Source organism: Ruegeria sp. HKCCD6428 (assembly GCF_013110595.1).
Classification (GTDB): domain Bacteria; phylum Pseudomonadota; class Alphaproteobacteria; order Rhodobacterales; family Rhodobacteraceae; genus Ruegeria.
The window spans coordinates 166,787-222,858 of record NZ_WVQX01000007.1 but is presented as its reverse complement, the minus strand read 5'-3'; the positions used below and the strand labels follow the sequence as shown (position 1 = coordinate 222,858).

General features: G+C 59.4%; 60 protein-coding genes (2 of these 60 running past the window's edge). 38 read left to right on the top strand and 22 right to left on the bottom strand.

Annotation, left to right across the window (positions count from 1 at the left end):
* The 5 genes in view from GS620_RS16375 to GS620_RS16355 are tightly spaced (at most 1 nt apart) and all read left to right on the top strand, a layout consistent with a single transcriptional unit that may run on beyond the window.
* Positions 1-493, top strand: partial view of a dimethylsulfonioproprionate lyase family protein gene (locus GS620_RS16375; protein WP_171171316.1) — the 3' portion only. The gene continues 86 nt to the left of window position 1, outside the view; the window shows 493 of its 579 coding nt (coding positions 87-579); the start codon falls outside the window, past its left edge; it ends in the stop codon at positions 491-493.
* The gene (locus GS620_RS16370; protein WP_171616923.1) at positions 490-1,596 is read left to right on the top strand and encodes a mandelate racemase/muconate lactonizing enzyme family protein; all 1,107 of its coding nucleotides are present in this window, start codon (positions 490-492) and stop codon (positions 1,594-1,596) included. Before GS620_RS16375 ends, GS620_RS16370 begins: the two co-directional genes overlap by 4 nt.
* The gene (locus tag GS620_RS16365) at positions 1,593-2,699 is read left to right on the top strand and encodes a mandelate racemase/muconate lactonizing enzyme family protein (protein ID WP_171616921.1); all 1,107 of its coding nucleotides are present in this window, start codon (positions 1,593-1,595) and stop codon (positions 2,697-2,699) included. The genes GS620_RS16370 and GS620_RS16365 overlap by 4 nt, the downstream gene beginning before the upstream one ends.
* Complete coding sequence (locus GS620_RS16360) at positions 2,696-3,799, top strand: mandelate racemase/muconate lactonizing enzyme family protein (RefSeq protein ID WP_171616919.1); 1,104 nt, start codon at positions 2,696-2,698, stop codon at positions 3,797-3,799. Before GS620_RS16365 ends, GS620_RS16360 begins: the two co-directional genes overlap by 4 nt.
* 1 nt (position 3,800) lies before the next feature.
* Complete coding sequence (locus GS620_RS16355) at positions 3,801-5,072, top strand: aspartate aminotransferase family protein (RefSeq protein WP_171616917.1); 1,272 nt, start codon at positions 3,801-3,803, stop codon at positions 5,070-5,072.
* A 238-nt stretch (positions 5,073-5,310) separates the two neighbouring features.
* Here the strand turns inward: GS620_RS16355 and hemC are convergent, their stop codons facing one another.
* Positions 5,311-6,276 (bottom strand): hydroxymethylbilane synthase, encoded by a 966-nt coding sequence (gene hemC / locus GS620_RS16350; protein ID WP_170346260.1) that lies wholly within the window; start codon positions 6,274-6,276, stop codon positions 5,311-5,313.
* A gap of 106 nt (positions 6,277-6,382) precedes the next feature.
* Between hemC and hemE the strand changes: the two genes are divergently transcribed.
* Positions 6,383-7,417: a uroporphyrinogen decarboxylase gene (hemE, locus tag GS620_RS16345; protein WP_171616915.1), complete on the top strand. Its 1,035-nt coding sequence runs from the start codon at positions 6,383-6,385 to the stop codon at positions 7,415-7,417.
* 80 nt (positions 7,418-7,497) lie between these two features.
* Here the strand turns inward: hemE and GS620_RS16340 are convergent, their stop codons facing one another.
* Positions 7,498-8,592 (bottom strand): CaiB/BaiF CoA-transferase family protein, encoded by a 1,095-nt coding sequence (locus GS620_RS16340; protein WP_171616913.1) that lies wholly within the window; start codon positions 8,590-8,592, stop codon positions 7,498-7,500.
* Positions 8,593-8,757: 165 nt separating this feature from the next.
* Here GS620_RS16340 and GS620_RS16335 point away from each other — a divergent pair, with 165 nt between their 5' ends.
* The 7 genes from GS620_RS16335 to uvrC all read left to right on the top strand — a co-directional run bounded on the left by GS620_RS16335 (position 8,758) and on the right by uvrC (position 15,442).
* Positions 8,758-9,687, top strand: coding sequence for an ABC transporter ATP-binding protein (locus GS620_RS16335; RefSeq protein WP_171363511.1), 930 nt, complete (start codon positions 8,758-8,760; stop codon positions 9,685-9,687).
* The gene (locus tag GS620_RS16330; protein WP_171119787.1) at positions 9,684-10,445 is read left to right on the top strand and encodes an ABC transporter permease; all 762 of its coding nucleotides are present in this window, start codon (positions 9,684-9,686) and stop codon (positions 10,443-10,445) included. Before GS620_RS16335 ends, GS620_RS16330 begins: the two co-directional genes overlap by 4 nt.
* A 114-nt stretch (positions 10,446-10,559) precedes the next feature.
* Positions 10,560-11,357: a S49 family peptidase gene (locus GS620_RS16325; RefSeq protein ID WP_171171301.1), complete on the top strand. Its 798-nt coding sequence runs from the start codon at positions 10,560-10,562 to the stop codon at positions 11,355-11,357.
* A complete protein-coding gene (locus GS620_RS22085) occupies positions 11,338-11,529 on the top strand; it encodes a hypothetical protein (protein ID WP_253282532.1) in 192 nt (63 codons plus the stop codon). The genes GS620_RS16325 and GS620_RS22085 overlap by 20 nt, the downstream gene beginning before the upstream one ends.
* Positions 11,529-12,488, top strand: a complete 960-nt coding sequence (locus tag GS620_RS16320; protein WP_171119832.1) for a calcium/sodium antiporter — start codon at positions 11,529-11,531, stop codon at positions 12,486-12,488. Before GS620_RS22085 ends, GS620_RS16320 begins: the two co-directional genes overlap by 1 nt.
* 21 nt (positions 12,489-12,509) lie before the next feature.
* The gene (locus GS620_RS16315; protein WP_171616911.1) at positions 12,510-13,289 is read left to right on the top strand and encodes an SDR family oxidoreductase; all 780 of its coding nucleotides are present in this window, start codon (positions 12,510-12,512) and stop codon (positions 13,287-13,289) included.
* 290 nt (positions 13,290-13,579) lie between these two features.
* Positions 13,580-15,442 (top strand): excinuclease ABC subunit UvrC, encoded by a 1,863-nt coding sequence (gene uvrC, locus GS620_RS16310; RefSeq protein ID WP_171616909.1) that lies wholly within the window; start codon positions 13,580-13,582, stop codon positions 15,440-15,442.
* On the opposite strand, the gene GS620_RS16305 is transcribed toward uvrC, so the two are convergent.
* Positions 15,439-16,323: a DMT family transporter gene (locus tag GS620_RS16305; RefSeq protein ID WP_171233177.1), complete on the bottom strand. Its 885-nt coding sequence runs from the start codon at positions 16,321-16,323 to the stop codon at positions 15,439-15,441. The two genes, uvrC and GS620_RS16305, sit on opposite strands and share 4 nt — an antisense overlap.
* 173 nt (positions 16,324-16,496) lie before the next feature.
* Between GS620_RS16305 and pgsA the strand changes: the two genes are divergently transcribed.
* From pgsA to GS620_RS16285, 4 genes are all read left to right on the top strand, one after another.
* Positions 16,497-17,165, top strand: a complete 669-nt coding sequence (gene pgsA, locus GS620_RS16300; protein ID WP_152456738.1) for a CDP-diacylglycerol--glycerol-3-phosphate 3-phosphatidyltransferase — start codon at positions 16,497-16,499, stop codon at positions 17,163-17,165.
* A 3-nt stretch (positions 17,166-17,168) separates the two neighbouring features.
* Positions 17,169-17,414 carry a molybdopterin converting factor subunit 1 gene (gene moaD / locus GS620_RS16295; RefSeq protein ID WP_171363514.1) on the top strand — a complete coding sequence of 82 codons (246 nt, stop codon included), beginning with the start codon at positions 17,169-17,171 and terminating at the stop codon, positions 17,412-17,414.
* Positions 17,415-17,417: 3 nt separating this feature from the next.
* Positions 17,418-17,861 carry a molybdenum cofactor biosynthesis protein MoaE gene (locus tag GS620_RS16290; protein WP_171119781.1) on the top strand — a complete coding sequence of 148 codons (444 nt, stop codon included), beginning with the start codon at positions 17,418-17,420 and terminating at the stop codon, positions 17,859-17,861.
* A 111-nt stretch (positions 17,862-17,972) separates the two neighbouring features.
* Complete coding sequence (locus GS620_RS16285; protein ID WP_171616908.1) at positions 17,973-19,181, top strand: PLP-dependent aspartate aminotransferase family protein; 1,209 nt, start codon at positions 17,973-17,975, stop codon at positions 19,179-19,181.
* A gap of 21 nt (positions 19,182-19,202) precedes the next feature.
* On the opposite strand, the gene GS620_RS16280 is transcribed toward GS620_RS16285, so the two are convergent.
* From GS620_RS16280 to ubiA, 3 genes are all read right to left on the bottom strand, one after another.
* On the bottom strand, positions 19,203-19,523 hold the full coding sequence (locus GS620_RS16280; RefSeq protein WP_171616906.1) for a hypothetical protein: 321 nt from the start codon (positions 19,521-19,523) through the stop codon (positions 19,203-19,205).
* A 1-nt stretch (position 19,524) separates the two neighbouring features.
* The gene (locus GS620_RS16275) at positions 19,525-21,462 is read right to left on the bottom strand and encodes an OmpA family protein (RefSeq protein ID WP_171616904.1); all 1,938 of its coding nucleotides are present in this window, start codon (positions 21,460-21,462) and stop codon (positions 19,525-19,527) included.
* Positions 21,463-21,526: 64 nt separating this feature from the next.
* Complete coding sequence (ubiA, locus tag GS620_RS16270) at positions 21,527-22,489, bottom strand: 4-hydroxybenzoate octaprenyltransferase (protein ID WP_171171284.1); 963 nt, start codon at positions 22,487-22,489, stop codon at positions 21,527-21,529.
* Between the two features lie 12 nt (positions 22,490-22,501).
* Here ubiA and GS620_RS16265 point away from each other — a divergent pair, with 12 nt between their 5' ends.
* From GS620_RS16265 to GS620_RS16225, 9 genes are all read left to right on the top strand, one after another.
* Positions 22,502-23,227 (top strand): 16S rRNA (uracil(1498)-N(3))-methyltransferase, encoded by a 726-nt coding sequence (locus tag GS620_RS16265; RefSeq protein ID WP_171616902.1) that lies wholly within the window; start codon positions 22,502-22,504, stop codon positions 23,225-23,227.
* The gene (locus GS620_RS22310) at positions 23,224-24,069 is read left to right on the top strand and encodes a GNAT family N-acetyltransferase (protein ID WP_171616900.1); all 846 of its coding nucleotides are present in this window, start codon (positions 23,224-23,226) and stop codon (positions 24,067-24,069) included. Before GS620_RS16265 ends, GS620_RS22310 begins: the two co-directional genes overlap by 4 nt.
* Entirely contained in the window at positions 24,066-24,593 is a 528-nt protein-coding gene (locus tag GS620_RS16255; RefSeq protein WP_171616898.1) for a hypothetical protein, read from the top strand. The genes GS620_RS22310 and GS620_RS16255 overlap by 4 nt, the downstream gene beginning before the upstream one ends.
* A 66-nt stretch (positions 24,594-24,659) precedes the next feature.
* Positions 24,660-26,030, top strand: coding sequence for a glutamate--cysteine ligase (locus tag GS620_RS16250; protein ID WP_171616896.1), 1,371 nt, complete (start codon positions 24,660-24,662; stop codon positions 26,028-26,030).
* A gap of 70 nt (positions 26,031-26,100) precedes the next feature.
* The gene (gene pheS / locus GS620_RS16245) at positions 26,101-27,174 is read left to right on the top strand and encodes a phenylalanine--tRNA ligase subunit alpha (RefSeq protein ID WP_171233170.1); all 1,074 of its coding nucleotides are present in this window, start codon (positions 26,101-26,103) and stop codon (positions 27,172-27,174) included.
* Positions 27,171-27,671, top strand: coding sequence for a hypothetical protein (locus GS620_RS16240; protein WP_171233169.1), 501 nt, complete (start codon positions 27,171-27,173; stop codon positions 27,669-27,671). Before pheS ends, GS620_RS16240 begins: the two co-directional genes overlap by 4 nt.
* 314 nt (positions 27,672-27,985) lie before the next feature.
* The gene (locus GS620_RS16235) at positions 27,986-28,789 is read left to right on the top strand and encodes a PHB depolymerase family esterase (protein ID WP_171616894.1); all 804 of its coding nucleotides are present in this window, start codon (positions 27,986-27,988) and stop codon (positions 28,787-28,789) included.
* A gap of 78 nt (positions 28,790-28,867) precedes the next feature.
* Positions 28,868-31,264: a phenylalanine--tRNA ligase subunit beta gene (gene pheT / locus GS620_RS16230; RefSeq protein ID WP_171363525.1), complete on the top strand. Its 2,397-nt coding sequence runs from the start codon at positions 28,868-28,870 to the stop codon at positions 31,262-31,264.
* An 81-nt stretch (positions 31,265-31,345) separates the two neighbouring features.
* Positions 31,346-31,792: a YtoQ family protein gene (locus tag GS620_RS16225; RefSeq protein WP_171119768.1), complete on the top strand. Its 447-nt coding sequence runs from the start codon at positions 31,346-31,348 to the stop codon at positions 31,790-31,792.
* Between the two features lie 50 nt (positions 31,793-31,842).
* On the opposite strand, the gene GS620_RS16220 is transcribed toward GS620_RS16225, so the two are convergent.
* Positions 31,843-32,541 carry a glutathione S-transferase family protein gene (locus GS620_RS16220; RefSeq protein WP_171616892.1) on the bottom strand — a complete coding sequence of 233 codons (699 nt, stop codon included), beginning with the start codon at positions 32,539-32,541 and terminating at the stop codon, positions 31,843-31,845.
* A 261-nt stretch (positions 32,542-32,802) separates the two neighbouring features.
* Between GS620_RS16220 and GS620_RS16215 the strand changes: the two genes are divergently transcribed.
* Positions 32,803-33,564: a mechanosensitive ion channel family protein gene (locus tag GS620_RS16215; protein ID WP_253283973.1), complete on the top strand. Its 762-nt coding sequence runs from the start codon at positions 32,803-32,805 to the stop codon at positions 33,562-33,564.
* 189 nt (positions 33,565-33,753) lie between these two features.
* On the opposite strand, the gene ald is transcribed toward GS620_RS16215, so the two are convergent.
* A complete protein-coding gene (gene ald / locus GS620_RS16210) occupies positions 33,754-34,872 on the bottom strand; it encodes an alanine dehydrogenase (RefSeq protein WP_152456755.1) in 1,119 nt (372 codons plus the stop codon).
* 135 nt (positions 34,873-35,007) lie between these two features.
* Here ald and GS620_RS16205 point away from each other — a divergent pair, with 135 nt between their 5' ends.
* Positions 35,008-35,466: an Lrp/AsnC family transcriptional regulator gene (locus GS620_RS16205; RefSeq protein WP_152456756.1), complete on the top strand. Its 459-nt coding sequence runs from the start codon at positions 35,008-35,010 to the stop codon at positions 35,464-35,466.
* Between the two features lie 3 nt (positions 35,467-35,469).
* On the opposite strand, the gene GS620_RS22305 is transcribed toward GS620_RS16205, so the two are convergent.
* Entirely contained in the window at positions 35,470-36,309 is an 840-nt protein-coding gene (locus GS620_RS22305; RefSeq protein ID WP_171363527.1) for a CPBP family intramembrane glutamic endopeptidase, read from the bottom strand.
* Positions 36,310-36,589: 280 nt separating this feature from the next.
* Here GS620_RS22305 and ppk2 point away from each other — a divergent pair, with 280 nt between their 5' ends.
* Complete coding sequence (gene ppk2, locus GS620_RS16195; protein WP_371419726.1) at positions 36,590-37,507, top strand: polyphosphate kinase 2; 918 nt, start codon at positions 36,590-36,592, stop codon at positions 37,505-37,507.
* A 67-nt stretch (positions 37,508-37,574) separates the two neighbouring features.
* Here the strand turns inward: ppk2 and GS620_RS16190 are convergent, their stop codons facing one another.
* Both GS620_RS16190 and rpsU read right to left on the bottom strand, forming a co-directional pair.
* Entirely contained in the window at positions 37,575-38,657 is a 1,083-nt protein-coding gene (locus tag GS620_RS16190) for a CAP domain-containing protein (protein ID WP_171616890.1), read from the bottom strand.
* A gap of 294 nt (positions 38,658-38,951) precedes the next feature.
* On the bottom strand, positions 38,952-39,158 hold the full coding sequence (gene rpsU / locus GS620_RS16185; protein WP_005614280.1) for a 30S ribosomal protein S21: 207 nt from the start codon (positions 39,156-39,158) through the stop codon (positions 38,952-38,954).
* A 111-nt stretch (positions 39,159-39,269) separates the two neighbouring features.
* On the opposite strand from rpsU, the gene GS620_RS16180 reads away from it, so the two are divergent.
* Positions 39,270-39,962 carry a COQ9 family protein gene (locus tag GS620_RS16180; protein ID WP_171206094.1) on the top strand — a complete coding sequence of 231 codons (693 nt, stop codon included), beginning with the start codon at positions 39,270-39,272 and terminating at the stop codon, positions 39,960-39,962.
* Between the two features lie 61 nt (positions 39,963-40,023).
* Positions 40,024-41,010, top strand: coding sequence for an NAD(P)H-quinone oxidoreductase (locus tag GS620_RS16175; protein WP_171616888.1), 987 nt, complete (start codon positions 40,024-40,026; stop codon positions 41,008-41,010).
* Between the two features lie 30 nt (positions 41,011-41,040).
* Here GS620_RS16175 and GS620_RS16170 read toward each other — a convergent pair whose 3' ends face one another.
* Positions 41,041-41,898, bottom strand: a complete 858-nt coding sequence (locus GS620_RS16170; RefSeq protein ID WP_171616886.1) for a DUF2189 domain-containing protein — start codon at positions 41,896-41,898, stop codon at positions 41,041-41,043.
* A gap of 192 nt (positions 41,899-42,090) precedes the next feature.
* Here GS620_RS16170 and GS620_RS16165 point away from each other — a divergent pair, with 192 nt between their 5' ends.
* A complete protein-coding gene (locus GS620_RS16165; protein ID WP_171616884.1) occupies positions 42,091-43,074 on the top strand; it encodes a quinone oxidoreductase in 984 nt (327 codons plus the stop codon).
* A gap of 49 nt (positions 43,075-43,123) precedes the next feature.
* Here GS620_RS16165 and GS620_RS16160 read toward each other — a convergent pair whose 3' ends face one another.
* From GS620_RS16160 to GS620_RS16115, 10 genes are all read right to left on the bottom strand, one after another.
* Positions 43,124-43,657, bottom strand: a complete 534-nt coding sequence (locus GS620_RS16160) for an outer membrane protein (protein WP_152456763.1) — start codon at positions 43,655-43,657, stop codon at positions 43,124-43,126.
* Between the two features lie 261 nt (positions 43,658-43,918).
* Complete coding sequence (locus GS620_RS16155; protein ID WP_171119757.1) at positions 43,919-44,395, bottom strand: YHS domain-containing (seleno)protein; 477 nt, start codon at positions 44,393-44,395, stop codon at positions 43,919-43,921.
* A gap of 183 nt (positions 44,396-44,578) precedes the next feature.
* Positions 44,579-44,848: a hypothetical protein gene (locus GS620_RS16150; protein WP_171616882.1), complete on the bottom strand. Its 270-nt coding sequence runs from the start codon at positions 44,846-44,848 to the stop codon at positions 44,579-44,581.
* Positions 44,845-45,450 carry a glycerol-3-phosphate 1-O-acyltransferase PlsY gene (plsY, locus tag GS620_RS16145; protein WP_171206089.1) on the bottom strand — a complete coding sequence of 202 codons (606 nt, stop codon included), beginning with the start codon at positions 45,448-45,450 and terminating at the stop codon, positions 44,845-44,847. Before plsY ends, GS620_RS16150 begins: the two co-directional genes overlap by 4 nt.
* Positions 45,450-46,730, bottom strand: coding sequence for a dihydroorotase (pyrC, locus tag GS620_RS16140; RefSeq protein ID WP_171616880.1), 1,281 nt, complete (start codon positions 46,728-46,730; stop codon positions 45,450-45,452). Before pyrC ends, plsY begins: the two co-directional genes overlap by 1 nt.
* Entirely contained in the window at positions 46,727-47,179 is a 453-nt protein-coding gene (locus tag GS620_RS16135; protein WP_171616878.1) for a hypothetical protein, read from the bottom strand. Before GS620_RS16135 ends, pyrC begins: the two co-directional genes overlap by 4 nt.
* A complete protein-coding gene (locus GS620_RS16130; protein WP_171616876.1) occupies positions 47,176-47,562 on the bottom strand; it encodes a hypothetical protein in 387 nt (128 codons plus the stop codon). The genes GS620_RS16135 and GS620_RS16130 overlap by 4 nt, the downstream gene beginning before the upstream one ends.
* The gene (locus tag GS620_RS16125) at positions 47,547-48,065 is read right to left on the bottom strand and encodes a hypothetical protein (RefSeq protein WP_171616874.1); all 519 of its coding nucleotides are present in this window, start codon (positions 48,063-48,065) and stop codon (positions 47,547-47,549) included. Before GS620_RS16125 ends, GS620_RS16130 begins: the two co-directional genes overlap by 16 nt.
* On the bottom strand, positions 48,062-48,997 hold the full coding sequence (locus tag GS620_RS16120) for an aspartate carbamoyltransferase catalytic subunit (RefSeq protein WP_152456771.1): 936 nt from the start codon (positions 48,995-48,997) through the stop codon (positions 48,062-48,064). The genes GS620_RS16125 and GS620_RS16120 overlap by 4 nt, the downstream gene beginning before the upstream one ends.
* Before the next feature lie 59 nt (positions 48,998-49,056).
* Positions 49,057-49,671, bottom strand: coding sequence for a scavenger receptor class F, member 2 (locus GS620_RS16115; RefSeq protein ID WP_152456772.1), 615 nt, complete (start codon positions 49,669-49,671; stop codon positions 49,057-49,059).
* Between the two features lie 83 nt (positions 49,672-49,754).
* Here GS620_RS16115 and GS620_RS16110 point away from each other — a divergent pair, with 83 nt between their 5' ends.
* The 6 genes from GS620_RS16110 to GS620_RS16085 all read left to right on the top strand — a co-directional run.
* Positions 49,755-50,522, top strand: a complete 768-nt coding sequence (locus tag GS620_RS16110; protein WP_171616872.1) for a uracil-DNA glycosylase family protein — start codon at positions 49,755-49,757, stop codon at positions 50,520-50,522.
* On the top strand, positions 50,519-51,118 hold the full coding sequence (locus GS620_RS16105) for a metallophosphoesterase (protein WP_171331395.1): 600 nt from the start codon (positions 50,519-50,521) through the stop codon (positions 51,116-51,118). The genes GS620_RS16110 and GS620_RS16105 overlap by 4 nt, the downstream gene beginning before the upstream one ends.
* Positions 51,115-51,735: a LysE family transporter gene (locus tag GS620_RS16100; RefSeq protein ID WP_171616870.1), complete on the top strand. Its 621-nt coding sequence runs from the start codon at positions 51,115-51,117 to the stop codon at positions 51,733-51,735. Before GS620_RS16105 ends, GS620_RS16100 begins: the two co-directional genes overlap by 4 nt.
* A 6-nt stretch (positions 51,736-51,741) precedes the next feature.
* On the top strand, positions 51,742-52,284 hold the full coding sequence (gene moaB, locus GS620_RS16095; RefSeq protein ID WP_152456776.1) for a molybdenum cofactor biosynthesis protein B: 543 nt from the start codon (positions 51,742-51,744) through the stop codon (positions 52,282-52,284).
* Between the two features lie 106 nt (positions 52,285-52,390).
* Entirely contained in the window at positions 52,391-53,839 is a 1,449-nt protein-coding gene (locus tag GS620_RS16090) for an efflux RND transporter periplasmic adaptor subunit (protein ID WP_171616868.1), read from the top strand.
* A 5-nt stretch (positions 53,840-53,844) separates the two neighbouring features.
* Positions 53,845-56,072 carry the 5' portion of an efflux RND transporter permease subunit gene (locus GS620_RS16085; RefSeq protein ID WP_171616866.1) on the top strand. The gene runs 1,174 nt beyond the window's last position, so only the first 2,228 of its 3,402 coding nucleotides appear in the window; its start codon is at positions 53,845-53,847; its stop codon lies beyond the right edge, outside the window.

The window sequence follows — 56,072 nt, the reverse complement described above, 5'->3', positions numbered from 1 at the left end:
TCTGACACCGACGGGTTTGCAGCCTGCTCACATTCCGGCGACCAATCTGGTGGGCGATTTTGGCCTTGATGGCGTGGCGCCAACCCGTGATCTGGTCGCGGCGATCAAGGCCAGCGCGCATCTGGCGGAATGGAAACACACATATACCGAAGAGGAAGTCGGTGCGGATTTCCTGAATCGGTACGGGTATTACGAACTGTTCGGACCGACCGGGCATTTCCACTCGACCCAATTGCGCGGCTACGTGGGATATTGGGGCGCGGGTCTGGATTATGACTGGCACAGCCATCAGGCGGAAGAGCTGTATCTGACCCTTGCGGGCGGAGCAGTTTTTAGAAGCGACGAGGATGAAACCTTCGTCGGCCCGAACCAGACACGACAGCACAAAAGCTGGCAAAGCCACGCCATGATAACGACGGACCAACCGATCCTGACCTTTGTCCTGTGGCGAGGCGAAGGGATGGGCGACCTGCCCAGAATGGACGCCGCATGAAAATCACCCGCATCCGAATTTACCAGACCGGGCTTCCCTATGTCGGCGGTACCTATGCCTGGGGTGCGGGAAACGCAATTGAAACTGCCATCGCATCGGTGGTGGTAATCGACACTGACGCGGGTTTGCGGGGCTGCGGTGAGTTCACGCCCTGTGGCGAAAACTACATGGTGGCCCATTCCGAAGGTGTGGCTGCGCTGGCGCGTCTCGTCGCCGGCAAACTGCTGGGCGAGGATCCGCGTCAGGTGGGGCGGATCGAGCACCTGATGGACCATCTGGTACAGGGGCATGGCTATGCCAAGGCGCCGTTCGATGCGGCATGCTGGGATATCCTGGGTCAGGCGTGTGATCAGCCGGTCTGGATGCTGTTGGGCGGCAAGCTGACGGATGGCGCGCCAATGTACCGGGTCGCTCCGCAGAAAGCGGTCGAGGAAACCGTGGCCGAGATGGACCGGTACCGGGAACAGGGTTATCGGCAGTTTCAGATCAAAGTGGGCAGCGACTGGGCCAGTGACATTGACCGGATACGCACCACTGTACCGTTGCTGAAACCCGGCGAGAAAGCCATGGCCGATGCCAATCAGGGCTGGCGCGTGGACGATGCGATCCGCGTTGCACGCGAGACCCGGGATCTGGATTTCATTCTCGAACAACCTTGCCGCACGTATGAGGAATGCCAGCAAGTGCGCCGGATTGCCGAGCAGCCATTGAAGCTGGATGAATGCGTGACCGGGATCCATATGGCCCAGCGTATCGTCGCAGACCGGGGGGCAGAGATTTGTTGTCTCAAGATCTCGAACCTTGGTGGCATCAGCAAAGCCCGGCGGGTACGGGATTACCTGATCGACAACCGCATCCCTGTGGTCAGCGAAGACACCTGGGGAGGAGAGATCACGTCTTCGGTTGTCGCCCATTTTGCGGCGTCGACCCCGCCTGAATACCTGCAGAACACCACGGATCTGATGAACTACAACACGCGATCTACGGGCGTCGGCGGTCCTGTCGTGAAAGACGGAAAGCTTTATGCAAACAATACGCCGGGATTGGGTGTAACCCCCGATTTTGAAAGCCTCGGCGCACCCGTGGCGGAGTATGCTTTATGAAGATTGAAACCATTACCGTTTTTCAGGTCGATTTGCCGCTCGAGCATCCCTATTGGCTTTCAGGGGGGCGCCTGAAGTTCGAAACGCTTGATGCGACGCTGGTCAAGCTCGAAACCGATACCGGTCTGGTCGGCTGGGGCGAGGGCACGCCCTGGGGGCACACCTATGTACCCGCGCACGGGCCGGGCATCCGGGCCGGGATCGAAACGATGGCCCCCTTCATCCTGGGCCTTGATCCGCGTCGCGTGCTGGACGTGGAACGGGCCATGGATCTAGCCTTGCCCGGACATCTCTATGCTAAAAGCCCCATAGACATGGCCTGCTGGGATATTGCCGGTCAGGCGGCGGGCTTGCCGATTGCCGATCTGATGGGCGGCGGATCGCGGACACCGCGCCCGATTGCGTCCTCGGTCGGGGCAAAAACCGTCGAGGAAACGCGCGAGGTCATGGAGCGGTATCGCAAGCGCGGCTATGTCGCGCATTCGGTGAAGATCGGCGGTGATGTCGAGCGGGACATGGCCCGTGTGCGGGATGTGGAAAGCATCCGGCAGCCCGGAGAGATTGTTCTGTATGATGTCAACCGTGGCTGGACGCGCCAGCAGGCCTTGCGGGTGATGAGCACCTGCGAAGACCTGAACGTGATGTTCGAGCAACCCTGCGAAACACTGGATGATATCGCGGCGATCTCGGGGCTTCATGCGTCCCCTGTGTCTGTGGACGAGTCCCTTGTGACCTTGCAGGATGCCGTCCGGATTGCCCACGATGGTCTGGCCCAGATATTCGGGATCAAGCTGAATCGCGTGGGCGGTTTGACCAAGGCCGCGCGGATGCGCGATATCGCGCTGGCCCATGGAATAGACATGTTCGTGATGGCCACCGGCGGAACGGTTCTGGCCGATACCGAGGCGCTGCATCTGGCCGCCACGATCCCAGATGACCATTGCCACGCGGTTTGGGCCTGTCAGGACATGATCACGGTTGATGTTGCAGGTGGTCGAGGGCCCCGCAACGTCGATGGCCATCTGCATCTGCCCGAAGCGCCGGGGCTGGGCGTGCATCCGGACGAAGCCGCATTGGGTGATCCAGTGGGAGAATATGCTTGAGAATTGACAAGATAACACTCTGGTCCGTCGATCTGACCAGCCATGAAACCTATCACATGGCCGGCGGCAAGACCTGCGCGACCGTGACGTCTCATATCCTGCGCCTTGAGACAGATACAGGTCTGACGGGTTGGGGCGAGGTCTGCCCGATCCCGCATTATCTGCCCGCCTATGCAAATGGAGTACCGGCGGCCATCGCTGAAATGGGCCCCGAGATCCTCGGGATTTCGCCAATTGGGGTCGACGCACCGATGCGAAAGCTGGACGGGTTTCTGCAAGGCCACAGCTACGCGAAATCGATCGTCGACATTGCGCTGTGGGATCTGTTCGGTCGCGCGGCGGGGGTGCCGGTTTACGCGTTGCTGGGCGGGCGGACACGGGCGGATATGCCGCTTTATCATTCGATCACATGTATCGCGCCGGACGAAATGGCGCGCATCGCCAAGGCAGCCTTCCAGACGGGCATTCGGCAATTCCAGGTCAAGCTGGGTGTCGAGGGTGATTGGCAAGCCGACGCCGAGCGGCTGATCAAAGTGCGCGAAGCCGTGGGAACCGGACCGCTTGTGTATGGTGACTGGAACTGCGGGGCATCGCGCCTTCAGGCAACCCGAACCGGACGCGCGGTCGCGCATCTGGATGTGATGCTGGAACAGCCCTGCAAGACGCTGGAAGACTGTGCCGCTGTTCGTCAGTCGACGGGTCTGCCCATGAAGATCGACGAAAACGCCTTTGATCTTGCATCGCTGATGCGGGCGCATGAATTGGGGTGCATGGATGCAGTTGCGTTGAAGCTGTCGAAATTCGGCGGTCTGTCAGCGATGCGCCGTGCGCGCGATCTGACCGTTCAGCTGGGCGCCGAGATTTGTGCGGAATGCACCTGGGGATCGGATATCGTCACGGCGGCCTCGTTGCATTTTGCTGCTTCAACCCCGCATGGATCGCTGATGAACACATGCGACTTGTCCTCTTACGTTGCCCCGCGCCTGTGCCCTGACGCACCAAACCGTGAAAACGGTCGGATTGCCCCGCCCGAAGGCCCGGGTTTAGGTGTGACACCTGACCTCGAAATTCTTGGCGCCCCGATTTTGGAGATTGATTGAGATGCTGAAGATCCAGACACAGTCCGAGTGGATAGCGCGTGCAAACGAAGTTTTGCCTGCCGGCGGTTTCGGCAACTTCGATCCGGGTATCATCATCGCCCGTGGCGAGGGCAGCCATGTCTGGGACGAGGACGGGAACGAATATATCGACTATCTGATCGGGTCCGGTCCGATGTTGCTGGGCCATGGCCACCCCGAGGTGATGGAAGCGGTGCTGGAACAACTGCCCAAAGGCATGACCTTCTTCGCCAACAACAGCAAGGGCATCGAACTGGCCGAGGCCATCATCGAAGCCGTTCCCTGTTGCGAGCAGGTGCGTTTTGTTGCCTCTGGGGGCGAGGCAGACATGTACGCCATGCGGCTGGCGCGTGCCTATACCGGGCGCGACAAGATCCTCAAGTTCGAAGGGGGGTATCATGGTATGAGCGCCGAGGCGCAGATGAGCCTGGCCCCCAGCCGTCGGGTCAATTTCCCTCAGGCCGTTCCCGACAGTGCCGGTATCCCCCAAAGCGTGGCCGAGCAGATGCTGATCGCGCCTTTCAATGATCTTGAGGCGGTGGCAGCGTTGCTGGATGAGCATGACGATGTCGCAGCCATCATGGTCGAACCCTTGCAGCGGATCATCCCGCCCGAACCGGGGTTTTTGCAGGGCTTGCGGACCTTGTGCGACAAATTTGGTGTGCTGCTGATTTTTGATGAGATCGTCACCGGGTTCCGTCTGGCTTACGGCGGCGCACAAGAGCGATATGGCGTGACCCCGGATATCTGTACGCTTGGCAAGATCACCGGTGGTGGCTTTCCTCTGGCCGCGCTGGGCGCCAGTGCCGAGATCATGAAGCATTTCGACAAATCGAAAGTCGGAGAACAGGGCTGGCTGATGCAGTTGGGCACTTTGTCCGGCAACCCCGTTGCCTCAGCGGCGGGGCTGAAGACGATGGAGGTTTTGCGGCGCGACGGCACCTATGAGCACCTGCGCTCGATTGGGAAGCAGTTGCAACAGATGCAAACGGACGCTTTGAACGAAGCAGGCATTGCCCATCGCATCTGCGGTGACGAGACCTTGTTCGACATTTATTTCACCAAGGCCGAATGTCGGGATTATCGCAGCGCAAACCATGATGACCCGCAGCGCAACGCCACTTACAATGCAACGTTGCGGGCGCATGGGGTCTTCAAGGCTCCGGGCAAACTGTACCCGTCGCTGGCGGTTACCGAAGCGGATCTGGATCAGACCAGAGAGGCCGTTCGTTACGCAGTCGAAGCAATTTCCTGAACGCGGGTCGGGTACAACGTATTCTGCCACAACGTAAACGGGTCGCTGTTGAACCCAACAGCGACCCTCTACCTTTGGAAGCCGGGGGTCAGTCTCGCCCCCTCGAATACTGATTAAAACACCGGCAATCTGAAAACTTTTCGATACTTTCGAGACTGGCCCGACTTCCTCTTCGGTATGTCACAGTAATGCCTGATTGTTCCGCCTGCTACAGTGATCAAGTTCACACTAAGCAAATTTATTTTGAATTTTTCCAATCGAATAGATCAGGTCCCGCCTGTTCAAGCAGTTCCGCCGCCATCGCGCGGGCCATCTCAGGCCCATCCTTGACGGGGCCGGTCATATCTCTGCTGGCGGTTTCCGTTCCGTCCGGGCGCAGCACTTCGCCCCGCAACCTTAGGGTGTCGCCGTCCAGTTCGGCAAGGCCGGCGATCGGGGTTTCGCAGGACCCGTCCAGCGCAGCCAGCAATGTGCGTTCGGCCGCCAGGCGGTATCCCGTTTCGGTATGATGAATCGCTTCAAGCATTTCGGCTGCGCGCATGTCGTTGCTGCGCCGTTCGATGCCGATGGTACCCTGCGCGATTGCCGGCAGCATGTCGTCAGGAGAGATGGCGCTGGCCGGAACCTCATCCATTCCCAAACGGCGAATGCCTGCCATTGCCAGAAACGTGCAATCGGCAACCCCGTCTTCAAGCTTTTTCAGCCGTGTCTGCACATTTCCGCGAAACTCGACCACTTTCAGATCCGGCCTCCGGTTCAGCAGCTGCGCACGGCGTCGCAAAGACGAGGTGCCCACCACGGCGCCTTCGGGCAGATCGTGGATCGAGCCCAATCGCGGAGAGATGAAGGCGTCGCGCACATCCTCGCGCGGCAGGAACGTGTCCAGGACCAGCCCTTCGGGTTGTTCAACGGGCATGTCCTTTGTTGAATGCACGGCGATGTCGATCTCGGCGCGCAGCATCGCCTCTTCGATTTCCTTGGTGAACAGGCCCTTGTTGCCGATTTCCTTCAGCGGTCGATCCGCGTCGATCATGGCGCGATTGTCACCGGTCGTCTTGATCACCACGATTTCGAACGCATCCTGTGGCAGATCGAACGCATCGCTCAGGCGCTGGCGCGTTTCATAGGCCTGAGCCAGAGCCAGTGGCGAACCACGGGTGCCGATTCTGAGGGGCGATGCGGGGGTGGGCAGGGTCAAAGTCATGTGCACAGCTTTAGTCGCGTCACATTGCCCTGACAATGGGGGCTGAGCTTGACAAATTGCCGCCGAAGGACGACCCGTTGCCAAAACCTGAATGCTGGGGACAAACATGGCCGAGACAAAGAAGCTGCTGCGGGCGCTGGCGGGCGAAGTACAGGATGTGCCGCCGATCTGGATGATGCGTCAGGCGGGTCGGTATTTGCCGGAATACCGGGCCACACGTGCTCAGGCCGGGGATTTCCTGTCACTGTGCTATAATCCTGAACTGGCAGCAGAAGTTACCTTGCAGCCAATTCGGCGATATGGGTTCGATGCGGCGATCCTGTTTGCCGACATCCTTCTGGTGCCACAGGCGCTGGGGGCTGACCTTTGGTTCGTGACAGGTGAAGGCCCGCGTTTGTCCACCATCACGCAGCAGGCCGAGTTTGATGCGTTGAAACCCGTTGACGCAATTCACGAGACATTGTCCCCGGTTTACGAGACGGTGCGCATTCTTTCGCGGGAATTGCCGTCGGAAACCACCTTGATCGGATTCGCAGGTGCGCCGTGGACTGTGGCCACTTACATGATTGCAGGGCGCGGCACGCCGGATCAGGGTCCCGCGCATGCGCTGCGCGAAGGTGATACCGCTTTGTTCGAGGCGCTGTTGGACCGCATCACCGCGGCAACGATTGAATATCTGTCCGCTCAGATCGACGCCGGAGCCGAGGTGGTCAAGATATTTGACAGTTGGGCGGGGTCTTTGAGGGGCGAAGCTTTCCGCAAATACGCGGTCGAGCCGTGCCGGGTGATCACGCAAGCCATCAAGGAACGTCACCCCGGTATCCCCGTGATTGGATTTCCGCGGGAAGCAGGCGACGGGTATGTCGGGTTTGCAAGGTCGACCGGCGTGGATTGCGTGGCGCTGGACAATTCCGTGTCGCCCGAATGGGCGGCTGAGAACGTGCAGATTGATGGCTGTGTACAAGGCAATCTGGCGTCGTCGCACATGGTTACCGGCGGGCAGGCGCTGGTGGATGAGACCCGGCGCATCGTTGAGGCGTTTTCCACAGGGCCGCATATTTTCAACCTCGGCCATGGGATCACTCCGGATGCCGACCCGGACAACGTTCAGCTGATGATCGACACGGTGCGCGGCGGGTAGAACGCGTGGGAGGGTGCCAGCCCCCTCTTGGCCGCTGGCCAATTCACCCCCGGGGTATTTCTGGCCAGATGAAGAGTGTGTCAGGTGCTTTCCGGGGCTTGGAGTTCGTTTAGGATCTCGGCGGTGTGTTGTCCGCGCTCCGGGCTGGGCTTTGGTTGCCACTGGTGTGTGGAGAAGCGTGGGGCGGCGGCGGCCTGTAGGGTGCCGTCAGCCTGGCGCCAGGATTGACGAGCCGCATTCATCGGATGGGCTGTGGCCTCGTCGGGGCTGAGTACCGGTGCGACGCAAGCGTCTGAACCGTCGAACAGTTTGGCCCAATGGTCGCGCGGCCTGGACGAGAAGATTTTGGCCAGGCGCCGGGTCAGGTCGGGCCAGAGCTTGCGGGTGTATTGTTGTTGGAACGCCGGGTCCCGGGACAGGCCCAGGATTTCAAGAAATCGGGCGTAGAATTTTGGTTCAAGGCATTGGACCGAAACAAATCCGCCGTCCGCGCAGGTGTAGGTTCGGCTCCAATGCGGACCGTCCAACAGGCTTTGGCCGCGGGTTTCAGACAGGTTTCCGGTTTGGCGCATGGTCATCAGAAGGTTCATCATATGGGCCGAGCCGTCGTAGATAGCGGCGTCGACCACGGTGCCTTTCCCGGTTCTTTGTGCGTTGATCAAACCTGCCAGGATGCCCGTGACAAGGTACATGGCGCCTCCGCCGATATCGCCGACCAGGGTTGCAGGGGTTTGAGGCGGCTGATCCGGGAGAGAGGCGTACCAGAGCGCACCGGACAAGGCGATGTAGTTCAGGTCATGCCCAGCCGTGTCGGCCAGCGGACCATCCTGCCCCCAGCCTGTCATGCGGCCATATATCAGTTTTGGGTTGCGGGTCAGGCACAGATCCGGGCCAAGTCCCAGTTTCTCCATCACGCCGGGGCGAAAGCCTTCGATCAGTGCATCTGCCGTGTCAATCAGGCGACGGGCGGTCGCCAGATCTTCGGGATCCTTCAGATCAAGCGCGATCGATCGTTTGCCGCGGTCCAGAAGCGAGTTGTCCGGCATGCCCGGTGTTACTGCCTGGCCTTTGCGGTGGATCGTGATGACGTCGGCGCCCAGATCAGCTAACTGCATGGCGGCAAACGGGCCGGGGCCCAGCCCTTCGATTTCGACTATGCGTATTCCATTCAGCATCGGCGCCCTCCGTTGTGGCAGAGTTTGCGGGTGGGTTGACGGATTGCAAGTTGGAATTGAGCATGGTTCTGACAACCATTACAGAATGCGCAGCCCGTTGTGCGAAATTGACCTGTTACAGGCTGGTTCCGCGCGATAGGGTCTCGGTCGGAACGGGGAACGGATATGACGACCATTTTGTCCATCAAAAACCTTCGCAAGTCTTACGCGGATGGGTTCGAGGCGCTGAAAGGTGTGTCTCTGGATATTGAAGAGGGTGAGATACTTGCGCTTCTGGGACCAAATGGCGCCGGAAAGACAACCCTGATTTCGACGATTTGTGGAATAACGACTCCGACCTCGGGGGTGGTCACGGTTGGCGGGCATGACACACAGTCCGATTATCGCGCAGCGCGCAGGATGATAGGGCTTGTACCGCAAGAGATCGCGTTGGAACCGTTTGAAAAGGTCTGGAACACGGTCCGGTTGTCGCGCGGGCTGTTCGGGCTTGGCAAGGACAACGCGCGGATCGAAGAGATTTTGCGCAAGCTGTCCCTGTGGGACAAGCGCAACAACGCGATCAAGGAATTGTCCGGCGGCATGAAGCGGAGGGTGCTGATCGCCAAGGCCCTGGCCCATGAACCCCGTGTGCTTTTTCTGGACGAGCCGACTGCCGGAGTGGATGTCGAGTTGCGCAAGGACATGTGGGAGCTTGTGGCGGAACTGAAACGGGACGGTGTCACCATCATTCTGACCACCCATTACATTGAAGAAGCAGAAGCGATTGCGGATCGTGTCGGCGTCATCGACAAGGGTGAGCTTTTGCTGGTGCAGGACAAAGACACACTCATGTCGCAGATGGGAAAAAAGCAGATCGAAGTCATGCTGACCGAACCCATCGACCGAATTCCCGATAGTCTGGTCAGCCACAATCTGGCCCTCAACGGCGCAGGTGATTGTCTGATCTATACCTACGATACCAATGCGGATCGTACCGGCATAACGACCTTGCTGAATGACGTGTCCGAGGCCGGGTTGGTGTTGCGCGACGTACAGACCAGGCAATCAAGCCTGGAAGAGATTTTTGTCAATCTGGTATCGGGAGAGGCCGCATGAACTGGACCGCGATCGCTGCCATCTACCGGTTCGAAATGACCCGTTTCTTTCGAACTCTGGCACAGAGTTTTCTGTCGCCGGTTCTGTCCACGTCGCTTTATTTCGTGGTGTTTGGCACCGCCATCGGCAGCCGTATCCAAGAGGTCGAGGGCGTTTCATACGGTGCATTCATCGTGCCGGGGCTGATCATGTTGTCGGTGGTGATGCTGTCGATTTCGAACGCGTCGTTCGGAATTTACTTCCCCAAGTTTCTGGGCACCATCTACGAGCTGTTGTCCGCTCCGGTCAATTTCATCGAGATCGTGATCGGATATGTCGGTGCCGCCGCAACCAAGGCGTTGTTCGTGGGGTTGGTGATTTTGGTCACCGCGACGTTTTTCGTCGATATTCGGATCGAGCATCCATTCGCCATGGCCGCGTTTCTGATCCTGTCCTGTCTCAGCTTTTCGTTGCTGGGATTCATCATCGGCATCTGGGCCAGCAACTTCGAGCAGATGTCGCTGGTGCCGCAGTTGGTGGTGACGCCACTGATCTTTCTGGGGGGTACGTTTTATTCGATTTCTATGCTGCCCCCATTGTGGCAGACCATCACGCTGTTCAATCCCGTGGTCTATCTGATTTCGGGTTTCCGCTGGTCCTTTTACGGGCTGGCAGATGTGCCGATCGTTTTCAGCCTTCTTGCCATTGTCGCGTTTACAGCTCTGTGCCTGGCGGTTATCGGCTGGATATTCAAAACCGGCTGGCGCATTCGCAGCTGACCCTCGCCAAGGCGTTGCATTTTTGCCCATCGGGTGTGTGAATTTGGTTCACGTCGCGTTTAACGCCGGCAGAGTCCCTTGTTTACGGGTTGGGGGCACTCTACATCGGCACCCATGAAGCTCAGCCTGCCGTTCGTAAAAAAGCACCCTTGCGTGGCCGTTGTCCGTTTGTCCGGTTCCATTGGAATGGCGGGGCGTGGGGCGTTGAACGACACAACCCTGGCGCCTGTTCTGGAAAAAGCGTTTCGCAAGGGAAAACCAGCCGCCGTGGCGATTGAGCTTAATTCCCCGGGCGGGTCCCCTGTGCAAAGTTCGCTGATCGGTGCCCGCATCCGGCGTTTGTCGGAAGAGCTGGATGTGCCGGTGATTGCCTTTGTCGAGGATGTTGCGGCCTCCGGCGGCTATTGGCTGGCTGCCGCAGCGGACGAGATCTGGGCCGATGATAGTTCGGTTCTTGGGTCAATCGGTGTAATCTCGGCCGGGTTTGGCGCGCATGTCTTTCTGGCGCGGCAAGGGTTTGAGCGGCGCGTGCATACGGCGGGCCAGTCGAAATCCATGCTGGACCCGTTTGCGCCGGAAAAGAAAGAGGATGTGGCCCGCCTGCAAGGTTTGCTGGGGGATATCCACGAAAACTTCATTGATCATGTCAAAGCGCGACGTGGGGACAAGCTGGATCAAAGTGCAGATTTGTTCACCGGTGAGGTTTGGCTGGCGCGCCGCGCGCAAGAATTGGGCCTGATTGATGGCATCGCTCATCTCAAGCCCAAGATGCAGGAACGCTTTGGCGACAAGGTCAAGTTCCGCCGCTACGGTGTGCGCAAACCGATCTGGACGCGTTTTGGGGCCAGCTTCGCACAGGATGCCATTGCTGGCCTGGAGGAGCGTGCAGCATATGCGCGTTTCGGTTTGTGACGTGATCATCAAGGCCGTCACCCTTTTCCTGATTGCCATGGGCGTATTGGCAATGTTCGGTAAGCTTCGCTTTCCCGGACAAAAGAAATTGAGTTCGGCGAAATGTCCGCGCTGCGGTCGGTATCGTATCGGCAAAGGCCCCTGCGCCTGTGAAAAAGGAGGCCGGACTTGATTACCACATGGCTGTTGTCCGGTCTGGGTCTGTTGATTCTGCTGCTGGCAGGCGACGCCCTTGTGCGTGGTGCCGTGAACCTGAGCCTGCGCCTGGGCGTTCCTGCGTTGATCGTCAGCCTGACGATTGTGGCATTCGGAACGTCCGCGCCTGAGCTTTTGATTGCCATCAGCGCTTTGAAAGAGAACGCCCCCGGTATCGCACTGGGCAATGTGGTCGGATCAAACACGGCGAATATTTTGCTGGTTCTGGGCCTTCCCGCGCTTCTGGCGACTCTACACACCAGTGAATGCAACAGCCGCCGGAACTATGTCTTCATGCTGATGGCGACGGTTCTGTTCATTGGTTTGGCATTCTTGGGAACGTTCACGTTCTTCAGCGGCCTGATCTTGCTGGCGGCGTTGGGTCTTGTTCTTCTGAACGCCTTCCGCGAGGCAAAAGCCCATCGCAAAGCCTGCGGTGAAGCCTGTGTGGACGAAGAGCTTGAGGGGCTGGAAGAAGCTGATCCTGATATGCCTTATTGGAAGGTGTCGGTGTATCTGATCCTCGGGCTGATTGGTCTGCCAATGGGTGCGCATCTTTTGGTAGATAACGCAACGATCATCGCGCGGACCTACGGGGTCAGTGAGACGGTCATTGGTTTGACGTTGATCGCAGTTGGAACGTCTTTGCCCGAATTGGCGACAACAGTTATGGCCGCTTTGCGCAGACAGGCCGACGTTGCGCTGGGTAACGTGATCGGTTCGAACATGTTCAACCTTTTGGCCATCATCGGGATCGCAACCTGGTTTGGTCGTATCCCGGTTGATCCCGAGTTCCTGCAATTCGATCTTTGGGTCATGCTGGGCGCATCGCTGCTGCTGATACCGTTTGTATTTTTCAAACAAGATATCTCGCGCATCTGGGGGTTGGTGTTGACTTTCCTTTATGTGCTTTATGTCACCGTATTGCTGGTGTGATCTGACAAAACGAGGTGAAGCATGACCCGAGCCCTAGTCACCGGCGCCGGTATTCGTCTGGGCCGGGCCATGGCATTGTATCTGGCAGATCGAGGTTTCGATGTGGCCGTGCATTACGCCTCATCCGAAGGTCCGGCGCAGGAGACGGCGGCAGAGGTACAGACCCTGGGCCGAAAATCCGTGACCCTGAAGGCCGATCTGCTGGACGAAGCTCAGGTTCAGGCGCTGCTGCCCAAAGCGGCCGAGGCGCTGGGCGGGCCAATTACGTGTCTGGTGAACAACGCATCGATCTTCGAATACGACAACATCCGCACGGCAACCCGGCAAAGCTGGGATCGACATCTCGACAGCAACCTGCGCGCGCCCTTTGTGCTGACGCAGGCCATGGCAGGTCAGGGGCTGAGCGCCGGAACAGATGAAAAGGGCGAACCGCTTGCAACCGGCCTTATCGTCAACATGGTGGACATGCGCGTGCGTAAACTGACGCCCGAGTTCATGTCATACACCATCGCAAAAATGGGTTTGTGGGCACTGACCCGAACGGCGGCGCAGGCGTTGTCTCCGACGATCCGTGTCAATGCGATCGGGCCGGGCCCCACGATGCAGGGCCACCGCCAAAGCCAAGAGCATTTCCAGGCACAGCGTTCAAATACCGTTTTGGAGCGGGGATCCAACCCGTCTGACATAACCGCTGCGCTTGGGTACTTTCTGGATGCACACGCGGTCACCGGACAGCTTTTATGTGTGGACGGCGGTCAGCATCTGGGTTGGAAAACTCCGGATGTTCTGGGTGTAGAATAAGTAATTTTGCTGCAAGTTTTGCACCGCTCTCAATTGTGTTACACGCGCGTTACAAAAATGTCTTTTTTTTCATACACTTGCTAAGTATGCAAAAAAATAACATTTAAGAACAAGTACTTGATAAGTTGCCTATTTTTTGTGCAAGTAAAGGAAAAGGCAAGGAAACAAGGGGATTTCCGATCTTCCGGAATTTTATCTTCACACTTATCCACAGAAACCGTGGATTTGTTTTCTCTTGATCTGGAAGGCGTGAGATTGCAGCCATTGCCAGAGAATCATATCTCAGGATCATGACCACCGACAGCGAATCATCCCCCACCGGCTATGCCTGCATTCAGCGCTATGTAAAAACGCTGGACAGTTCTCCGGGCGTTTACCGCATGCTCGATGCAGACAGCCGGGTTCTGTATGTCGGCAAAGCCCGAAATCTCAGGGCACGGGTGTCGAATTACACACGGCCGGGTCATTCGGGGCGGATCGAAAAGATGATCGCCGCGACGGCCTCGATGATGTTCCTGACCACGCGAACCGAGACCGAGGCCCTGCTGCTGGAGCAGAACCTGATCAAGCAGCTCAAACCCAAGTACAATGTATTGTTGCGGGATGACAAAAGCTTTCCGAACATACTGGTCGCCAAGGATCATGACTTTCCGCAGATCAAGAAACACCGAGGGGCGAAGAAGGAAAAAGGTGCCTATTTCGGCCCCTTCGCCAGTGCCGGTGCGGTGAACCGGACGCTGAACCAGTTGCAAAAAGCGTTCCTGCTGCGCAACTGCTCGGATTCGATGTTCGACAGCCGAACGCGGCCATGCCTTCTATATCAGATCAAGCGGTGTTCCGGGCCGTGTGTCGGCCTGATCTCAGAGCAGGATTACCGTGAAAGCGTGAAGGACGCCGAGCGCTTCCTGTCGGGCCGCTCGACCAAGGTGCAAGAGGAACTGGCCGAGCAGATGATGGCCGCATCCGAGGCGATGGAGTTCGAACGCGCCGCAGGTCTGCGTGACCGCATCCGGGCTCTGACGCAGGTGCAGACCTCTCAGGGCATCAACCCGCGCGGTGTGGCCGAAGCGGACGTGATCGGCCTGTATATGGACAGTGGTCAGGCCTGCGTGCAGGTGTTTTTCATCCGTGCGAACCAGAACTGGGGCAACAAGGATTTCTATCCCCGCGTCGGCCCGGATGTTTCACCTGCCGAGGTGATGGAGGCCTTTCTGGGCCAGTTCTATGACAACAAGGAACCGCCGCGTCAGCTGATCCTGTCGGACGGAATCGAAAACGTGGATCTGATGCAGGACGCGCTGTCTGAGAAAGCCGGGCGCAAGGTCGAAATCCTTGTGCCGCAGCGTGGCGAAAAACAGGAACTTGTTGCCGGTGCCTTGCGCAACGCGCGCGAGGCTCTGGCCCGCCGCATGTCGGAAAGTGCCACGCAGGCCAAGTTGCTGCGCGGGCTGGCCGAGGCGTTCGATCTGGATGGTCCACCGGGACGGATCGAAGTCTATGACAACTCTCATATTCAGGGCACCAATGCTGTCGGCGGCATGATCGTGGCCGGCCCCGAGGGGTTCATGAAGAACGCTTACCGCAAGTTCAACATTCGCGGTGATGACCTGACACCGGGTGACGATTTCGGCATGATGAAAGAGGTGCTGAACCGCCGCTTCACCAGACTGCAAAAGGAAGACCCGGACCGCGACAAAGGGCTGTGGCCCGATCTGTTGCTGATTGATGGCGGCGCAGGGCAGGTAAGCGCGGTGCATCAGATCATGGTCGAACATGGGGTCGAAGACATTCCCATGGTCGGCGTCGCCAAGGGGGTCGACCGCGACCACGGCAAGGAAGAGTTTCACCGGATCGGCCAACGCCCCTTTGCGCTGAAACGCAACGACCCTGTGTTGTATTTCATTCAACGCCTCAGAGACGAAGCGCACCGGTTCGCCATCGGCACCCATCGTGCGAAACGCGCCAAGGCCGTGGGTGCAACGCCGTTGGATGAAATCCCGGGGGTAGGGGCTGCGCGCAAACGTGCTCTGTTAACCCATTTCGGCAGCGCCAAAGCCGTCAGCCGGGCCAATCTGGCCGATTTGACAGCGGTCGAAGGGATTTCGGCCGGGTTGGCGCAGAAGGTTTACGATTTCTTCCACGACAAGGGCTAGGCTTGCCGGCCCCGCCACAGGATATATAGGCCCGACGCGACGATCAGCGCGCTGCCGATCCACATGTTGGGATCCAGCCTCTCACCAAACATGGCTACGCCAAGCCCAATGCCGAACAACAGCCGGGTGTATCTGAACGGGGTCACGGCGGACACTTCGCCGGTGCGCATCGCCTTCATCAGCGACGCATAGGCGATTACGCCCATCAGCACCGCGCCGATCAGATGCAGGCTGGTGTGAAGGCCAACCGGTGCAATCGGCGCGCCCTCCCAAAACCGATAGGCCACCCCGGCCACGATGATGCTGAGGAAGCCGTAAAACCCCAGGACTTCGGTTCCAAGCGTGGCAGGTGCTGCGCGGCTGGCCAGATCACGTCCGGCAAATCCCAGCATTCCCAGCACCGCCAGTATCGACAGCAACGAAAAGCTGTCTCCGGTGGGTTGCAGGATGACGACAACGCCGATCATGCCGACAAAGATAGCGCTCCAACGCCGCCAACCGACTGTCTCGCCAAAGAACAACGCGGCGCCTGCAACAACGACCAGAGGCGTGGCTTGCAGGATCACCGTGGCCGAGGACAACGGCGTCAGTGCGATGGCCAGAACATAGAACAACCGACCAAAGACCTCGAACAGCACCCGAATTTTCATCGGGCGGGACAGAACGTCAGGTTGCAGCAGCCGCTGCCCACGGGCCCGGGCCACCGCAGCGAAAATCACCGACCCGCCCGCGCCGAAAAGAACCAGGACCTGCCAGATCGGCAGCGCGGCTGAAGCTGCCTTCAGCATCGCATCCTCCAGCGCAAAACCGGCCATCGCGGCGACCATCCAGAGGCTGCCGATCATGTTTGACCGTGTGTCGGTTTGAATATGCGCTGTCATCTGGTTCTTTCCGGCTGGGCTTGCGCGGCAATCTGACCGCAAAGCCGGGAAAGGCCAAGAGGTACTGTTCTGAGACGTCGGGCCTGCGGCGCTTTGACCAAGCGCTTTTGAATGATACAGTTTTTTGTCTGATTGGCTTTTCTGTCCCGGACCGGCGATATAGGGTCCAAGCCATGAAGTGGAATTTGCCTAATCTCCTGACCGTCCTGCGCCTGCTGGCCGCGCCCGGGCTGGCAGTCATGTTTCTGTATTTCACCCGTCCCTATGCGGACTGGTTTGCACTGATCCTGTTCCTGTCGGCGGCGATTACCGATTGGTTCGATGGGTATCTGGCCCGCGCATGGAAGCAGGAGACCAAGATCGGAGCGATGCTGGATCCGATCGCCGACAAGGCCATGGTGGTGATCGCGCTTATGATCCTTGTGGGCTATTCGACCGAGCACTGGACGCCGTGGCTTGTCCTTCCTGCAACCGTGATCCTGTTTCGCGAAGTTTTTGTCTCGGGCCTGCGGGAATATCTGGGCGATGTGGCCGGGACGCTCAAAGTCACCAAACTGGCCAAATGGAAGACCACGGCCCAGATGGTCGCCATCGCGGTTCTGTTTTCGCAGGGTATCTTCGAGCACTATGCCGTGATGGCGAGTTTTGGCATGGATGCCGAGCTGGTCGAGCAGATCATTGCGGGTCAGGTCGACGACGTGAACCACCTGCGCCTGAATGTCGATGGCATGTATTGGGCGGGTCAGGTCGGGCTGTGGCTGTTGTGGATTGCGGCAACGCTTACATTGATCACCGGCTATGACTACCTACGTAAAGCCATGCCTCATCTGAAGGAGAGCTAACCGATGGATGTTCTGTATTTCGCCTGGGTGCGCGAACGCATCGGCTTGCCAAAGGAAAAGGTCGAAACGCAAGCGGCCACGGTCAGCGAATTGGTGACTGAACTGAGCGCTCGGGAAGAGCGCTATGCCGCGGCATTTGCCGATCTGTCCGCGCTGCGCGTTGCGTTGGATCAGGAGCTGTCGGATTTCGATGCTCCGCTGGCAGGTGTTCGGGAAGTTGCGTTTTTCCCGCCGATGACGGGCGGTTGACCGATGCGGATCGCGGTTCAGCAAGAGGCATTTGATCTGGGGGCCGAGGCCAATGCCTTTGCCGCCGGGGATGATTCCAACGGCGCCATCGTCACTTTCACCGGCGTTGTGCGTGACCTGGCGAGCGGTGATCTGGATGTGATGGAGATCGAGCACTATCCCGGTATGACCGAACGCGCCCTGACCAAGATCGCCGAAGAGGCGCAGGCGCGTTGGGCATTGGGTGACGTGCTGGTCATACACCGTTTTGGACGCTTGGTTCCGGGGGATCGCATCATGATGGTGGCCACGGCGGCCCCGCATCGCAAGGACGCGTTCGAGGCGGCCGAGTATCTGATGGATTACCTGAAATCCCGCGCGCCATTCTGGAAAAAGGAAATTACCCGTTCCGGCGCCGAATGGGTTGCGGCCAAAGATCAGGACGAAGATGCTCTGACCCGCTGGTAGCGTCGCGCGACCACCCCGGGGTTCTGGAATCCGAGCGGTTTCAATTCTTCTCTGGACGCCGGTTCACGAGCCTGCGCTAAATCTGCGCAAGAGGATCAAGAGGATGGCGGCATGCATGACGGGCTGAGAAACAAGGGCCTAGCGACACGGGCAATCCATGCGGGCGAAGCCCCGGACCCAACCAGCGGTGCGTCTGCGCCGGCCCTGCATATGTCTTCGACATTCGTCACGGATCAGGTGGCGGGGTTTTCGGCCCACGATCTGGAGGAAGAAGCCCCTTATCTTTACGGGCGCTGGGCCAATCCCAACGTCAGGACGCTGGAAGCCAAGATCAGCATGTTGGAAGGCACCGAAGATTGCCTGTGTCTGGCGTCCGGTATGGCGGCGGCCACCGCTATCTTCCTGACGTTCCTGTCTGCCGGGGATCATGTGATCGTTTCCGACGTCTCTTACGCGGGCGTGGCAGAGCTGGCGCGGGACACGCTGCCGCGTCTGGGCATCCATGTCAGCACGGTCAACATGTCCGATCTTTCGGCGGTATCAGCAGCCATCAGGCCGAACACGCGTCTCATCCACACGGAAACACCCGTGAACCCGATCGGTCGACTGACCGACCTAGCATCGGTTTCAGCAATTGCCAAAAGCGCGGGGGCGTTGCTGTCCTGCGATGCGACTTTTGCGTCTCCGCTTGGTCAGCCAAACAAAGAGCTGGGCGTTGATCTGATCATGCATTCGGTGACCAAGTATATCGGCGGGCACGGTGATGCCATCGGTGGTGCGGTGGCCGGGCGAAAGGACCTGATCGCGAAAATCCGCACCGAATCCGCGATCCACCACGGCAGCATCATGTCCCCCTTCAACGCGTGGATGATCGCGCGGGGCATGGCCACTCTGCCGCTGCGGATGACAGCGCATCAGGCAGGTGCCACCGTCGTTGCCGATTGGCTTGAGACACACGCGCGCGTGACCAGAGTGATCTATCCGGGGCTGAAGTCGCATCCCCAATATGAGCTGGCCCAACAGCAGATGCGCAACACATCCGGCATGATCGCTTTTCAGGTGGGTGATCACGCAACAGGCGAGGCACTGGCCCAGCAGATGATCGATAAACTCCGGATCGTTCACTATGCCGTGTCGCTTGGCCACCATCGCAGTCTGATATTCTGGATGGGAACCGAAGCTTTGATGCAATCGTCCTTCCGATTGGAAGGGGCGCAATTGGCAAGTTACCGGGATTTCGCAGGCGACGGCGTGTTTAGGCTGTCGGTTGGTCTGGAAGACCCCGAAGACCTGATCGCAGATTTGGCGCAGGTCCTGTGAGCCGTCCGGGAAGGCGGTTTCTCAGTCGGCGTTGTTGATCCGACCGCGCATTTCCTCGGCCTCTTGCCGCGCGGCGCGCAGACCGTCCATGGCTGCGCCCAGCTCTGCCTCTGTCTGGGTCAGCTGATTGGTCAACTCGGCTTCACGTTGCTGAAGGTAGGTTATGGCCTGATCGCGGGTTTCTTCCGCTTCGTGCAGTTCCTGGCTCATGCGATCCAGATCGGCAACGTCGCTTTGGCGGACGCGGGACAGGCGGTGTGCCAGCCAGTTGGCAAACCAGCCCATGCAGAAGGCCGCAAACAGAATGACGGCTGTGGCGATGATGAATTCGGTTCTGTTCAACTTACTGGTCCTCTGCGTCCGTGTCTGGTGCGGTCGATTCGGTCTGATCCGTTTCAGGCGCGTCGGCCTCAGCCCCAACCTCGGCCTCAGCCTCGAGCGCTTCGAGGCCTGTTTCGGAGGCTTCGACCGGCTCGGGACGAATCAGCCGGAACTCGATCCGCCGGTTTGCTTCGCGGCCTTCTTCGGTGTCGTTGTCCGCGATAGGCTGTGTTTCACCGTATCCAACGGCAGTGTAGCTGCTGGTGGGAATGCGCCGCCCGCGCAGCTCGTTCAGAATCGATTGCGCCCGTGCCTGGCTGAGCTGCTGGTTCATCTCTTCGCGGCCCTGGCTGTCCGTATGGCCCTGGATCTCCAGCCGGATCGGCCCGCAGTCACGCAGGATGTCGGCGATCTGGTTCACCGTATCGCGCGAGTCGGATGCGATCGTCGCTGATCCGGGTTCGAACGCAATTTTGCTGACGGATTGAATTTCGGCGATCTGCGCTTCGCAGACTTCAGGATCGGGCAGCGCGTCTTCGGGCTCTGGCGGAGGCTGATAGGTGATCGTCAGAGTGAATTCCTGCCCTTCGCCCAGCTTGTCCGACAACTGACCTGCGATACGGGCTTTGGCATCCTCTTCATGGCTGAGGCCGGTCAGTTCGACCGAGCCTGGTGTTACGGTCAAGGCCCCGTTGTGAAGCTGGGCCAACGCCTCGAGGCCGGCCAGAACACGCACCGGCCAATCTGCCGGAAGCCCCGGCGCGATGCGGGTCGCGGTATAGACCTGATCCGAGCCGAAGGCCGCGCGGGCATAGCTGTCGACCATGTCCCGCAACGTTTCATCCCCCAGACGCCCTCGCAGTTGCACAAGCCCTTCGGGGCTGCGGGTCGCCGAGAACTCGACGGGTCCGGTCTGTTCGCTGGTTTCAGGTTCCGGCAGCACGGCATGCAGGGCAAAGACCTGAGGCAACGCTGTTTCAAGTTCACCTACAACCCGGTCGAACAAGGCTGGATCCGTGCCTTGCGCCGCAACCAGGGTGATGTCCGCATCCGACATCGTGACCGAGCCTTTGCCGATTCTGGCCAGTGCCTGAATGCTCTTCTCGGCGGCTTCGGGCCAGCGTGGCGAGGGCTCGCCCAGACCGATGGTGCAGGAATATGTTCCCGACAAGCCGGCATCGCGCGCAGCGGTCACGATCCGGTCGCGTGCTTTTGCATCCTGTGCCGAACAGGCGTCAAATTGCCCACCGTCTTCGTTGATCAGAAAACGCAGCGTAAAGGGCGTTATGACGGGACGAGGCGCCGAGATCGCCAGCCCGATCCGCAGGCTGGGCGGCGCGGCGCGGGTCAGATCGCGTTCGAGACGTTGTTTTTCCTGTTGGCTGTCCGCAATGGCGGTGATTTTGACCAAATCGGCGTTTGCGGAAATTTTGGCACGCGGCAGGCTCGCCAGCGCCTCGATGGCATATGATATCGCGGCATCCCAACCATCGGGCTTGGGGTAATCCGCGGTTTCCATCAGGTCCGAAACCGCGATGTTGGGGTCGAGGTTGCCCAGCCTTCTGATCAGGTCATCTCTGTCTTCGCTGGCGGGGATCAAGCCGATGATCGATATGCCGCGATCGTTGCGCAGAATTTCCGCCGAAAAGCGCGGCGGCGCCAGGGCAGAGGTCGCTTCGACCTCCATTTCATCGATTACACGGGACGCATCGACCTCGGTTCCGGCTGCGGTCAGTGCGTTGAATCGTGTCGCCTCATCGGGTGCAATCCCGGTCAGGACCACGCGCAAGCCGTCTGACTCGACCTCGGCCCAGTCGTGTCCTTTGAGATCAAGCGCCCGGCGCACGGCGAATTCCGATGTTTCTTCGATCTTTGTGACGGCATAGCTGGCTGCCAAAAGCGACAGCCCGGCTGACACAAGAAAGATCAGGGAAACAACGATAAAATACGGCAGACGCATGTTTGGGTTTGACACTCCTCAGGCGGTTGGGCCGATCTTTACAGGCCGCGTTCAGCAGGTGCAATCAGAGCAACAGGGCGACGCAGAGGAAGATCAGCGGAATCAAGCCAGTGTCGCGGTTGAGCCTGAACAATTGCAACAGCCTGGCATTGTCTTCGATGTCCAGCGCGCGGAGTTGCCACATCATGTGCCAGCCCATTGCCCAAGGCCCACAGAGCGCAACGCCCAATGCCAGCATCGAGGCATCCGGCACCCCTGCATCGACGATGGCCAGCCCCATCAGCGACACGGTCGCCACCAAAAAGTACTTCAGCCACCGCGCTGTATCAGCTCCGAACAAACGAGCAGTAGATTTGATGCCGATCAGTTCGTCATCCTCGGCATCCTGATGCGCATAGATTGTATCGTAGAACAGGGTCCACGCGATTCCAGACAGATAAAGCGTCACCGCTGGCCATCCCACGGAACCGCTATGCGCCGCCCAGGCCAGAAGGGCGCCCCAGTTGAAGGCCAGCCCCAGAAACACCTGAGGCCACCAGGTAAACCGTTTGGCAAACGGATAGATCGTCACGGGCAGCAGGGACAGAACACCCATTGCGATTGCCGCCTGATTGAAGCTGAGAAGGATGCCAAGCGCCAGAATGCATTGCAGGACCATCCAGACCGCGGCCTGCCGGACACTGACCTGACCCGAAGGAATCGGGCGCGAGCGTGTGCGTTCGACCTGCCCGTCGAATTCCCGGTCCGTAATGTCATTCCACGTGCAACCGGCGCCCCGCATCAGGAAGGCCCCAAATGCGCATCCCATGGCGATCCACAGATCTTCCCAACGCGGCTGCCCATCATGCAGGATCGCCAGAGCCAGCCCCCACCAACAGGGAATCAGCAGCAGCCATGTCCCGATGGGTCGGTCCGCGCGGCTGAGGCGCAGATAGGGGCGGGCAAAGGCCGGGGCACGGGTGTCGACCCAGTTGCCGCTGACGGCATCGGCGACTTGACCATCTGGTGTTGGGGCATTGCCTTGCATATGTAGGGTCTCATGAGTGCGAAGATCAGACTGTATGTAGAGCAGCCCTTGGGTCAGGGGCAATCGGTTCCTTTGACGCGCGACCAGGCGCACTATCTGTTTGGTGTCATGCGCCTTGCGGTCAAAGGGCAGGTCGCCCTGTTCAACGGACAGGACGGAGAGTGGTTGGCCGAAGTCTCGGAGGCGGGAAAACGCGGCGGGACGCTGACCTGCCTTGAGCAGACGAAACCGTTGCAGTTGCCGCCCGATCTGTGGTTCCTGTTTGCACCGATCAAAAAGGCCCGCACCGATTTCATCGTGGAAAAAGCCGCCGAAATGGGCGCGGCGCGTATCATGCCGGTGCAGACCGAGTTCACCAATTCCGAACGCATCCGACAAGATCGGTTGCAGGCCCATGCCGTCGAGGCGGCCGAACAGTGCGGCGGAACCTTCGTGCCCGAGGTTGCCGATTTGCAGCGGTTGGATCGGCTGCTGGATGCATGGCCCGAAGATCGACAACTGATGTTCTGCAACGAAGCCGAGGTTGGATCGGCCCTGCGACTGGCCGCCAATGAAAAAGGACGGCCCTGGGCGATTCTCATCGGTCCTGAAGGAGGGTTTTCCGACAAGGAACGCGCGCGTCTGACGGGGTTGCCCTATGCGCATGTTGTCAGCCTTGGCCCGCGTATCCTGCGGGCCGACACGGCGGCAGTCGCTGCGCTGACCATGTGGCAGCAGGCGCTGGGGGATTGGACGTGATCCGAGAGGCCTCGCCGTCTGATGCCCCGGCCATTGAGGCGTTTTTGGCCAAACATCCCGATACTTCCATGTTTCTGCGCAGCAACCTGTTGGCGCACGGGATTGGATTTGGAGACGATGACCATTCCACCCGGTTCTTCATTTGGGGGAAGGATCGCATCCAAGGCGTATTCGGCCTGACCAAAAAGGGTTACCTGATGGCGCAACTGCCCGATTGCTCGCCAGAGGCCGCTCAGGCCTTTGCGGGCCGGATCGCAGGTCAGACCGTACTGGGCATGACAGGGGCTGCACAACAGGTTGAGATGATATTGCACGCGCTAGGGCTTGGACAGGCCTGTTACCGCCTGCATCATGATGAACCCCTGTACCGCCTGGATCTGGGCAAAATCCCAGAAGCACCGATTCCATTTCGTGCCCTGTCCGAGGCAGACCGCCCGTTACTGACGCGTTGGTTTGCGGATTACTTCGAGGATACCGACCAGGCCAAAGGGCAAGAGGCGCATGATATGGCCTCTGAACGGATCACCACCGATATTCAATCAGGCAGGGCGATTGTCATGCTGGAAGACGACGCCCCCGTAGCCATGGCCGCCATCAATGCATCAGTCCGGGATCAGGTTCAGGTCGGCGGTGTATTTGTGCCGCGCGAGAACAGAAACCGTGGGCTCGGGCGCAAGGTCACAACGGCTGTGCTGCAAAAGGCGAGGACCGAGGGCGCGAACACGGCCATCCTGTTCGCCAACAATCGACCTGCCGCGCGAGCCTATGAGGCGATGGGGTTTCAGCAGATCGGCTGGTATCGGATCGCCCTGTTGCAAACACCACAAAAGGTGCTGTCATGAGTTTCATCCGACCCGAGGCCAAACTGGCCCTGTGGCGCTGGCGCGAAGTGTTGGTTGCCGGGTTTGTCCTGATCCTCGGTCTCAGCTGGATCAACGGGCCCGGTGGTCTGCTGGGGTGGATCGGTTGGCTGCTTGTCGCTGTCGCAATCGCCCTGGCGGTGATCGGGGTGCAGCGCGCGCGGTTCAGAACCGGCACTGGCGGACAGGGTGTCGTGACCGTCGATGAAGGTCAGATCACCTATTTCGGTCCACTGGTTGGCGGCATCATCGCCACGCGCGAGATTGAGCGGCTGGCGCTCGATCCAACCTCGACGCCGGCGCATTGGGTGTTGGAACAACCGGGTCAGGCGGTGCTTCACATTCCTGTGAATGCGGAAGGGGCCGAGGCGCTGTTCGATGTCTTCTCGGCGCTTCCGGGCCTGAAAACCGAGCATATGCTGGCCGAACTGAACGGTGGATCGGCCCATCCGGTCGTGATTTGGGAGCGTACGCCCTCGCGCCCTCCACACCTTCGGCTGCATTGACACCGGCGCGGTTTGCCCCCACGACTGGCCAAAAGACAGACACATCAGGATCGGAGCACGGGTCTCATGTCCATCCCACAGTCCGGCGGCGGACCAATCGAACGCCACGAGCAATTGGCCGAATATCTGGAGTCGGGCTGCAAGCCCAAGGCAGACTGGCGCATGGGCACCGAGCATGAGAAATTCGGCTACTGCAAGGACACGCTGAAACCGTTGCCGTTCGAAGGTGCGCGATCCATCGTGGCGGTGTTGGAGGGCCTGCGTGACCGGCACGGTTGGGCCGAAGTCCGTGAAGCGGGTCATCTGATCGGTCTGGAAAAGGACGGCGCCAATGTCAGCCTGGAGCCGGGCGGCGCGCTGGAGCTGTCGGGAGCTCCGCTCGAGACCATCCACGAAACCTGCGATGAGGTGAACACCCACCTGCGCGAGGTAAAGGACATCGCGGATGAGATCGGCGTGGGTTTCATCGGTCTGGGCGCGGCACCGACCTGGACACATGAGGAAATGCCGCTGATGCCCAAGGGGCGGTATCGGCTGATGAACGACTATATGGAAAAGGTCGGCACCATGGGCCGCGCCATGATGCGGCGGACCTGCACGGTTCAGGTCAATATCGATTTCGGGTCAGAGGCCGACATGGTGCAGAAACTGCGCGTGGCGCTGGCCTTGCAGCCGGTGGCAACGGCGTTGTTTGCGAATTCGCCCTTTTTCGAAGGCAAGGTAAATGGCCAGAAAAGCTGGCGCAGCTATATATGGCGGCATCTGGACGATGCGCGTACGGGCATGCTGCCTTTCGTGTTCGAAGACGGGTTTGGGTTCGAGCGTTACGTGCAATACGCGCTCGATGTTCCGATGTATTTCGTTTATCGCGACGGCCAGTACATCAATGCGCTGGGCATGTCTTTCCGCGACTTCCTGAAAGGCGAACTGCCCGCGCTGCCGGGGGAAACGCCCACGCTCAGCGATTGGGCCGACCACCTGACCACCGCCTTCCCCGAGGCGCGGATCAAGAAATTCATGGAAATGCGCGGGGCCGATGGCGGTCCTTGGCGGCGCCTGTGTGCCTTGCCCGCCTTCTGGGTCGGCCTGACTTACGATCAAACGGCCCTGGACGCGGCCTGGGATCTGGTCAAAGGCTGGGACACCGAGACCCGCGAGGCGCTGCGTGTCGCGGCTGCCAAAGACGGTCTGCAAGCGAAAGTCGGCACCATCAACATGCACGATCTGGCGCATGAGGTTGTGGCGATCTCCGAGGCCGGCCTGAAAGCCCGCGCCTATCCCGGTGCCGGTGGCCTGGTGCCGGACGAGACCCATTTCCTCAACGCGCTCAAGGACAGCATCCAAAGCGGGAAAGTGCCTGCGGATGAGTTGCTGGAACACTACAACGGCGACTGGAACGGTGATCTGACCCGGATTTTCCCCGAATACAGCTATTGATCCGCCCGGTCCCGCTTGCATTCGCGGGGCTGGCCCGATAGCAGGTTGGCGACCAAATTCAGAGGGCGTCATGGACGATCTTAAGGCAAAATATCTGGGCCAAATCGCCGAGGCAGGCGACGAGAACGCGCTTGAGGCGATCCGTGTCGCCGCCGTGGGCAAAAAAGGCGAGGTCGCGCTGAAGATGCGCGAGTTGGGTAAAATGACGCCCGAGGAACGCCAGGTGGCAGGCCCAGCGCTGAATGCCCTGAAGGATGAGATTAACTCGGCCCTGTCCGCCAAAAAGGCCGCTTTGGCCGATGCTGCGCTGGATGAGCGTCTGCGCACCGAATGGCTGGACGTCACCCTGCCAACCCGCCCGCGCCGTCAGGGCTCGATCCACCCGGTCAGCCAGGCGACCGAGGAACTGACCGCGATCTTTGCCGAACTGGGCTTTTCGGTGGCCGAAGGGCCGCGGATCGAGACCGACTGGCACAATTTCGACGCGCTGAACATCCCAGGCCACCACCCAGCGCGGGCCGAGATGGACACGTTCTATATGCACCGCGCCGAGGGCGACAACCGCCCGCCGCATGTGCTGCGCACCCATACGTCGCCGGTGCAGATCCGCTCGATGGAGAAACAGGGCGCGCCGATCCGCGTGATCTGTCCGGGCGGTGTGTATCGCGCCGACTATGACCAGACCCACACGCCGATGTTCCATCAGGTCGAAGGGCTGGCCATCGACACCGACATCTCGATGGCGAACCTGAAATGGGTTCTGGAAGAGTTCGTGAAGGCGTTCTTCGAGGTCGACGACGTCGAACTGCGCTTCCGCGCCTCGCATTTCCCGTTCACCGAGCCATCGGCCGAGGTCGATATCCGCTGTTCGTGGGACAATGGTCAGCTGAAGATCGGTGAGGGCGACGACTGGATGGAGATTTTGGGCTCGGGCATGGTCCACCCCAAGGTGATCGCCGCCGGTGGGATTGATCCCGAGGTCTATCAGGGCTTTGCCTTTGGCATCGGCATCGACCGTCTGGCGATGCTGAAATACGGCATTCCGGACCTGCGGGCGTTCTTTGACAGCGACCTGCGCTGGTTGAGGCACTACGGGTTTGCGGCGCTGGATATGCCGAACCTGCATGGTGGTTTGTCGCGTTGAAGCTGGACGAGGAAAAGTTTCTTCGCGTTATGGAGTACATTGAGGCTTCGGATGATTCCGGAGCCTCTTTCGATGATGCTGCTGAGAGTGGGAACGCTCGTTATCCAACGGAGGAGCCTCGACTAGACACAACCCAAAACAAACTTGGGATGTCGATTTCTGAACGAGAGTTCCTATTCCGTCTGATGCGTGCAGAGGATCTCATCACTGGGGCGTTCATGAAGAACGGTGCTTTGAACATACACCTGACTTACAAAGGGCATGTATGGTTGCAGGAATATCGCCAAAATACTCTTTCTAGGCGGGTTCTTAGATGGTTTGGCCGTCAACTCGATAAATTGTTTTCTTCAGTTGCTTTACCAATAGTAGCCGCCGTTCTGACTGTGTTCGTTCTGGATTATATTGGAGCTTCTCGTGGAAAATCTGTTGATGAGGTTGCCATCGAAGGCGCTGTGGAAAGCTATCTAGAAAAGCGTGGCGAGGAAGTAACCGAGTAGACAGAGAGCAGAATTGCCCTTTCATTATTTGTTTCTGAATAACTTGAAAGCGCGGAGCAAAGGCCGATAGGCCGCCGCGCGATCGCCAGACCGCGCGCACGGGCTGGCGATTTGTCTCCGCCAGCGCTACGTTTGAATGTCATACGGACTTGGCTGGCATAAATTGCCCACCATAGCCCGAGGATCGCCACCCTGCGGTCTGGCGACAGCGCGGCTTGTGATCTAGCCTGACAGACGGGCGACAGCGCGGCTTGTTACAGGTTCCCACAGGGTTGTGACGTGACTTGGCGCTCAGGCTGGGTAGGGTCGGGCGCATGATCTATCGACTGCTGTTTCTTCTGCTGACCGCAAGCCCCGCTTTCTCCATGGGACCATGGAAGTCGGATTGCCATGGCGATACGGCCTGTGAGGTCGGCGACCGCTCGTATCATGTGTTGGAGCCCGAGGGTTGGGATGGGCAAAGCGCTCTGCCGGTATTGCTGCATTTCCACGGCTGGGCGCGACAGGGAACCGTTGTGGTGAACCACGAACGCATCGCGGGCGCGACCAAGCTGCGCGGCGTGTTGCTGGTGGCCCCGAACGGGCTGGGCAAGAGATGGGATTTCTGGACCCCGGAGACCGGCGACGTGCCCTTTGCCGATGCGGTGCTGGAAGACGTCGCCAAGCGCTATCCGGTTGATCCGAAACGCATCTATGTCTCGGGCTATTCCTATGGTGGCGCGATGGCTTGGCGCTATGTGTGCCAGTCGGGCAATGACATCGCCGCCCTGCTGGCCGTTGCGGGCAGCATCCGCCAAACCGAAGCCTGCCCCGAAGCCCCGCGCGAGGTGCGCCATGTGCATGGGCTGGACGATACGGTGATGGATTTTCCCTTTGGACCGGGCGGCGATACCACCTATCCGGTGGCGCTGTGGCGAAAGAAATACAACTGCAACGGTGCCACCCCGCGCGCGGATTGGAGCGTGAGACCGTTCCTGACGCTCAGCCGGGTGGAATGGACCGATTGTGCGCAGGGGCAGGTGGTGCTGGACACCCATCCGGGCGGGCATTTCATCCCGCATGGCTGGATCGGGCGGCAATTGGACGAGCTTTTGGGCCGCACCCCCACCTATCCGTGACCCGCAGCGCTTGCACCTTGGCGCATTCTTTGTCATTGCCTGTGCCGACTGGATATCTGCCAAAAAAGGCCCCGAGCAATGAAATTCACTCTGTCCTGGCTGAAAGACCACCTCGACACCGATGCGTCGGTTGATGAGATCACTGAGGCGCTGACCGACCTTGGCCTTGAGGTCGAAGAGGTCATCAACCCGGCTGACAAGCTCAAGGACTTTACGCTGGGCTATGTGAAACACGCGGAAAAACACCCTGACGCCGACAAGCTGCGTGTCTGCAAGGTGGACACGGATGAAGGCGAGTTGCAGATCATCTGCGGCGCGCCCAACGCCCGCGAAGGGATTACTGTCGTCGTCTGCAAGCCGGGCATGTATATCCCCGGTCTGGACCTGACGATCAGCGTCGGCAAGATCCGCGGCGTCGAAAGCTTTGGCATGATGGCGTCCGAGCGCGAGCTGGAATTGTCGGACGAACATGACGGCATCATCGAATTGCCCTCGGGCGAGGTCGGTGACAGGTTCGTTGATTGGCTTGCCGAGAATGACCCGTCGAAAGTCGATCCCGTGATCGAGATCGCGATCACTCCGAACCGGCCCGATGCGCTGGGCGTGGAAGGCATCGCGCGTGATCTGGCGGCGCGTGGGATCGGGACTCTGAAACAGCGCGACTACGTGCCGGTGCCCGGTGATTTCGAAAGCCCGATCAAAGTATCGATTGACGAGGATACGCTGGATGGCTGCCCGCATTTCACGGGCCGCCTTATCAAGGGCGTCAAGAACGGCCCCAGCCCGCAGTGGTTGCAGGATCAGTTGAAGGCGATCGGGCTGCGTCCGATTTCGGCGCTGGTGGATATCACCAACTATATGACCTTTGACCATAACCGCCCGCTGCATGTGTTTGACGCGGACAAGGTGCAGGGCAACCTTCGCGTTCATCGCGCCAAAGGCGGTGAAACCCTGGTGGCGCTGGACGAGAAGGAATACACTCTTCAGCCCGGCATGATGGTCATTTCAGATGACAAAGGCCCGGAATCCATCGCAGGCATCATGGGCGGTCAGGAAACCGGCTGCACCGAGGATACTGTGAATGTGTTCCTGGAAAGCGCGTTTTGGGATCATGTGCAGATCGCGCTGACGGGTCGGGCGCTGAAAATCAATTCGGACGCGCGGTACCGGTTCGAACGCGGCGTGGACCCTGAATACACGCTGGAAGGGCTCGAGCACGCAACCCAGTTGATTCTGGACATCTGCGGCGGCGAAGCGTCCAAAGTGGTCGAGGCGGGCAAAGCGCCGAACCACGCGCGTGCGTACAAGCTGGATGCCGAACGGGTGCAGTCTCTGGTCGGGATGGACATTCCCGAAAGCGAGCAGCGTCAGACGCTGACCCGTCTGGGCTTCCGGCTGGAGGGCGAAATGGCCCACGTGCCAAGCTGGCGCCCCGATATCATGGGTGAGGCCGATCTGGTGGAAGAGGTCGCACGGATCGCCTCGTTGACCAAGTTGCAGGGTAAGCCCTTGCCGCGTGTCACAGATGGTATTCCCAAGCCGGTGATGACACCGACTCAGCGCCGCCAGTCCATGGCGCGCCGCACCTGCGCCGCGCTGGGTTACAACGAATGCGTCACCTATACGTTCATCGATCAGGCTTCGGCTGCTTTGTTCGGTGGCGGGGATGACGCGACCATGCTTGAAAATCCGATCTCGTCCGAGATGAGCCACATGCGCCCGGATCTGCTGCCCGGTTTGTTGCAGGCCGCGGCGCGCAATCAGGCACGCGGATATGCCGACGCCGCCCTGTTCGAGGTCGGCCCTGTTTTCCATGATGGCGAACCCGGCGACCAGAAAACCCAGATCGCCGGCCTGCTGGTTGGCCGCAACGGCCCCAAGGATGTGCACGGGGCCTCGCGCCCGGTGGATGTCTTTGATGCCAAGGCGGATGCCGAGGCCGTTCTTGCGGCGATCGGAGCACCGGCCAAGGTACAGATTCTGCGCGACGGCGATGCCTGGTGGCATCCGGGTCGTCACGGCAAGATCTGTCTGGGTCCAAAAAAGGTGCTGGGTGTTTTTGGTGAGCTGCACCCGCGCGTGTTGCAGGCGATGGATATCAAGGGTCCGGCAATGGCCTTTACGATCTGGCCCGACGAGGTTCCCTTGCCCCGCAAGTCCGGTGCCACACGTGCCGCATTGGAATTGCGTGACTTGCAAGCGGTTGAACGTGACTTTGCCTTTGTCGTTGATGAAAACGTCGAGGCGCTGACATTGGTGAACGCGGCGGCAGGTGCCGACAAAGCGCTGATCGAAGATGTGCGTGTCTTTGACGAATTCATCGGTGGCAGCCTGGGTGAAGGTAAAAAATCGTTGGCCATAACGGTACGTTTGCAGCCAACAGAGCAGACGCTGAAGGAAAAGGACATCGAAGCGGTGGCCGAAAAGATCATCGCCAAAGTCTCCAAGGCGACCGGCGGTGTTCTGCGGGGCTGATGCAGGGCCGCCTCCGGCGGGAGTATTTCAGAAAAGATGAAGGGGCGGTGGCGCCCTTTCCGTGTTTACGGAGGACGAAAGATGCTGAACGTGTACCTCTCTGGCGAAATCCACACCGATTGGCGCGAACAGATCATCGACGGCGCGCAGGGGTTGGACATCACATTCAACAGCCCGGTGACGGACCACGCGGCAAGCGACGATTGCGGCGTTGCCATTCTGGGGGAAGAGCCGAACAAGTACTGGCATGACCATAAGGGTGCGATGGTCAACGCGATCCGGACCCGCAAGGGCATTTCGGATGCTGACGTTGTGGTTGTCCGGTTTGGCGACAAGTACAAACAGTGGAACGCGGCTTTTGATGCGGGCTATGCCGCAGCGCTGGGCAAATCCATCATCGTGCTGCACGGCCCCGAGCATCAGCACGCGTTGAAAGAAGTGGATGCAGCCGCGCTGGCCGTGGCGGAAAAGCCCGCGCAGGTTGTCGAAATCCTGCGGTATGTGCTGACGGGTGCACTGCCGGGCTGAGTTTTTCAATGCGGGTGCCGGTTTCGGCACCCTGTCAATCGCGAAACAGATCAAGCGCGTGAGGGTATGGCCTTGCCGCGCTGCACCGCCGGGCGCTGCATGAAACGGTCGACATAGGCGACGACATTGGCGTAGCCGTCCCAGCCGACAACCTCTTTCGCGCCGTAGAAGTCCAGAGCATTCAACCAAGGGGCAAGAGCGATATCGGCGATGGAGTAATCGCCGGCGATCCAGTCTTTCCCTTCCAGTTGCGTGTTGACCACGTTCAAAAGGCGTTTGACCTCGTTGACATAGCGTTCGCGCGGTCGGGGGTCTTCGATTTCGCTGCCCGCGAATTTGTAGAAGAAGCCAAGCTGGCCAAACATCGGCCCTACGCCCCCCATTTGGAACATCAGCCATTGTGTAATGCGATGCTTGTCTGCCGCGCTTTGTCCCAGCAACTTGCCTGATTTCTCGGCCAGATACAGCAGGATTGCCCCGCTTTCGAACAGGGCCAGTGGCTTGCCGTCCGGCCCGTTGGGATCGATGATGGCTGGGATTTTGTTGTTTGGGTTCAGCGACAGAAACTCGGGGCTTTTGACATCCGCATCCGATAGCGTCACCAGATGGGGCTCATAGGGCAGGCTGGTTTCCTCCAGCATAATCGATGCCTTTACGCCGTTTGGAGTCGGATAGGAATACAGTTGAATCTTGTCCGGGGATTGCGCGGGCCAGCGCGCCATGATCGGATGAGGTTTGTTGTCCAGCATTGGGGGCTCCTGTTTGGCTGTCCCTGTAAAAGCTAGGGGCCACGCCTGATTTATATAAGCCCTTGGCGATGTGCATTTCCGGTCAGGCCGTGTTTTCTGGCGAACAAAGGGGAAATCCAACGCAACTCGCACCTAGACCGGAAGCCAAACTTGGCTCACAATCTGGTGACCCCCGCGAAAACCTCGCGGGTTTCTTGCTGTTGAAAGGAGATGGGCGTGGATGAGGTCGTAACACAGGTGGGCGCATTTGCCCCGCTGATCATGAGTGCCGTCAAGGCGCTTGTCGTTCTGATCCTGGGCTGGATCGTGGCTGGTGCAATCGGGGGCATGGTTCGCCGCCGGATCAATTCGACGCCGCATATTGATCCGACGCTAGGGAACTTTTCGGCTAGCCTGGTCAAATGGGCCATTCTCGCCATGGTTCTGGTTGCCGTTCTGGGCATCTTCGGAATTGAAGCCACCAGCATCGTCGCCATTCTGGGTGCCGCGTCCTTGGCTATCGGCCTGGCGCTTCAAGGCACGCTCAGCGATCTGGCGGCCGGTGTGATGCTGGTTGTCTTCCGGCCCTACAAGCTGGGTCAATTCGTTGATATCGGCGGCACGTCAGGCACCGTAAAGGACCTGAACCTGTTCACCACCGAGCTGGTGACGCCGGACAACGTGCAGATCATTGTTCCGAACGGTCAGGCATGGGGCTCGATCATCACGAACTACTCTGCCCATGACACGCGTCGTGTCGATCTGGTATTCGGAATCGACTATGGCGACAGCGCGGACAAAGCCATGCAGATCATTCTGGATGTGGCCAAAGCGGACAGTCGCATTCACAGCGACCCGGAACCCTGGGTTCGGGTTACGAACCTGGGTGACAGCTCGGTGGATCTGACGGCACGGCTGTGGTGCTCGGCGCCAGACTATTGGGATGTCAAATTCGAGCTGACGAAAACGATCAAGGAAGCCTTTGACGACAAGGGTATTTCGATCCCTTACCCTCATTCGGTGGAAATCCAGAAACAGGGGTGACGGCTCCCGCCCGTCGATCGGGCATTCGAAAATGCCCTCCTCCCGTTAGGCCGGGTACCGCGCAAGGGCGCGGTGCCCTTTTCTTTGTTCAAACCATCGCTTTGGGTCCGACCGCGCCACGCCTGTGGCGTGGCGCTATGCCCGACGCTGGAAACCGCTTTTCAAAAGCGATTTCAGGGGCGGGAGTGGTTACGACTTGACGATTACGTTGGGCGAGACGACGTCAATACCAAGGGCCTTGCCGACCGCATAGTAGGTCAGCTTGCCAGCGTGGACGTTCAGACCTTCCAGCAGATGCGGATCGTCCTGACACGCCTGTTTCCAGCCTTTGTCCGCCAGAGACAGCATGAAAGGCATCGTGGCGTTGCCCAGGGCGATGGTCGAGGTGCGCGCCACCGCGCCCGGCATGTTGGCAACGCAGTAGTGCATGATGCCGTCGACGTCGTAGATCGGGTCGGCATGGGTGGTGGCTTTCGACGTCTCGAAGCACCCGCCCTGATCGATGGCAACATCGACAAGTACGGCACCGGGTTTCATCGTCGACAACTGGGCGCGCGAGACAAGTTTTGGGGCCGCAGCGCCGGGGATCAGAACGGCACCGATGACCATATCGGCATCCTGGATCAGCTCGGCCGTGGCACCCGCCGTCGAATACTGGTTTTTGAAGGTTCCGCCAAAGACGTCGTCCAGATAACGCAGCCGCGGCAAGGAGCGATCCAGAACGGTGACATCCGCGCCCATTCCGGCAGCGATCTTCGCCGCATGGGTCCCAACGACGCCGCCGCCAATTACGACCACTTTGGCAGGGCCGACACCGGGTACGCCACCCATCAGAACGCCGCGCCCGCCATTGGCTTTTTGCAGCGTCCACGACCCGACCTGAGGGGCCAGACGACCGGCTACTTCGGACATCGGTGCCAGCAGGGGCAGGCCGCCGTTCGCATCGGTCACAGTCTCATAGGCGATTGCGGTGCAACCCGATTCCAGCAGGTCATGCGTCTGGTCCGGGTCCGGAGCCAGGTGCAGATAGGTGAACAGCAACTGCCCTTCACGCAGCATCTTGCGTTCCACGGCCTGGGGTTCCTTGACCTTGACGATCATGTCGGCGGTAGCAAACACCTCTTCCGCAGTGTCGATGATACGTGCGCCAGCCGCGACATAGGCGTCGTTGTCAAATCCAGCGCCGATGCCTGCGCCGGATTCGATCAGAACTTCGTGACCACGTGCAACTGCTTCCTGAGCAGCATTGGGCGTCATCCCGACGCGGAATTCCTGGGGTTTGATTTCCTTGGGGCAACCGATTTTCATGGGGTTCTCCGTACATAAACTGCTTAAATTATGTGCATTTCGCAGTGCAATTTCTGTGAAAGAAAACGTGTCAGTACATTTTTCTTTGGAAGAATATCGCGTAATATACAAAAACCTTGCAAAGGAATTGCATAAATGAGCTTGGATACGACTGATCGCAAGATTCTGGCGGCATTGCAAAAAAACGGTAGGATGTCGAATTCGGAATTGTCTGAACAGGTCAACTTGTCTCCGTCGGCTTGCCACCGGCGTGTTCAGCGGCTGGAGGTTGAAGGCTACATTCGCAACTACGTGGCGCTGCTGGATGCGCGGAAGATGAACGTGCCGACAACGGTCTTTGTCGAAATCACGCTACAGGGTCAGGCCGAAGAGGTTCTGGATGCGTTTGAAAAGGCGGTGGCCCGGATACCGGATGTGCTGGAATGCCATCTGATGGCCGGTACGGCGGATTACATTCTGAAAGTTGTGGCGGAAAACACCGAAGATTTCGCCCGCATCCATCGGCAATACCTGTCGCGCCTGCCCGGGGTGGCGCAAATGCAAAGCTCGTTTGCCTTGCGTACCGTGTTCAAGACCACAGCCTTGCCCGTCTGATTGTCATAAAGGTCCGGGATAGGTGAACAGAAAAAGGTGGGTCAGGTTGAACCCAAAATGCATCATCACAGGCACCCACAGGCGTCTGGTTGCATAGTATCCCAATCCGCAGGCCAGCCCGAGAATGGAAGCAAAAACCACCAGCGCCGGACCCCCGGCGACATGGGCCAGCCCGAACAGCAGACTGGCTGCTATTACACTGCCAACGTCCCCCAGGCGCGGGGCGATGGCCGATTGCAGATAGCCACGAAAGAAGGCTTCTTCCGTCAGGCAGGTCAGAAACAGGTTGGACAGGGCAAATACCAGCCACCAAGGCGGGACAGTAAATTCCGGCTGTACCGCGCCGAAGGAAAGCCCCAACAGAAACAGCCCCGGCAGGAGCAGCAACCCTGCCAGCAAGGCCGTGCGTTTGATCTGCGTTTTGCCGCGCAGCATCCGGGGCCAGGCCAGAAGAACGGCAAAGAAGACCATCGGTTTGTCCAGGTTCAGATGCAGGGTGAAACTGGCGCTTCCCGTACCCGCCTGTACCTGATCCAGAATTTTCAAATTTTCGAATCCCGGCAGCAGATGTGCACCCATCACCAGACACCACAGGATCAACAACAGGTGTCCGGCGACAGCAGGCCATCCTTTCAGATGGGGCAGCAACGAAGCTCCGACCAGACCAATGGCCACCGCGGCGATCGCCATGGGTGACATCAATCCTGTCGCCGAGGCAATGCTGATGAACAAAACCAGCAACGACAAGCCGATGCCTGTCCGCCGGGCCAGCACCATCAATTGCGCTGATATCAGAACAAGCCAGGGCCAGATAATGGGCATCACGGAAAGAAGGAATGTCACAATCGCCTCGTCTTTGTCATGCGCACCGTGATGCCGCACCAAAACGAGGCAATGCAAGCATCCGTGGCCAAGCGCAACGCATTGCGTCAATTCAGACGCTTGTATCCCGCGGGACAGATGTACAAATTCAGGTGAAAGATCATATTCTCGCGCTGGACCTGATTTGCAGGCACGACAACGGCCGCAGGACTCGTGACCCTAGCATCAATTTATCTGGTGGCATCAGGTTGTTACACGGGCTCGATATGGTCCGAACCCGAAGACCGAGAAGGAGCTGACCTTGGACAATGAAAACACTGGCGCCCCCAAAGACTGGCTGGAAGCCGAGCTGGAGGACACGCTGGACGAAGATTTCGAGATAGAATTCAGTGAGCCGATGCTGTCGATGGAAGTCCGAAAAATCTATCGGGAACAGCATCCGGATATGTTGGATCGCAAGGTTTACTTCCGCAACCTGCTGCGCTTGCAAGCCGAACTGATCAAGGTTCAGGACTGGGTACAGCATACCGGGGCCAAGGTCTGTATCCTGTTTGAAGGCCGTGACAGTGCCGGTAAAGGGGGCGTGATCAAGCGGATCACCCAGCGTCTGAACCCGCGTGTCGCGCGCGTGGTGGCATTGCCGGCACCCAGCCGCCGAGAGCAAAGCCAGTGGTATTTCCAGCGCTACGTACCGCATCTGCCGGCGGCGGGTGAAATCGTTCTGTTCGACCGCTCCTGGTACAACCGGGCCGGAGTCGAGCGGGTGATGGGTTTTGCGTCCGAGGACCAGGTTGAACAATTCTTTCAGGACGTTCCGGAGTTCGAACGGATGCTAGTGCGGTCAGGGATCATTCTGCTGAAATACTGGTTCTCGATCACGGACGAGGAACAGCAGTTGCGATTCCTCATGCGTATTCACGATCCGATGAAGCAATGGAAGCTGTCACCGATGGATCTTGAATCCCGCATCCGCTGGGAATCCTACACAAAGGCCAAAGAGGATATGCTTTTCCGAACGAATATCCCCGAGGCCCCGTGGTACATCGTCGAAGGCAATGACAAAAAACGCGAAAGGCTAAACTGTATCGAGCATCTTTTGACAAAAATCCCATACGAGGACGTGCCTCAGGAAAAGGTCAATCTGCCCGACCGCAAGTACAACCCGGAATATGAACGCCGCGTTTTGCCGGATGAGCTTTACGTACCAAAGATCTACTGAAGCAAAATCAGGCTCTGAGCCGGAATATGCGAGGCCGACACGACCGGCCTCGCACGGGGTCAACTGATCAGGCTGCATCCATCATGCAGTCAAAGTGAAAGAAGTTGACCATTGTGATGTCAAAGTCATCGACGTCGGCTGTTTCGGTGCCCGCAGGCTCGGATTCCGTTTCCGGCGTGACGTCGACGGTCGGCATCATGTCGATATCATCGGTGTCTGCCACGTCCGTGTCGCCGTTCACATCGTCACCCCAGTTGAACTCGTCAAACTGCGCTTGCAGGTTTTCGAGGAAACTGGCGATTTCATCCAGGAAAGCCTGAACGTCAAAGCAGAATGCTTCGGGCTCACCGCCATCAACCACTTCGGTGTCCGGCGTTTCGGGTTCCGGCTCTTCGGTTTCGGTGACGTCGGTATCTGGTGCATCGGGTGTTGGTTCTTCGGTTCCGGGTGTTTCGGGTTCCGGTTCCTCGGTCTCGGTGACGTCAGTATCCGGCGTTTCGGGCTCCGGCTCTTCGGTCTCGGTGACGTCGGTGTCTGGTGTCTCGGGTATAGGCGCTTCGGTTCCGGGAGTCTCAGTTCCTGGCTCTTCGGTTTCGGTGACGTCAGTGTCCGGCGTTTCGACTTCCGGCTCTTCTGGTACGGCAACTTCGTCCGGCGTGGTTGGCGGAACGGGCGGTGTGTTCGTATTGCCGTTGTCCAGCATGACTGCCGCGTCGGTTGCGGCAAAGTTCTGGGTGACCATCACCGCATCAAAGCCCTGCATGTCACCGGTTTCGACGCCGATCCCGATATATTTGAAATCCGGATTCAGGATATTGGCGCGGTGGCCCGGGCTGTTCATCAGGTTCTGGTGCAACTGCGCCACGTCATCGCTGATGCCGGGCTGCCCGCGTTCGGACTGCCATGCGATGTTTTCGCCGGTCCGCCAGTTTCCCTCAAGATCAAATCCGGCGTTTTGCATCCGCTGGGTTGCACTGGAACCGCCCGAACCGGTGTGACTGAACGTGTCTGTGTCCAGCATCCAGGTGCTGTGATCTTCGGATGAATCGTTCAGCTGCGTCTCAAGTTGCAGCGGGTTGAGCCCGCGGGATGTGCGTTCCTGGTTGATCAGCCCCAGCATCTCGCGTTCGAATGTACTTGCAGTCGACATTTTTGCCTCCGTTTGTGTTTGTGTCCTTCCGGACGGGCTCACTTAGAGGTGGGGGTGTCGACGGTGGTAGGGGGCGGTTCACTTCAGGCGAGTTTTGGCAACCCGATGCTACCGGTGCGGGATTCGCTGCGCTGCAAAATGCCGGGCAAAATGTTGCTGGTGAGGAAATGGCGGCTTGTCGCACAGCCGGTACCACGAGTCGGCGGATTGAAACCGATCCCCGAAACGACAAACCCCCGGGCGATGCCTCGGGGGTCGTCAAATAGTGTCATCCAAAGCTGGACGAGGAAAGTCTTAGAGCAGACCTTCGCGCTGTGCTTTCTTGCGTGCCAGTTTACGGGCACGACGGATCGCTTCAGCCTTCTCGCGCGCTTTTTTCTCGGACGGTTTCTCGAAATGTTGCTTCAGCTTCATTTCACGGAACACGCCTTCGCGCTGCAGCTTTTTCTTCAGGGCACGAAGCGCCTGATCGACGTTGTTGTCGCGAACACTAACCTGCATGTGGTTGTCACCACCTTTCTAGATAGAGTTGCAAGGAAATTGCAGGAGTTGGCCGTATAGCAAAGCCGCTCTAACTTGTCTAGTACTGGGGCCGACAACCGGAGAACCGCCATGACGACCACATATGAAGATGCAAAACAGCAGCTTTTGGATGCGATGCTGATCCATGTTCCCTTCGATGGGTGGTCGGAATCCAGTTTCCGCGCCTCCATTTCCGACTGTGGTCTGGATGACGGTCTGGCGCGCGCGATTTGTCCGCGCGGCGCGGTGGATTTGGCGCTGGCCTACCACGCGCGCGGGGATCAGGCGATGCTGGACCGCATCAGGTCCGAGGACCTTAGCGAACTGAAATTCCGCGACAGGATTGCCGCAGCGGTTCGGTTCCGGTTGCAGGCCGTCGAGGACAAAGAACTGGTGCGCCGGGGCATGACGCTGTTTTCCCTGCCAACCCATGCGGCCGACGGTGCCAAGGCGGTTTGGCAGACCTGCGATCTGATCTGGGATGCGCTGGGCGACAGCTCGGATGATGTGAACTGGTACACGAAGCGGGCCACTTTGTCGGGTGTCTATTCCTCGACCCTGCTGTTCTGGCTGGGTGATGACAGCCCGGATCATCAGAACACGTGGGAGTTTCTGGATCGCCGGATCGCAAATGTCATGGAGTTTGAAAAGCTCAAGGCGCAGTTGCGCGACAACCCGGTGTTGAAACCGTTTCTGGCGGTTCCGAACTGGCTGGCGGGTCAGGTGAAGGCTCCGGTCAAAATGCGGGCCGATCTTCCGGGAATGCTGAACCCCCGAAAGTAGCGCGTCTTGATGCTGGGCCTTGGCCCTGATGCCTGCTAGGCGTTGGGCAAAGGAGGTGCCTATGACCCAGATGATGCGCGCTGTTGAGATCACCGAACCGGGTGGTCCCGATGTTTTGCAACTGACCGAGCGACCAATTCCTGAACCGGGTGCGGGGCAGGTCGTTCTGAAAGTGGCCTATGCCGGGGTGAACCGGCCGGACGCGTTGCAGCGCGCGGGCGCTTACGATCCGCCGCCCGGTGCCAGCGACCTGCCGGGGCTTGAGGCTTCGGGCGAAGTGGTCTCGGTCGGGGCCGGGGTCGGAGGACTGTCCGTTGGGGATCAGGTCTGCGCGTTGCTGCCGGGCGGCGGCTATGCCGAATATGTCGCCACCCCTGCGGCCCATTGCCTACCGGTTCCTGCCGGCATGGGAATGAAAGAGGCGGCCTGCCTGCCCGAGACCTTTTTCACCGTGTGGTCCAATGTATTTACGCGGGGCGGGCTGAAGGCCGGTGAACGATTTCTGGTCCATGGCGGCTCGAGCGGGATTGGCACGACGGCCATCCAGTTGGCCAATGCCTTTGGCGCCCGCGTTTTTGCCACCGCAGGGTCGGATGAAAAATGTCAGGCTTGCGTCAAGTTGGGTGCGGAAAGGGCGATCAACTACCGCGATGAGGATTTTGTGGCCGTCATGCGGGCCGAAGGCGGGGCAAACCTGATCCTCGACATGGTCGGAGGCGACTATATCCCGCGCAACGTCAAAGCTCTGGCCGAGGATGGGCGGCTGGTCCAGATCGCGTTTCTGCAAGGCCCGGTGGTCGAGCTGAACTTTGCCCTGATGATGGTCAAGCGCCTGACCCTGACCGGCAGCACCCTGCGCCCGCAAAGCGATCTGGCCAAGGCCCGGATCGCGCAGGACCTGCGCGAAGCTGTCTGGCCTCTGCTTGAGGCTGGCAAGGTTGCGCCTGTCATGGACAGCGAATTTGATCTGGCCGAGGCTGCGGCCGCCCATGCACGCATGGAAAGCTCGGGCCATATTGGCAAGATCGTCCTGAACGTGGCGGGCTGAACTCTGCGCGCGCGGGGCAGACCCGCGCGTTCACGCAACTGCGCGGCGGTACAGGTGCCATGTGGCATGGCCCAGAACCGGCATCACTATGATCAGGCCCAACAGCATCGGCAGGGCACCCAGAAACAGAAGGGCCGCCACGATGAACCCCCAGGTCAAGATGACGCCGGGGTTGTGACGCAACACGCGAAACGATGTCACGACCGCCACCGGCAATCCGACTTGCCGGTCCAGAAGCAACGGAAAGCTGACAACGCTGATCGCCAGAGCGCAAAGAGCGAACACGAACCCAACGGCGAGTCCGACAACCATCATGGTCCAGCCGGCAACCGTAGTGACGGCCTGCTTGGCAAAAGTGCCAAGTGACGCGGGGGCTTCTGGCCCCATTGTATGCGTGTAAATGCTCTGCGCCACCATCAGCCAGATCAGCAGAAGCATCACCAGATAAAAACCCAAAACCAGAATTGCGCCGAAAGCCGGAGAGCGGAATACACCGAACGCATCCAACCAATGCACCGTGCTGCCTTGTTCTCGTTTGCGGCTGATCTCATACAGCCCCACAGCTGCGACTGGACCGATCAAGGCAAAACCGGCGATCAGAGGCGCCAGAAGTGGCACTATGTTGACGTTCAGGGCAAAGCCGAACATCAAAAGCCCCGCAACCGGGTAGATCAGCACAATGAATATGGCATCCGCCCGTGTTTCGACAAAGTCGTGATACCCCGCCTTCAGACAGGCGCGCAGATCTTGCATCGTCAATGTCTGCACCATCGGCAAATGCGTGGTATCTGCGCTTCCGAGTTTTGAAACGCTGTCCGAGACATGATCACTGGCCGCCCCCAGATTCTGGGCTGCCCAACTGATCGGATTTCCGATTGTTTTAGCCATTTTCATCCCCTTTCCTGGCGAGATTTGCGCCGCGGAATGGATCCGGCATTAAGTTGTCCGTGGCCGGACCAGCCGACAACGCCTGATCGCAGTATAGCACAGTTTGGCGGAATCCTGATCAACACTCTGATATCTGACGATTGCTCCGCATCGCAGTCATGTTAGCTTGATGTCAGGCAAGAGGAGGTCAGGATGCAGACAACAGCGAAAACGGTGGTATTGCACGAATTCGGCGGGCCCGAGGTTCTGCGGATCGAAGACAGGCCATTGGGCGACCCCGGACCGGGTGAAATACGTATCCGTCATCATGCCTGCGGTCTAAACTTTATCGATGTTTATCAACGCACTGGATTGTACCCCCTGGAGCTCCCCCATGCTTTGGGGATGGAAGCGGCAGGTGTCGTCGAGGCCGTCGGGGAAGGGGTAACCCACCTGCATCCCGGTCAACGGGCCGCGTATGCCGCAGCCCCACCCGGCGCGTATTGCGAGGCCCGCGTGATGCCTGCGGCACAGGTGTGCCCTTTGCCAGATGGCATCTCTTTCGAAGCTGCTGCGGCAATGATGTTGAAGGGTTTGACGGTTGAATACCTGTTTCACCGAACCACTCCGCTGAAACGCGGGGATACGGTGCTGTTCCACGCAGCGGCGGGTGGGGTCGGACTGATCGCCTGCCAATGGGCGAAGTCAGAAGGGATCACTCTGATTGGCACGGCGGGAACCGACGAGAAGTGCAGCCTCGCCCGGTTCAACGGGGCCGCGCATTGCATCAACTACCGCTCCGAGAATTTCACCGAACGGGTGGCCGAGATCACCAAAGGCAAGGGTGTGGATGTGGTCATGGATTCCGTGGGGGCGGACACGTTCGAAGGATCGTTGAACTGCCTGAAACCCTTGGGAATGATGATTTCCTTCGGCAACGCCTCAGGGCCGGTGCCGCCATTCGATATTGGTGTTCTGGGCCAGAAAGGATCGCTCAAGATCACCCGCCCCACTTTGTTCACCCATATTGCGGACCACTCCGTCTGTCAGGCAATGGCGCGCCGCTTGTTCGGCAAGGTCGAGGGCAGAGAGGTCAAGATCCACATTGATCAGCGCTTTGCGCTGGATCAGGTGGCCGATGCACATCGCGCGTTGGAAGCGCGGCAGACGACCGGCAGTACGATTCTGGACCTTTGATGCGAAACCCGGCCTGTCAGGCCGGGTTCAACTTTATCCGGAGTGCCGTTCAGAACCGGTAAGAGACACGAACCTGCAATGTGGTTGCGTCGACATCCACATTGTTTCCGTTGAAGTTATCGAATTCGTGGTACAGAAGTTCTCCGCCAATACTCACATTTGGGGCCACGATCTGTTCATAGCCTGCGCCGATGAACCACCCGTCATCACTGCCCAGGGTGTCGGTGCCCGCTTCGGCGTAGCCTGCCGTGCCGTACAGCAAACCTTGCGGGTTTACCTTGTAGCCGGCGCGCGCCTTCAACCGCCAGACATCTTCGACAGTTGCGGCGCCGGACAGGCCCACGTCAGTCCAGTCATAGTCAAATCCGCCGCCAACGACCCAGTCGCCCAGATCATAGTCGTAGCCCAGGATGATACCACCGATCGCGCCATCGCCATCGACACCGGACAGGCTGGTGTCTACATCGGCATAACCCAGTTGCAGACCGCCATAAAACCCGGTCCAGTTGCCCGAGGATTGTGCCATTGCCGATCCCGCGACCACGGTTGCGACAGTAGTGATGAGAGCCAATTTCAAAGTCATCTCATTTCCTTTCGATTGTCACTCTGCTCCAGTGAAATTCGGTTCACTTATGCAGACAGTTACGATCCGCGAACGTCATCGGATCAGTGATACCTACGAACCCCTGCCCGAATTCTGGCTCTGAAACGTGAAAAGACACGCCGGGGGGCCTTTGAAATCGGGCACTTCTGATACTGATGAGATAGGAAGAAACGAGAGGTCTTCAAACGATATGCGGCGGCGGAACACTCCGCCGCCGACACATCTGAAGATTTAGGCGGATTATTGCTTTTGCAATTCAGCAGGGGTCTTGTCCGCGATGTTTTCCCAGTTTGCACTTGCGCTTTCGATAAAGCCCGGGATGTCGCCTTCCCAGCGTTCCTGGATGTCTTCCGACAAGTTCAGGTACAGTTTGTTGTCGACGATTTTCCAGTGGTTCGGGTCACCGTCGAACTTGAAGCCCATGGCTGTACCGAAGGCGCAATAGCCGCCATAGGCAGGCAGGTAAGCTTCCGGGTTGGCTTCAAAGGCGGCTTTGTTTTCCTCGGACGAGAAACGGTACAGCGCATCGTCGTGCAGCGCGGTGATGCGATAGTCGCCTTTGGTCGCTTCACCGACGGTGAAATAGGCAACCGGGTCATAACCCTGCATGGCCAGACCGGTCGAGCTTGCGTTGATGTCCACTCCAGCGGCCAGTGCGGATGTTGCCAGTGCAACGGACAGAGCGACGCCACCGATCAGAGATTTAAACTTGTTCATTGTTCCACCTTTCGTGAAAGGAGCCTCGTCTGTGTGCCGATCGAAAGCTCCGGATTGTTGTCCTGTGTGGCCCGTAATTGACCGTCACGACAGCGATCTGGGAAGCAGGCGGATCACGTTCAAAACAATGAATCGTGATTGTGCGTCAGAGAGGAACGTCTGTTCAAAAATGCAGGCCTGACATTACGCGTCCGGTTCAAAACCCAGAACAAACGCGATGACTTTGCTGGCCGCCATTTCACAAGGCCTCAGCAGCGCGCCGCTGATGCGTGTCTGATACAGGTTCATGCTGATATAGTCGGTGCCGCCCAGCTCGCACGCAACCAGCTTGTGGGATTTTCCCTTTGCCATCTGTTGGCGCACGACGACATAGCGCCGATCCCCCGATGTACCGGTAAAACTACCCTCGGGCAGTGCGAAAAACGCGGAAACGAAAGCGTCCGGCGGTGTCACGACTTTCCGATTTTCGGTTCAGTCCCGGCCTTGATCCGTGCGACGTTGGTGCTGTGACGCCAATAGATCAGAAGGGTCAGGATAATCCCAAGGATAAAGGATTGTCCGTTTGTCAGAACCAGCACCCAGGTCGTTGAAAGCGCGGCCGCGGCCAGTGCGCCGACCGAGGATATCCGCCAGATCGCCGCCGCCACCAGCCAGCTGAGACAGCACGCAACTCCGACGCGCCAGTCCAGCGCCAGCCAGAGGCCCAGAAAGGTGGCCACGCCTTTTCCGCCCTTGAAACCCAGCCAGATGGGAAAGCAATGACCCAGAAAGGCAAAAAGGGCTGCGATCTGCGCGGCGTCTTCTCCGGCATAAGCACGGGCAATCAGAACCGCCGCCGCGCCCTTGGCCGCGTCGAACAGCAAGGTCAGCGCCGCGGCGGCTTTGTTGCCGGTGCGCAGGACATTGGTTGCGCCGATATTTCCGGATCCGATTTCGCGCAGATTTCCCAGCCCCATGACCTTTGCAAGCAGCAGGCCGAAGGGAATGGAGCCCAAGAGATATCCAACCACCGCCCACTGGAGCAGTTCGCTGGTCGAGTTGTCGATCGGGGGCATTAGGAACTCCGGAACACTTCTTTACCTGCAACATAGGTCGAAATGACCTTACCTTGCATCCGCTGGCCGTCAAATGGCGTGTTCTGAGATTTGGATTTTAAGGCAAAGCGATCAAGCACAAAAGGCACATCCGGGTCGAACAGAACCAGATCCGCCGGTGCGCCTTCCGACAATCGGCCGCTTTCCAGACCAAGCCGTTTGGCCGGGTTCAATGCCATCGCCCGGAACAGGGTCGGAAGGTCCAACTGGTCGGCATGATACAGGCGCAATGCCGCCGGCAAGAGCGTTTCCAGCGCCACCGCGCCCGAGGCGGCCCCTTCAAACGGCAGGCGTTTGCTTTCTTCGTCCTGCGGCGTGTGCATCGAACTGATCGTGTCGATCAGGCCGGTGCGCACCGCCTCGATCACCGCCTGCCGGTCATCCTCGGACCGCAGCGGAGGCTTGACCTTGAAGAAGGTGCGATAGTCGGCCACGTCCAACTCGTTCAACGTCAGGTGATGGATCGAGGTGCCGGCAGTGATGTCCAGCCCGTTGCGCTTGGCCCGTTCCAGCGCGGGCAGGGCGCGGGCGGTGGTGATTTGGTCGGCGTGATAGGCCGCGCCCGTCATTTCCAACAGCGCGATGTCACGGTCCAGCCCCATGCGCTCGGCCATGGGCGAGACCGCAGGCAATCCGCGCAGGGCGGCGAATTTGCCGCTGGTGGCCGCGGCGCCATGGCTCAGGCCCGGGTCCTGCGGATGGGCAATCACCAGCGCGCCGCAGGATTTTGCATAGGTCAGTGCGCGGGAAAACACCTTGGTATTGGTGATGACGTGATCGCAATCGGTGAAGGCCACGGCGCCTGCGTCCTGCAAGAACCCGATTTCCGTCATCTCACGCCCGTTGCGCCCCTTGGTCAGCGCGGCCATCGGCAGAACGTTGACCGGTGCATCCGCCTGAGCACGCCGGGTCGCGAATTCCAGTGTTTCCGGTGTATCGACCGCCGGCAGTGTATCCGGGCGGGTGACGATGGTGGTCACACCACCGGCCGCGGCAGCGAGACCCGCGGACTTGTAGCTTTCCTTGTGCCGTTCGCCCGGCTCACACACCTTGACGCCGATATCGACGATGCCGGGGGCGAGGCACTTGCCCCCGCAGTCGATGACCTGGGCGTCAGCAACGGGCGCGTCGCCGTTGCCCTTGCCGTGAATGAGGCCGTCGGCAATTTGCAGCCAGCCGGGACTGTCCGTGCCGGTTTCAGGGTCGATCAGGCGGGCGTTGGTGAAGATCAGGGCGGTCATGTATGGGTCTCTCGGGCTTGGGTCAGCGCGGCCAACGCGGCATCCGGGTCGGGCAGATGGTCGAATCTGAAAAAGGGGTGGCGGTTAAAAACCACCGCTGAGGGCACAGTGCGGAAATTCAGGAACCGGTTGATTTCAAGTTTTTTGGTTTTCAGTTCTTTGTTGACTTGCCACGCGTTCTGCGGCGTCACAACATAAACGCGTTGCGAGCGAACAAAGCGGTCCGCCCACATCACGAATGCCAGCACGCCCGTGCAACTGAGCAGCTTCCAGAAATCCCGCACCGAGTCGACAATCCACGGGCTGGCGAACCACGCCAGACCGACAGAGCCGATCAGAATCCTGTAGGACCAACCCAGATGAGGTGGGAAGAAACCGTTATGCGGCCGCCCGAACCATAGAACCTGTTCGCCCTCTGGTATCTTGTCGCGCCACCATTCGTCGCTCATCCCATCGCCCTTTCAATCGCGGCTTTGGTGGCGGCCGGGTCTGACTGGTATTTGATCAGATGCTTGTCGCCGGTTTTGGTGACAACCTGGACGAAGCTGCCCATGATATTCACGGCGGTGATCTGGTTCAGCGGCACGCTGCGTCCGCCGGGACCGGTCAGCGCGGTGTCTGACAATTGCCAATTCGAGACCAGTTCTTCCGAGGCCAGATACCACGCGCGTATGCCGATGGCGGCCAGGCCAGCTGGGGCTCCGGTCCAGACGTAAGGATTGCCGATCAGCCACAGCACGGCCATTGCACCGGCCATGGCCACAGCAGCCAGCCATGCATTTGTGCGGATATAGGCCCCTTTGTCCGGGGCGAAGATCACAGGATCAGCCATAAGATGCCTCCGATGACCACAAGCGCGACCAGTGCCAGAATGGCAGATCCGACGCGGCGGGGGGTGTCACCCGCTGTGACGGTTTGCGGGGCGGAAAAGGGTTTGGCGCTTTCGGTTTCGATGATCCCCCCGGTCCAGTTCGTGGCCTCTTCCGTGAACAGGCCGATCAGGCGCAGGCGCGGATCGGGGTTCAGCGTCGCCGGGTGTCCGTTGAAAGCCGCGCTGCGAAGGACCATGACCCAACCGTCGACAGAGGCCAGAGCGTTCCGGTCCAGCTGGTCCGCAGACACGCCGCAGCCCTCGGTCATGTAGCCGTACAGGCCGAGCTCTTCGAGGTCGGAGACCGGGAAAATATCGATATGGCTGGAATCCAGCCCGTCGACCCCAAGCACCTGATCGGCGGCACCCGGTTCGCGCAGGAACTTCGCCTCTTCCGGGCGCATGTCCAGCGTGAACAGGCGCAAAACGCCGCGTTCGTGGGGGGCGACGGTCAGATCGTTCATGCGGCCTCGCGCAGGTTGCGGGCCAGCAAATCCATCGCGGCCATGCGGACGGCGACGCCCATTTCCACCTGTTCCTGAATGACGGATCGGTTGATGTCGTCCGCCAACGTGCCGTCGATCTCGACCCCGCGGTTCATCGGGCCGGGATGCATCACGATCGCGTCCGGCTTGGCCTGCGCCAGTTTTGCGGCGTCCAGCCCGTAGCGGTGGTAATATTCGCGTTCCGAGGGGATGAACCCGCCATCCATCCGCTCTTTCTGAAGGCGCAGCATCATGACGACGTCAACGTCCTTGAGGCCCTCGTTCATGTCGTCATAGATCTCGGCCCCGAACTCGGCGAATTGCGCGGGCACCAGCGTCGGCGGGCCAATCAGGCGGATGCGGTTTTCCATCTTGCCCAGCAGGATCAGGTTCGATCGGGCGACGCGGGAATGGGCGACATCGCCGCAAATGGCAATGTTCAGCCGGTGCAGGCGGCCCTTGGCGCGACGGATGGTCAGGGCGTCCAGCAGGGCTTGCGTGGGGTGTTCATGTTTGCCGTCACCGGCGTTCAGAACGGCGCAATTGACCTTCTGCGCCAGCAGATCGACCGCGCCGGAATGCGGGTGCCGCACCACCAGAAGATCCGGGTGCATCGCGTTCAGCGTCATCGCGGTGTCGATCAGGGTCTCGCCCTTTTTGATCGAGCTGGCCTGCATCGCCATGTTCATCACATCCGCACCCAGACGCTTGCCCGCCAGTTCGAAACTGGCCTGCGTGCGGGTCGAGTTTTCGAAGAACATGTTGATCTGGGTCAGCCCCGACAGAACGTCCGAATGCTTGGTTGACTGGCGGTTCATGTCGACATAGGTCTCGGCCAGATCCAGAATGTCGGTGATATCGGATTGCGACAGATGCTCGATGCCAAGAAGGTGACGATGGGCGAAACGCATGGGCGGGCTCCTGTCTGACAATCGCGCCGCTTATAGGAAGCCGGGCGGCGCAAGGCAACCTAAGGTTCCGTACCCTCAGGCAGTTTTTCGCAGCCGCCTTCGGGCAGGCATTGCTCGCCCGGCTTGCACCACTTGCCATAACCACAGTCGATGGCCTTGATCGGTACGCAGCCTTGATGCGCCGAGCATTTGAAACCGGGGCGGCATTGTGATCCGGTTTCCTCGCACAGGAACCACCCCGGACGCGAGCAGCCCCCGCCGGGCAGGCAGGCCGAACCGCGCGCGCAGGTTCTGCCATCAGCGCATGTGGTCGGTGGCGTTGTATCCAGTTCGGGTGCGCTTCGTTCACACTCGCCACGGCCATTGCAGAAACTGTCGCCCGGACAATCCAGCCGTGATGCGCATTTGTTCAGGCCTGCGGGCGCACATCTGAGTCCACCAGCGACGCAGCGTTCGAACGGACCGCAACTGCGCCCGCCGCCGCAATAGGTGCCGCCCAGTGGAATGCAATGGCCATCAAAACTGCATCTTTGCCCGCCTGAACAACATGTGCTGCCACATTTGAACTGACCCGCACGGCATTGCCCGTGTTTGTCGTGAAACGTGGCCCATGCCGGATCATCGGTGACAACCAGCACTAGTCCAATGATGAGGAATCGCAGAAATCTGAGCATCGCATGCCGATGGTCGGCGCGACAGAGCGACCGATCAAGCCCTATTCGCTTTCCCTCAGCCCTCAGGCGGGTAAGTTATCCCTATGGAATCGGGCTTGGACTATTATTCTGCGCGGGCGCTGCTGGAATGGCAGATCGAACTGGGCGCGACCGAGGCAATCGGTGATGTGCCGGTTGACCGGTACGCTTTGCCCGACACCTCGGCCAAACCCAGGAAACCGGAAACGCCCCCCGCCGCCCCGGCAAAGCCAAGGGATGTGGACCCGGTAGCAATCGCGGGATCCGCAGCACGGGGCGCGGGATCGCTGGATCAGCTGCGCGCAGCGATGGACGCGTTCGAGCATTGCGAGCTCAAGCGCGGCGCGCGGCAGTTGGTCTTTGCCGACGGGACCCCCGGCGCGCGCGTGATGATCATCGGCGAGGCGCCGGGTCGCGATGAGGACCGCGAGGGCAAACCCTTTGTCGGCCGAGCGGGTCAGTTGCTGGACCGGATGCTGGCGGCAATTGATCTGGATCGTCGCGAGAACGTCTATATCACCAATGTGCTGCCATGGCGCCCCCCGCAGAACCGCGACCCCAAACCCGAAGAGATCGGGATGATGAAGCCGTTTCTGGAACGCCATGTGGCCCTGGCCAGACCCGAGGTTCTGGTTGTGATGGGCAATATCAGCTGTCAGGCGGTGCTGGGCAAACGCGGCATCACCCGCCTGCGCGGCAAATGGGATCAGGCAATGGATCTGCCGGTGATCCCGATGTTCCACCCGGCTTACCTGCTGCGACAACCGCAGATGAAACGGCAGGCCTGGGCGGATCTGCTGGAACTGAAAGCGCGGCTGCGAGGTGCAACATGAAAGTTCTGGCATTCTCTGATCTGCACATGGCGCGCAACCGGGCAGCCGATCTTGTTGCCGCCAGCACCGAGGCTGATCTTGTCATCGGTGCCGGTGATTATTGCAATTCGCGTCAGGGGCTGGACGAGGCGATGCAGATGCTGTCCGGCATTTCGGCCCCGCTGGTCCTGATCCCGGGAAACGCGGAAAGTGCAGAAGAGCTGGGCAATGCGGCCCCGGACGGTGTTCATGTCCTGCATGGGTCTGGCATGACCATAGACGGCTTGCGCTTGTTTGGTCTTGGCTACGGCGTACCACCTACTCCGTTCGGAGACTGGTCCTGTGACCTCACGGAAGGTGAGGCGACCGAGATGCTCGACCGGTGTGAAACGGCTGATCTCCTGATCGTTCATTCTCCGCCCAAAGGGTATGGGGATCAGACATCGCAAGGCCTTTCGGTCGGATCGACTGCCATACGGGATGCGGTGGAACGCCTTCAGCCGGGATTTGCGTTCTTCGGTCATGTGCATGAAAGCTGGGGCTATCGCGGGTCCTTGGGGCGAACGCATTTGGCCAATCTGGGCCCGATGCCAAGTTGGTTTGAGGTGGATGCGTGATCGAATTCCAGACTTTGCTGGTCTTTGTTCCAGCGGCACTGGCACTGAACCTGACGCCCGGTGCTGATATGATGTTCTGCTTTGGCCAAGGGCTGCGATCCGGGGCGTGGCCTTCGGTATCGGCAAGCGCCGGCGTGTCCGTGGGTTCGATGATTCACGTGCTGCTGGCAGGGCTTGGGCTGGGCGCTGCGGTGTCGGCGCTGCCCTGGCTTTTCGAAGTGATCCGCTGGATGGGTGCCGCTTACCTGATGTATCTGGCTTGGGGAGCGGTCCGGAACGGCGCTTCGACAGGGGATGCGCCTATGCGGTCGACGCGCATGGCCTTTCGGGATGGGATGTTGGTCAACCTGACCAATCCCAAGGTCATTCTGTTCGTGCTGGCGTTCATACCGCAATTCGTCGACCCGACTGCGGGATCGGTTCTGGTGCAGTTCCTGATCTTTGGGCTGATCATCGCGTTTGGCGGGTTCTTGGTAAACGGGCTGGTCGGAATTTTTGCCGGCGGGGCAGGCAAGGTGCTGATCGGCAACCCGCGCGCCTCGCGTATTATTGGTTGGGTCACAGGGGGTATATATTCCGCCCTCGCGATCCGGCTTGTCATGATGGAAAGGGCCTGACGCAAGATGTCACGCATTGACGAAACCAAGGAGTTCATCCCCGTCAGAATTGCCGTTCTGACCGTTTCGGACACCCGATCGATGGACGAAGATCGCTCGGGGCAGACATTGGTGGACCGGATCGAAAAAGCGGGCCATGTTGTTGCGGATCGCCAGATCATCCGGGATGAGCGCGACCAGATCGCCGATCAGTTGCGGGCATGGGTGGCTAATGAACAGATCGATGTCGTGATCTCGACCGGTGGAACGGGTCTGACGGGGCGGGACGTGACCGTCGAGGCGCATCGGGACGTGTACGAAAAAGAGATCGACGCATTCGCTACTGTCTTCACCATCATTTCGATGGAGAAAATCGGCACTTCGGCGGTGCAGTCCCGTGCAACCGGGGGGGTTGCGGGGGGAACATACCTTTTTGCATTGCCCGGCAGCCCGGGGGCCTGCAAGGATGCGTGGGATGGGATTTTGGAAAAACAGTTCGATTACCGGCATCGCCCCTGCAATTTTGTGGAAATAATGCCCAGATTGGACGAACATCTGCGACGGAAGTAGACTGGTCGTACGTTCAATTCCGTATAACCGCTTTGTGGCTTGGCATAATTCGTGATCCGGCTACATGTTGTGGACGGCAGCTTGGTGCAACCGGGGTAACTGTTTGATGCGATTTCTACGGCAGAGTCTTGTCGGTATCTTTCTGGCGTTCCTGACGCTTGCTCTGCTGTTTATTGCCGCGCAGATCATCATGGGTGCCGTTCAGGACGTCCTGACGCGTGAGGACCAGGCGCCCGCCGCCCGCGAACGGGTCTTTGCGGTTGCCGTACGTCAGGCCGAAGCGGAAACCGTAATCCCATATCTCGAAGCATTCGGAGAGGTCCAGAGCCGGCGCAGACTTGAATTGCGCGCGGCACTGGGTGGCCGCGTTGTCGCCCTGGCAGAGGATTTCGTGGATGGCGGAACGGTGACTGCCGGGGAAGTTCTGGTTGAACTGGATCCGGCGGATGCCCAATCCGCGCTGGATCGGGCCAAGTCCGATCTATTGGACGCACAATTCGAAGAACGTGATGCCGAACGGTCTTTGCTGCTGGCGCAGGACGAATTGAAATCGGCCGAGGCGCAAGCCGAACTGCGGGAACGGGCGCTGCAACGGCAACGCGATCTGGAGGCCCGAGGGGTAGGCGCCGCCGCCAGCGTGGAAGAGGCGGAACTGGCGGCTGCTTCGGCACAACAGGCTGTGCTGGCGCGCCGTATCGCGCTTGCACAGGCTGATTCCCGCGTCGATCAGGCAACGACGTTGTTGGCGCGGGCGGTGATCGCCTTGGAGGCAGCCGAACGCGATCTTGACGATATGACCATTCGGGCCGGATTCAGCGGTACGCTGACCGATGTGACGCTTGTGGAAGGGCGGTTGGTGTCGGCGAATGAAAAACTGGCTGAACTGGTTGATCCAAACGCTCTTGAAGTGGCGTTCCGGGTGTCGACGGCACAATATGTACGTCTGTTGGACGAGAATGACAGGCTGATCAACGCACCGGTCACGGTTTCGCTTGAGGTGACGGGCACCGATCTAACCGCGACTGGTCATATCAGCCGCGACAGCGGCTCTGCGGGCGAGGGTCAGACCGGACGACTGATCTATGCGCGTCTGCAAGAGGCATCCGGTTTCAAGCCCGAAGATTTCGTCACCGTCTCGGTTCAGGAACAACCGCTTGCCAATGTGTTCCGCTTGCCGTCTTCGGCATTGGACGCATCGGGAACGGTTCTGGTGCTGGGTGCGGATGACCGCCTGGAAAGCTTGCCGGTGCAGCTTGTCCGCAGACAGGGTGACGAGGTTTTGCTGCGGGGCGACGGGTTGGAAGGGCGCGAGGTTGTGATCGGGCGCACGCCGTTGCTTGGATCTGGCGTGCGGGTGCGGCCCTTGCGGCTTGAGGCCGGGGCAGACCCGGGTATGGTCGAACTGTCAGATGCGAAACGCGCTGAACTCGTGGCCCGGGTCGAGGCCAGCGAAACCATGCCTCAGGATGAGAAAACTCAGGTTCTCGGTCAGTTGCGGGAAGCGCGCGTCCCTTCATCTCTGGTGCGGCGCATTGAAACCAAGGCCGGGGGCTGAGCGTCATGATGCGCGAGATACCTGGCGCAGCGGGTGGCCTTCTCAGCTATTTCACACGGCACCGGACGGTGGCCAATTTGCTGCTGCTGGTGATGCTGGTTCTGGGTGCAGCGGCTATCCCGAACATGCGGGCGCAGTTCTTTCCGGATGTCATTCTGGAACGGGTTGATGTCACCGTCTCGTGGGAAGGTGCAGGCCCCGAGGACATGGATGCAGGTATCGTGCAGTTGTTGGAACCTGCGCTGCTGGCCGTTGAAGGGGTAACCAGCACCGAGGCCAGCTCACACCCAAGTTGGACCCGCGTCAGACTGGAGTTCGAGCCGAACTGGGACATGTCCCGCGCGGTCGAAGACGTCCGGACCGCGATAGACGGTGTGACGGATCTGCCCGAAGGTTCGGAAGAACCTGAAATTCGGCGCGGCGCTTGGCGGGATCGGGTGACGGATGTCGTTATCAGTGGCCCCACAGACACCAATCAACTGGCGAAGCTGACGGATGAGTTCATCAACCGCTTGTTCTCGGCAGGGGTTACGCGAACCGAAATCAGGGGCATTGCCGCGCCTCAGATCATTGTCGAAATCACCACGGCGCAATTGATCGCCAATGACATCACCATGGAAGAGATCGCGTCGGCGATTGCGGCCGAGGTCAGCACCGATCCCGCTGGTGAGGTTGAGGGCGCAGGTGCGCGTATCCGGGCCGGAACCGAAAAGAGGACCCCGGAGCAGATCGAAGACATCGCGCTGCGGACCTTTGCCAACGGGGCTAAGCTGAAAGTCGGTGATATCGCCAGGATTCGGGTCGAAGGTGTCACACGGCATCGCAGTTATTTCGTCGGCGACGATCCGGCCATGTCCATCCGGGTCGACCGGTCAAATCTGGGCGATGCGATAGACATCCAGCACACGGTCGAAGATGTTGCCCGTGAAATGCAGGCCAGCTTGCCCGAAGGTGTGAAGATCGAGCTGATCCGCACCCGCGCCCAGGCCATAACCGACCGATTGAACATTCTGGTCAACAACGGGTTGATGGGTCTTGGCCTTGTCGTCTGTCTGCTGTTCTTGTTCCTCAACGCGCGCATCGCCTTCTGGGTTGCGGCGGGTATCCCGGTGGCGATGTCGGCCGCAATCGCATTGATGTATCTGGGCGGCTTGTCGCTGAACATGGTCTCGCTGTTCGGCCTGATCATCACGCTGGGCATCGTGGTTGATGACGCCATCGTGGTGGGGGAACACGCGGATTTCCGTGCCCGGCGTTTGGGTGAGCCGCCTGTTGTGGCTGCGGAACGTGCGGCGCGGCGGATGGCCATGCCGGTGCTGGCTGCGACTGTCACGACGGTAATCGCGTTTTTCGGTCTGACCCTGGTGGGCGGACGATTCGGAGAATTGATCCGCGACATTCCCTTTACGGTGATCGCCGTTTTGATCGCTTCGTTGGTCGAGTGCTTTCTGATCCTTCCCAATCACATGGCACACGCCATCGCGCATTCGGCCAAGGAACACTGGTATGACTTGCCCAACCGGGTCGTCAATCGTGGTTTCCGTTGGGTTCGGGACCACCTGTTCCGTCCCTTGATCGCCTGGGTGATATGGGCGCGCTACGTGGTCGTGGCGCTGATGATCGCGGTACTGGCCAGCCAGGTAGCACTGTTCATTCGCGGCGACGTGAATTGGCGTTTTTTCAATGCACCAGAGCGAAGTTCCGTGACCGGCGGCTTTATCATGCGCGAAGGTTCGACGCGATCGGATACGCTGGAAATGATGCGCCTTCTGCAACAGGCGGTCAATGACCTGGGCCAGATCTACGAAGAGCGTCATGGGCGCAATCCGATCGACTATGTCCTGGCCGAGGTTGGCGGCAATGCAGGCCGACAGCTGGCTGCTGCGGATGGCAAGGATGGCAGTTTGTTGGGTGGTATTTCGATCGAACTCATCGATGCCGATCTGCGCCCTTATTCGAGTTTCGAATTCGTCGGAGAGTTGCAGGAATTCGCGCCGCGCCATCCCAAGCTCGAAGTGATCAGCTTCCGGGGGTGGCGCTCTGGACCGGGTGGCGACGCCATCGACGTGCAGTTTTTCGGCTCTGACGTGAGCGTTCTAAAGGCCGCGTCCGAAGACTTGCAGGCCGAGCTGTCGAAATTTCCCGAAGTCTCGGCGCTGGAAGACAACCTGGCTTATGACAAGGAAGAGTTCATCCTGGACCTGACTGCACAGGGAGAGGCGCTGGGATTCCG

Coding starts and splice junctions, on each gene's coding strand:
- GS620_RS16370 (WP_171616923.1), top strand. CDS start 490: ATGAAAATCACCCGCATCCGAATTTACCAGACCGGGCTTCCCTATGTC.
- GS620_RS16365 (WP_171616921.1), top strand. CDS start 1,593: ATGAAGATTGAAACCATTACCGTTTTTCAGGTCGATTTGCCGCTCGAG.
- GS620_RS16355 (WP_171616917.1), top strand. CDS start 3,801: ATGCTGAAGATCCAGACACAGTCCGAGTGGATAGCGCGTGCAAACGAA.
- hemC (WP_170346260.1), bottom strand. CDS start 6,276: ATGACTTTGACCCTGCCCACCCCCGCATCGCCCCTCAGAATCGGCACC.
- hemE (WP_171616915.1), top strand. CDS start 6,383: ATGGCCGAGACAAAGAAGCTGCTGCGGGCGCTGGCGGGCGAAGTACAG.
- GS620_RS16340 (WP_171616913.1), bottom strand. CDS start 8,592: ATGCTGAATGGAATACGCATAGTCGAAATCGAAGGGCTGGGCCCCGGC.
- GS620_RS16335 (WP_171363511.1), top strand. CDS start 8,758: ATGACGACCATTTTGTCCATCAAAAACCTTCGCAAGTCTTACGCGGAT.
- GS620_RS16330 (WP_171119787.1), top strand. CDS start 9,684: ATGAACTGGACCGCGATCGCTGCCATCTACCGGTTCGAAATGACCCGT.
- GS620_RS16325 (WP_171171301.1), top strand. CDS start 10,560: ATGAAGCTCAGCCTGCCGTTCGTAAAAAAGCACCCTTGCGTGGCCGTT.
- GS620_RS22085 (WP_253282532.1), top strand. CDS start 11,338: ATGCGCGTTTCGGTTTGTGACGTGATCATCAAGGCCGTCACCCTTTTC.
- GS620_RS16315 (WP_171616911.1), top strand. CDS start 12,510: ATGACCCGAGCCCTAGTCACCGGCGCCGGTATTCGTCTGGGCCGGGCC.
- uvrC (WP_171616909.1), top strand. CDS start 13,580: ATGACCACCGACAGCGAATCATCCCCCACCGGCTATGCCTGCATTCAG.
- GS620_RS16305 (WP_171233177.1), bottom strand. CDS start 16,323: ATGACAGCGCATATTCAAACCGACACACGGTCAAACATGATCGGCAGC.
- pgsA (WP_152456738.1), top strand. CDS start 16,497: ATGAAGTGGAATTTGCCTAATCTCCTGACCGTCCTGCGCCTGCTGGCC.
- moaD (WP_171363514.1), top strand. CDS start 17,169: ATGGATGTTCTGTATTTCGCCTGGGTGCGCGAACGCATCGGCTTGCCA.
- GS620_RS16290 (WP_171119781.1), top strand. CDS start 17,418: ATGCGGATCGCGGTTCAGCAAGAGGCATTTGATCTGGGGGCCGAGGCC.
- GS620_RS16285 (WP_171616908.1), top strand. CDS start 17,973: ATGCATGACGGGCTGAGAAACAAGGGCCTAGCGACACGGGCAATCCAT.
- GS620_RS16275 (WP_171616904.1), bottom strand. CDS start 21,462: ATGCGTCTGCCGTATTTTATCGTTGTTTCCCTGATCTTTCTTGTGTCA.
- ubiA (WP_171171284.1), bottom strand. CDS start 22,489: ATGCAAGGCAATGCCCCAACACCAGATGGTCAAGTCGCCGATGCCGTC.
- GS620_RS16265 (WP_171616902.1), top strand. CDS start 22,502: ATGAGTGCGAAGATCAGACTGTATGTAGAGCAGCCCTTGGGTCAGGGG.
- GS620_RS16255 (WP_171616898.1), top strand. CDS start 24,066: ATGAGTTTCATCCGACCCGAGGCCAAACTGGCCCTGTGGCGCTGGCGC.
- GS620_RS16250 (WP_171616896.1), top strand. CDS start 24,660: ATGTCCATCCCACAGTCCGGCGGCGGACCAATCGAACGCCACGAGCAA.
- pheS (WP_171233170.1), top strand. CDS start 26,101: ATGGACGATCTTAAGGCAAAATATCTGGGCCAAATCGCCGAGGCAGGC.
- GS620_RS16235 (WP_171616894.1), top strand. CDS start 27,986: ATGATCTATCGACTGCTGTTTCTTCTGCTGACCGCAAGCCCCGCTTTC.
- pheT (WP_171363525.1), top strand. CDS start 28,868: ATGAAATTCACTCTGTCCTGGCTGAAAGACCACCTCGACACCGATGCG.
- GS620_RS16225 (WP_171119768.1), top strand. CDS start 31,346: ATGCTGAACGTGTACCTCTCTGGCGAAATCCACACCGATTGGCGCGAA.
- GS620_RS16220 (WP_171616892.1), bottom strand. CDS start 32,541: ATGCTGGACAACAAACCTCATCCGATCATGGCGCGCTGGCCCGCGCAA.
- GS620_RS16215 (WP_253283973.1), top strand. CDS start 32,803: ATGAGTGCCGTCAAGGCGCTTGTCGTTCTGATCCTGGGCTGGATCGTG.
- ald (WP_152456755.1), bottom strand. CDS start 34,872: ATGAAAATCGGTTGCCCCAAGGAAATCAAACCCCAGGAATTCCGCGTC.
- GS620_RS16205 (WP_152456756.1), top strand. CDS start 35,008: ATGAGCTTGGATACGACTGATCGCAAGATTCTGGCGGCATTGCAAAAA.
- GS620_RS16190 (WP_171616890.1), bottom strand. CDS start 38,657: ATGTCGACTGCAAGTACATTCGAACGCGAGATGCTGGGGCTGATCAAC.
- rpsU (WP_005614280.1), bottom strand. CDS start 39,158: ATGCAGGTTAGTGTTCGCGACAACAACGTCGATCAGGCGCTTCGTGCC.
- GS620_RS16180 (WP_171206094.1), top strand. CDS start 39,270: ATGACGACCACATATGAAGATGCAAAACAGCAGCTTTTGGATGCGATG.
- GS620_RS16175 (WP_171616888.1), top strand. CDS start 40,024: ATGACCCAGATGATGCGCGCTGTTGAGATCACCGAACCGGGTGGTCCC.
- GS620_RS16170 (WP_171616886.1), bottom strand. CDS start 41,898: ATGGCTAAAACAATCGGAAATCCGATCAGTTGGGCAGCCCAGAATCTG.
- GS620_RS16165 (WP_171616884.1), top strand. CDS start 42,091: ATGCAGACAACAGCGAAAACGGTGGTATTGCACGAATTCGGCGGGCCC.
- GS620_RS16160 (WP_152456763.1), bottom strand. CDS start 43,657: ATGACTTTGAAATTGGCTCTCATCACTACTGTCGCAACCGTGGTCGCG.
- GS620_RS16155 (WP_171119757.1), bottom strand. CDS start 44,395: ATGAACAAGTTTAAATCTCTGATCGGTGGCGTCGCTCTGTCCGTTGCA.
- plsY (WP_171206089.1), bottom strand. CDS start 45,450: ATGCCCCCGATCGACAACTCGACCAGCGAACTGCTCCAGTGGGCGGTG.
- pyrC (WP_171616880.1), bottom strand. CDS start 46,730: ATGACCGCCCTGATCTTCACCAACGCCCGCCTGATCGACCCTGAAACC.
- GS620_RS16135 (WP_171616878.1), bottom strand. CDS start 47,179: ATGAGCGACGAATGGTGGCGCGACAAGATACCAGAGGGCGAACAGGTT.
- GS620_RS16130 (WP_171616876.1), bottom strand. CDS start 47,562: ATGGCTGATCCTGTGATCTTCGCCCCGGACAAAGGGGCCTATATCCGC.
- GS620_RS16125 (WP_171616874.1), bottom strand. CDS start 48,065: ATGAACGATCTGACCGTCGCCCCCCACGAACGCGGCGTTTTGCGCCTG.
- GS620_RS16120 (WP_152456771.1), bottom strand. CDS start 48,997: ATGCGTTTCGCCCATCGTCACCTTCTTGGCATCGAGCATCTGTCGCAA.
- GS620_RS16115 (WP_152456772.1), bottom strand. CDS start 49,671: ATGCTCAGATTTCTGCGATTCCTCATCATTGGACTAGTGCTGGTTGTC.
- GS620_RS16110 (WP_171616872.1), top strand. CDS start 49,755: ATGGAATCGGGCTTGGACTATTATTCTGCGCGGGCGCTGCTGGAATGG.
- GS620_RS16105 (WP_171331395.1), top strand. CDS start 50,519: ATGAAAGTTCTGGCATTCTCTGATCTGCACATGGCGCGCAACCGGGCA.
- moaB (WP_152456776.1), top strand. CDS start 51,742: ATGTCACGCATTGACGAAACCAAGGAGTTCATCCCCGTCAGAATTGCC.
- GS620_RS16090 (WP_171616868.1), top strand. CDS start 52,391: ATGCGATTTCTACGGCAGAGTCTTGTCGGTATCTTTCTGGCGTTCCTG.